Consider the following 52,702-nt stretch of genomic DNA (forward strand, 5'->3'; position numbering starts at 1 on the left):
GCAAAGTCTTTAAAAGGCGGGTTATTGCGAGGAATATATATCAGGGATAAAGAGGTATACATGGTTTTGTTTACTGTGCCCAGTTGATTCCAGAATTTGCACAAACAGGTTTTGACATGAATGCCATTGTCCTTGCCGGCGTTAATCCATACAAAGTGACTCGTGAAAGATTTATGTCAGATTTTAATCTTAACTGCTCTAAAGAACTCGCAGAAAGGATAATTGAGCATGGAGTAAATATGCTCGACATTTTACCTTCGCTTGCTTCGAGTGCAGGTGATATTAACAAAGAAGAAAACTATCTTGATCATCTTGAAGAAACATGGACAAGTAAACTTGACGAAATTGGGTATGAAATTCTGAGTATTATGACCCAAACATTTGAAAGAGACTATATTTCAAAAGAGCATGGAGATTTTACGTGGGAGACACTGCTTGATAACAGTGAAGATTATTTGAGCGACAATTTGGATATTCATTTAACCGGAATATTCAGACAGTTATTCTTTGAATATGCACGAATTGATTACCAGTACATTAGAACACATTCTGACGAAGAACTTGAAGATTTTCTCGTCTATCAGGAAGACAGTATTCCATATGAATTTATTGACATGGTGAATTCACAAGGCTATGTGCGAATGTTTATTGAAAGACTTGCAAATCCATTCTTGCTTGACGACGAATTATTAGAAGAGATAAAAGCAGCCAAGTTCAAGCATAGCCTATTAAATATTAGCAAAGAAGACAAAGATAAATAATAATGACATTTGTTGGGTATGGCAGTATATAATACATGTATATATACATGGGGAGATTGTAAACTAAAGTGTGTCAAGTAAATGAAAAAGAAAATATTAACTTTACAGACACTCTTTAATTATGAGCAATTCATTTGAGACACTGTCCAAAATTTTGTGTAAATGGAAACAGAATTCAGTTGTAAGTTTGTTCTTATATCTGGATTCTGTTTTCAAAAATAAGCATAAATTGATTCATATAAATTGATTCATAATTAAGCCCCAGTTGTGAATTGGCTACGTCCATTTCTTCTCAATCTCCATAAGTGAAAGATAAACGGTCTTTTTTACAGCATCATCCGAAGGGAATGAAAGCTTTGATTTTGTGTATTTTCTGATTTTCCCGTTCAGGTTTTCAATGAGATTTGTAGTATAGATTATTTTTCTGATCTCCAGCGGAAACTGGAAGAAAACAGTCAAATCATCCCAGTTGTTTCTCCATGAAAGTATAGCATAAGGATACTTTCCTCCCCATTTCTTTTCCAGGTTGTCAAGTTCTGCGGCAGCAACTTCCTTATTGGGTGCATTGTAGATATTCTTCATATCCGCCGTAAACTCTTTCTTATCCTTATAAACGACATATTTACAGGAGTTTCTGATCTGATGTACTACACAAATCTGAGTGGATGACTGAGGGAATACCGTGCGGATGGTATCCGTAAATCCATTCAAATAGTCGGTACAGGTAGTCAGTATATCCTGCACTCCACGGGCTTTTAAATCGGTCAGGACGCCCATCCAGAAAGAAGAACTTTCCGATTGCCAAGGACTTCCTTCAGGCCGTTCTGTTTCAGACCGACACAAAGATAAACAGTCTTGTTTATGATCTTACCGTTATCCCGTACCTTGAAGACGATGCCATTCAGACTATCAGGTAAACAGGATCAAGAGGACGGTTTTGCCATTCCTGAGCAGCCTGGTTTATCTTGCTGGTAATGATGGAAATGGCAGATGTGGAGAGCTCTATTTCATAAATCTCACGCATCTCTTCCTCTATGTCAGAAACGCTCATTCATTTGCGTATAGGGAGATAACAAGCTTTTCTATAGAAAGTCCACGGCTTTCATGTTTTGGCACTGCTATCGGCTCAAACTGGCCGTTACGGTCACGTGGGATGGGAATGACAAACTCTCCATGTTCGGTCTGGATTTTCTTCGGATAACTGCCATTATGGGAGTTGCCGGTGTTATTTCTTGCCACAGAATTCTTTTCATAGCCCATCTGGGCATCCATTTCGCCTTCAAGCATCTTCTCCAACACCTGGGCATGCAACTGTTTCAGGAACTTGCTCACATCCGCTTCTGTCTTGAACTGGCTAAGGAACTCATTGTTTTCACTATTTCTTATCAGGCTGTAAAATACCTATGAATTCACCTACGATTCGGAACTCATCTGCATTTTCCTCCTCAATAATGATAGGTGAGTAATCGGTATTTTTGGGCTGGAGAACAATCTCTTCATGAGTCCAATTCCCATCTGCATCAAATGATTTCTTACTGGTATATGTTTTGATAGAATAACTGCCGGTATAGTCAGGATCATAGTAATTATGGTGTTCTGCAAGTACAATTTTCCCTTGTCGACTACCTGCCGGGGTCGCCCTAAAGACACAATAATCTCCATCGTGAATGAGCGGTTCCATAGAATGTCCTACAGCCTGTACGATAAACATATTCCGGTTAAGTTTTCCCATTCCTTCAACTTTCATCCAACCGTTTTCATCAACTATTTCTCCTTCCCCAAAATATCCACATGCAGCCCGTATGGAATATAAAGGCAGAAAATCAATGTATTTCACTTCGTCATTGACTTCTGGCTCTATTCTCAATTCAGGAACAGACTCATGTTGAGGTTCCAATTGGGCTACAAGATATTCAGCCAATGCTTTATCACAACAATACACATAACAGCCTTTCATACCTCTTGTAAGTAAAGTACGGTATGTGTTTTTTATAATCTCATCGGCATCTTGCAGAGCTTTACTTTTATTGTGTGTAATGAGCGACTTGAATCCTTTAACAGACTGGTCGTTACCAGAACGTTGAGTGACATCAGTAATAATCTGTCCGTTTTCATAACGCATGTCTGGACCAATAATGACTCCTACGTAATCCAGTTCCAACCCTTGGCACGTATGTATGCAACCTATTTCCTCGATAGATTTATCACCTATAATCCATAAATTTTTATCTGTATTCAGATTCCATCGTTTCTTGAAATGAAATTCTGGCAGGATAATGTCATAGTCATTGGGATTTTTCTTACTATTCCAATCCCAGCAGTATCCAGCTACAACACGTGCTTTGTTGTTGATTTTATTTTTTTCTTTGATAGCCTCAAATAATTGGTTTGGATCTGAGAAAATCTTGAAATCGTAATCTTCAGCAGACAACCGAATATTGGCTGTTTCCTTAATCTGCAAAGTGTTATCGAGCCAACTTAAGTAACCGTCTGAACCATTGCATCGGAATTGAGAACTTAATTTAGCAGTGTGTACAATGGCTCCGCACGATTCTGCAAATTTTTGTATGGCAGCTTTGGAACCTATATCTTTGATATGTACTCTTTGACGGTCATCGACAAAAAATATGGAAAAACGAGCTGCTTGTATAATTTCAAGAATCTGGTTTTCGCCTAAATTACTGTAGAGACCACTTTTCATATTCAGCCTGTGGGCTTCATCCACAATTAGAGCCCCAAAAGTATTACGTGGGGTATCTATAAAACTTCCGCTACCTACAAACAAGTTGTTAATATAGCTTTTTTTAAAGCTCCCTGATAATTTAGCTGTATACACATCACGCGGTGCTGCATTTTTAGATACATATTGAGCTACAACACCTTCTTTAGTCAATTCAACCAATAGATTTACGGCGACAACGCTTTTCCCTGTGCCAGGTCCACCCTCTACAATAAAAACATGTTTGGGCCCTTTTGCGGCTTCTCTTGCCAAATTTAACGCAGTTTCGTATACAACTTTTTGGTCATCCAATAATACAAACTCTCTATTTCCATGTAACATGGAGTTTAAAGCGTCCGCCAGTTGCTTGGAAGGCCGTAGTTTACCCTTATCGATAAGATATACAATATCCTCTTTAGAACCGTACTTGATATATTTCTTAATAAAATCTTGTAGTTTTCCTGCATCTGACTTTAAAAATAGAGGTGCTTTCGCTATGTACTCAGCATAGCATTCATTAGAGATAATATGATCTTCCTGATAGTTATGTAAGAAGGCGCAAGGCATGAGTTGTATACTTTGTTCGCGTACGGTCTCATTATAATTTTGAAGCATATAAGCATACGACCAGGCCTGATAGGAAGGATGTGCCGTTTCACTTTCACCATGTTGAAAATGAGTTTGTATGATACCGGATTTTTGGGACAGTTTTGCTTGTTCCCATTGTTTCAGCTCAATAATGACAATATTGGAACGCTGATTATTATCAACTCCAGAAATAATGAAATCAATACGTTTGGACGTAAGGGGTATTTGATACTCGATGGCAACTGTTGAAGTATCTGGAATATCTGGTGTATTGATTACTTTATACATATGCATCATGGAATTCTTCCATGATAGCTTTTCATTGGGGGAGGTGTGTCTTCCTAAATGAAGCAAGAAAGCGTGATCAATATCGTCCGCAATAGTTCCATTGAAAACGTCATTGATGAATCCCTTTTTACTGGCGTGATATACAATCATAATTCGGTATATTTCTTAGCGTTGCCCTTGGATTTGCTAACAGGATATTTTTCTGCATTTTTAGCCAACTTCGACAAGATGATTTCTTTGATATCTAATTTGTATTTATCAGCAATCAGAAATGCATAATTCATAATATCAGCTAATTCTTCTTTAACTTTATCTACATTCACCTCATCTGGTTGTTTCCATAAAAATGCTTCATTTAATTCTGAGGCTTCAATAGACAAAGCCAATGCTAAATCTTTCCCGTTGTGGAATTGATCCCAGTCTCTTTCTTTTGTAAACTGGACAATTTGTTCCATTATTTCTTTTATATCAGAATTTTGTGATGACATTGCTCTTCTTTTTTATATACTAAAATAAAAAGAGTAGTAGGAATCTGATATCCTAATTTCTACTACATTATCATTTCCCGATGCAAAAATGCTTGAAAATATTCCCCAGCACCTCATCGGTCGTAATTTCCCCGCCTACAATCTCTGCTAAGTGGAAGAGACATTCGCGGAGGTCTTGTGAAACCAAGTCGCCGGAGAGATGTAGGACCAGTCCGTCTTGTACGCGGTGAATAGCCTCTAACGCGTGACTCAAGGCTTCGTAATGACGGATGTTGCTCACCACCACATCGTTCTGTGAGAGGTCGGGCAGGGCAGCGAAGTCCACCAGCTGCTTCTGAAGCTGAGAAAGCCCCTCTTTCTGCTTGGCCGAAAGAGAAAGCACACATACGTCCTCCGGCAAATCGGGGAGAGCCGCTTTCAGGCGAGCAAGCTGTGCATCCGTCGAAGAAGCAGTATTATTCGTAGAAGGTTCTGCCGATGAAAGCAAATCTGCCTTGTTGAGCACAATCACCAAGTGCTTGCCTTCGCAGCGGGGCAGAATCTTGCCGGCCAGTTCGCGGTATTGTGCCTCGGCACAAGTGGCGTCGATCACCCAAAGCACGATGTCGGCCTGATCCAGCTTCTGGAAACTCCGTTCGATACCCAGACTTTCAATGGTGTCGGTCGTTTCACGGATACCCGCCGTATCGATAAAGCGGAAGGTGATGCCGCCCAGGTTCATGGTGTCCTCGATAACGTCGCGTGTGGTACCGTGGATGTCGCTCACGATGGCGCGTTCTTCGTTCAGGAGGGCATTCAGCAAGGTAGACTTCCCGGCATTGGTTTCGCCCACGATGGCCACGGGGACGCCGTTCTTGAAGGCATTTCCTACGCTGAACGTATCCACCAGGTGATGGATGACGTGCTCAATCTGACGGGCGATGTCTTCCAGTTCTGAACGGTCGGCAAACTCCAGTTCCTCGTGGTCGCTGAAATCGAGTTCCAGTTCCATGAGGGAGGTGAGGTGGAGCAGCTTGTCGCGCAGAGTGGCCAGTTCCCGACTGAATCCGCCGCGCATCTGGTTCATGGCCATGCGATGGGTAGCGGCAGAGGTAGAGGCGATGAGGTCGGCCACCGCTTCGGCCTGGCTCAAATCCATCTTGCCGTTCAGGAAGGCACGCTGGGTATATTCCCCCGGTCCGGCGGCACGGCATCCTTGCCGGATAAGGAGCTGCATCACCTGCTGGAGAATGTAGCTCGAACCGTGGCAGGAGATTTCCGTGGAGTCTTCTCCCGTGTAGGAATGAGGGCCTCGGAAAAGGCTGACCAGCACTTCGTCGATAATCTCTCCTTCAGGACTAAGAATGTGGCCGAAGGTGAGGGTATAGGGTTCACGTTCGGCCAGCGGCTTACCGGAAACGGGCTTGAAAATGCGGTCGGTGAGGGTGATGGCTTCCGGACCCGACACGCGGATGGTGCCGATGGCTCCGCCTTGGGCGGTAGCGATGGCACAGATGGTATCTTGGGTTTGTAGTATGTTCACGTGTGTATTGCTTTTAAAATCCTTGCAAAGATACGGTTTTCAGGTTACATCCGGAAGGGGAGCCGACAGATTTATGCGGGCAGGTAGAGGGTTCTCACCAGCAGGTCGACCACTTTTTCGAGGTATTCGCGGTCGGTTTCATCGAAGGTAGCCAACTGGTCGCTGTCGATGTCGAGCACGCCCCGGACTTCTCCGTTGACCGTTATCGGCACAACGATTTCGGAGCGGGAGAGAGAACTGCAGGCGATATGGCCGGGGAACTGGTCCACATCGGGCACAACTTGGGTACGGGCTTCGGCCCAGGCAGTACCGCATACACCGCGGCCTTTCTTGATGCGGTAGCAAGCCACGCTGCCTTGGAACGGGCCGAGGTGAAGCTCGCCTTCGTGTACAAGGTAGAAGCCTACCCAGAAGAATCCGAAGGCTTCTTTCAGGGCGGCACTGGTATTGGCCAATACACTGATTTCGTTTTTCTCGCCTTCAATCAGGGGGGCAAATTGTTCAAGGAATTGCGCGTAACGCTGACGCTTGTCGGTAAGGGTGGATTTGAAACTTGCTTCCATGTAGATGATTTTTTAGACAGAAAAACAGGTCCTCTTCCGGAGAAGGGAACCTGTTGATTAATAATTAATTTACTAGATTCTTTCGAGGACGACTTTAATCAGGTCGTCAATCTTGCTCTTGTATCCGGTGTTGGCTTCCTTGGCCACGCGGTTAGCTATGACCATACAGACAGTAGTGGCTTTATGGCCTTGCAGACGGGCCAGTCCGGCTAGGGCAGAGCTTTCCATTTCGAAGTTGGTGATGCGGTGTCCCTGGTACTCGAAGCTTTCGATTTTCTCATTCTGGTGCGGGTCGGCCAAGGGGATACGGAGCTGACGGCCTTGCGGACCGAAGAAACCACCGCAGGCTACGGTCACGCCACGAACCATGTCGGTGCCGGCGATGCGGCCCACCAGTTCCTTGTCGGCGTGAATCACATAGGGAGCCGGAGCGCAGAGGTTACCTGTCCAGCCCAGGTGGTTGAGCAGGGCGCGTTCCATAGGCAGGTCGCACACGGCGTTGCGTCCTTCGTAAAAGTTCAGGAGGCCGTCGAATCCCACGGAGACTTCGGAACAGATGAAGGTGCCTACAGGCGTGTAGGGTTGCAGGCCGCCGCAGGTACCGATGCGCACAATTTCCAGCTGTCGGTAGATATCGTTTTCTTCGCGGGTCTGGAAGTTGATGTTGGCCAGCGCATCGATTTCATTCATTACGATATCGATGTTGTCGCACCCGATACCGGTAGAGGTCACCATGATGCGTTTGCCTTTGTAGGTACCGGTGATGGTATGAAACTCACGGCTTTCCACTTCACATTCGCGGGTGTCGAAGTGGGAAGCTACGAGGGCCACGCGTCCGGGATCGCCCACCAAGATGATTTTGTCGGCCAGGTGTTCCGGTTTCACGTGGAGATGAAATACAGAACCGTCTTCGTTGATAATCAGTTCTGAAGGGGGAAAATACTTTTTCATACGTTACATTTTTAGTCAAGTAAAGTTTATGTTTGCTTATTTACCGATGGGTTCGTGTCCGGCAGGATGAGAATCCGGTCGGGCAATGCTGCTCCGCATATCGGTATCGGCTTGGATGTTCTTCATCCGGTAGTAGTCCATGATGCCCAAGTTACCTGTACGGAAGGCTTCGGCCATGGCTTTGGGCACTTCCGCTTCTGCCTGAATCACGTTGGCACGGGCTTCTTCGGCCTTGGCTTTCATTTCCTGTTCCAGGGCTACGGCCATGGCACGACGTTCCTCAGCCTTAGCCTGGGCAATATTCTTGTCGGCATTGGCCTGGTCAATCTGCAGGGAAGCACCGATATTACGGCCAATATCGATGTCGGCAATATCAATGGAAAGGATTTCGAAAGCAGTACCGGCATCCAGTCCCTTGCGCAGCACGAGCTTGGAGATGGAGTCGGGGTTCTCGAGTACCGACTTATGATTTTCGGAAGAACCTATGGAAGAAACGATGCCTTCGCCTACACGGGCCAGTACGGTGTCTTCACCGGCTCCACCCACCAATTGGCGGATATTGGCGCGTACGGTCACACGGGCCTTGGCGATGAGCTGGATACCATCCTTGGCTACGGCGGTGACGGGAGGGGTATCAATCACTTTCGGGTTGACCGACATCTGTACGGCTTCGAATACGTCGCGTCCGGCCAAGTCGATGCTGGTGGCCATCTTGAAAGAGAGTTCAATGTTGGCTTTTGAGGCCGATACCAAGGCGTGTACCACCTTTTCCACATGTCCCCCAGCCATATAGTGAGCTTCCAGATCATCACGGGTAATGTTGCTCAATCCGGCTTTGTGGGCCTCAATCATAGCAGGTACAATGACATAGGGCGGCACATTACGGATGCGCATCAAGAACAGCTGGATAAGTGAAATTTTGACGCCCGACACTTTAGCCGAGAGCCAGAGAAAGAAAGGCACGTAGTGGAAAAAAATGACCAGGAAAATGATGACACCTCCGGCCAGAATAAAGGGGAGATAAGTGGGATTAATCATATACGTTAGATTTAAAAGTGAATACAGGAAGAAGGGTGAACGTGAGGTTTATGCATGTTTCACGTATACCGTGGTCTCGTTGATGCGGACAATCTCTACCGGCGTTTTCTCATCGATGAATCCGTCGGCCGACTGCACTTCGATGATGTGTCCGTTGAAGTCGGCATTGCCAATTAAGGTCAGTCGGGTGACACTCATGCCTTTGTCGCCAGGTTTCAGGTTCATTCCCTCAAAAGGAGAGGGACGGTAGTCAAGCGTTTTCTTTAGCGACAGGCGGTCGACGGTCTTGGAACGCATGAACCACCATGTCACGCCGATGATGCCCAGCAGAGAGACTCCGATGGTGAGGAATCCGGCCTGTGAGCCGAGCGAGGTAAAGGCGGAATAGATGGCATAAAGGATGCACACCGCAGCTCCGACTCCCGCCACGCTGATGCCGGGAATCAGGAAAACTTCGATGGCAAAGAGTATCAGGCCTCCGATGATGAGTGCGATGATAATCAGTGTTTCCATGGTATGTGTATATTTTTATTAGAGGTTCTTCAGTTTCTTGATTTCCGTATTACGGATGTCGAGGGTAAGCTTTTCAATCTCCTCGTACAATTCTCTCACCCGTTTTTCACGATCCAGAATACCGGGAGCCAGTTTTTCCTTCAGGGATTGGTTACCAGAAGCATAATTGTCACGGATTTTTACCAACGACTCGTTCATGGTTTGCAGGTCTTTTTCCTTTTGCTGTAGCTGTTGGAATTTTTTCCGCGCATCCTCTGAATGGAAATCCGACAAAGTATGATAAACGGCATTATCATCCACTACAAAACGGAAATCGCCTTTCTTTTCTTTCTCATCTCCTCCGTACATCACCTGTGCCAGTTGTTGTTTGGCAATCCGGACTTTATCGGCATCGCCCCAAGTGTTCCGGATGCCGTTCAGCATCGCTGCATTGGTCAGTAATCCTGGGTCGGTCGTGTCATAATCGTACACTTGCTTGGAACTATTGGGAGAAAATACATATACACAGACCTTTCCTTCTGGCTGATAACGGTCGGAAGCAAACCATCCCAAGTCATTAAAATCGTCGATGGCATACATATAGTCATTGAATGGAGAATTGAATGGGAAACCGATATTGTCGGGTTTCAGATAACTTCCTTCGTCCGAATCGTAACGAGTGATGAAGATATCATATCCTCCCAAACTTTCTGCCCCTTTGGCAGCGAAATAAAGCGTTACTCCATCAGGATTAATGTAAGGATAATTCAGCTCGGATCCCGCATCGTCCAACCCTTTGACTTTTTCAGGTACACTCCAGTCTCCTCCCAACGTAACACTGGAATAAAGCGCCTTCTCATTGGTGCCCGGTACACGGTGGGAGAGGATTTTCTTGTCCTTCATCCCATTGATGAACTCCGTGCAGTCGCTTTCACCGGTAAGACCTACTTTCCCAGATTCCTCGTTGATTTTATATGCCTGAAGGAAATCCTTCTTGTCGACTACAAAACTGTCAATGACAGCCACGTTCTCCACGCCTCGCAGCATACGGGCTCCCATGCGGTAGCGGTTCATCAGTGTGTCCAGTTCGGAGGTGTCGCGGTTCTTGCGTTCCATCCAATAGATGTGGTCTTCCAAATTCTCAATGGCTTCATCAAAGCGATACAAGTCGAAATAGGCTTTACTCAGATAGAGGAAACCATTGATGACCTTGCGTTCGGCACTTTTCTCCAGATAGGGTACAGATTCCTGCAAGGCACCCGTTTCATAGCAGCAAGCACCGTACCAGAAGTTATAGTTGGCGTTTGACGGAGATTGTTTCACCAACCGTTGGAAAACCGGTTTCGCCTTGTCAAACTGCTTGTCGTTAAACCATTTCTGTGCTTGGCTCAAGGTCTGTGCGGAAGCGCCTCCTATACCACAGAGAGCCAAAAGGGGAAGTATGTATCTTTTTTTCATCGTTTCTGTGTCTAAAAGTTTCTCAAATGTAGGAATATTCTGGGAATTATACCATTTTCTGTTCTCTATTTTTCTTTTTACAAAAAACTTTGGTGTCTGAATGGCAATAAATTGCCCAATCTTGTTTATTCTTCGGCCGGATGCGCTTCATAAAAAAGCGTACCCCTTTTCCGTTATTCGGACGTTTTTTCGTAATTTCGCCGCCGTTTTAGTAGTATACGTATGGGAAAAATGACGGAAGAAGACCGCCTGATGCGCCGCATCAACCAGCGGTTCATGAAAGGAATAATGAAATACAACCTGATAGAGGAAGGCGACCGAATCTTAGTGGGCCTTTCGGGTGGAAAAGATTCACTGGCTTTGCTGGAGTTGCTGGCTTTGCGCTCGCGCATCTACAAACCGAGATTTTCGGTAGTGGCGGCTCATGTGGTGATGAAGAACATTGCCTACGAATCCGACCAGACCTATCTGCGCGAATATGCCGAGAACTTAGAGGTACCGTACGTGTGCTATGAAACAGAGTTCGACCCGTCGACCGACAACCGGAAATCGCCTTGTTTCCTGTGTTCGTGGAACCGGCGGAAAGCGCTCTTCACCGTGGCCAAGGAGCAGGGATGCAACAAAATTGCATTGGGACATCACATGGACGACATTTTAGAGACTTTGCTCATGAACATGACCTTCCAAGGGGCTTTCAGTACTATGCCGCCGCGACTCGTGATGCGCAAGTTCGACATGACGATTATCCGTCCCATGTGCCTCGTACATGAAGCTGACTTGAAGGAAATGGCTGCTCTCCGAGGTTTTCGCAAGCAGGTGAAGAATTGTCCGTATGAAAAAGACTCTCATCGTTCGGACATGAAAGAAGTGCTGGCCCGGTTGGAAGCCATGAATCCGGAAGCACGTTACAGCTTGTGGGGGAGCATGAACAACATCCAGCGCGACCTCCTTCCGATAGAGAGTGAAGAGAATTCGCTCGGTTAAATCTCATTCAGGGACATTCAGTACCACCTGCTTGCCCGTCATGGTGATTTTTCCTTCGGCAATCAGTTCCGACAAAGCGCGAGCCAGTGACGGACGGGCTACTCCCAAGATGAAGGCCACTTCCTGCTGGTTGTGGATACCTCCATGCATTTGAAGGTAGTTCAGTAAGCGTGATTTCAGGCTCTGTAAGGCAAACTCATTCAGCTTGCGGCTCAGAAACAGGCTCCGGTCGGAAATGATGGCGATGAAGTTCCGCATCACGGCTGGCTGGGCATGCATGAACGCCTCGAAGCGGGCACGGTCCATGACAAGCACCTCACAGAGTTCCGTGGCTTCCACATTCACCGGAAAGCGGTTCTCCGAAGCATAGATAAATGCCGGAGCCAGAATGTCGGGCGCCTTGATCCAGTCGATGGTGAGCTGTTTGCCTTCGGCATTTTCCATTTGCGTCTTCACATTCCCTTTCATCAAAATAAATAGGGAACGGCATGCGTCTCCCTGACGGGCGATGTATTCTCCTTCCTTATATATGCGCAAACTGTTCGGCGCCTCACGCAGCAGTTGGTGAAGGGCTTCTTTCTCGCATCCTTCAAAGAGGCTCATTTGTGTCAAAACTTCGGTATGCATCTTTCTTTTAACTTTTCTTTGGGTTCCGTGTCACATAGGTGACAGAAATCCCGCGGGGGATTCCTCATCTTTGTGCAAACTTAATGAAAAATCAACAATAACCCAAGAAAGAATATGGAAGGAAACATGTTTTGCTACCAGTGCCAGGAAGCTGCTAAGGGCACAGGATGTGTGTTGAAAGGTGTGTGCGGAAAGAAAGATACCACCGCACGTTACATGGATTTACTGCTGTTTGTGGTGCGTGGAGTATCCGTAGCCGCCGATGCCTTGCGTACGAAAGGCCTTGAGGTGGCAGCCGACACGAATGGCTTTGTCACCGACGCACTTTTCTCTACGATTACCAATGCCAATTTTGATGACGAAAGCATCCTGGCCCGCGTACGCAAAGGCTTGGAACTGCGCGACCGCTTGAAGGCGCGTGCTGCCGATGCGGGTATCGTCTTGCCGGAGGTGGACGAACTGACCTGGAACGGCGGAGAAGCAGACTATCTGGCTAAATCAGCCTCTGTAGGGGTACTGAGAGAGCTGAACGAAGACCTTCGTTCGTTGAAGGAACTGCTGATGTACGGACTGAAAGGGATGGCCGCTTACCACGAACATGCCATGCGACTGGGCTTTGCCGATGAAGCCATCCATGCGTTCATGCAATCCGCGCTGGCTCGCATCACCGTAAAAGCCATGGGAGCCGATGAGCTGGTGGCGCTGGTACTCGAAGCCGGACAGCACGGGGTGCAGGTAATGGCGTTGCTGGATCAGGCGAACACTACCCGCTATGGTCATCCGGAACTGACAAAGGTGAACATCGGAGTAGGCAAGAATCCGGGTATCTTGATCAGCGGACACGACTTGCACGATTTGGAAGATTTGCTGCGTCAGACCGAAGGTACGGGAGTGGATGTGTACACGCATAGTGAGATGCTTCCGGGACACTATTATCCGGCATTCAAGCAATACAAGCATTTTGTGGGCAACTACGGAAACGCCTGGTGGAAGCAGCGCGAAGAGTTTGCGTCCTTCAACGGTCCGATTGTGTTCACCACCAACTGTATCGTGCCGCCACTGGAGAACGCAACGTACAAGGAACGAATGTTTACGGCCAACTCGACAGGCCATCCTGGCTGCAAGCACATCGCTACGGATGCTGAAGGCCACAAGGATTTCTCAGAGGTCATCGCACTGGCCAAACAGTGTCAGCCACCGGTGGAATTGGAACAGGGAGAGATTGTCGGTGGATTCGCCCATAATCAGGTGATGCAGCTGGCCGATAAGGTGGTGGAAGCAGTGAAGAGCGGAGCCATCCGCAAGTTTGTAGTCATGGCCGGATGCGACGGACGCATGAAGAGCCGCGATTACTATGCCGACTTTGCACAGGCCCTTCCGAAAGATACGGTTATTCTCACGGCAGGTTGCGCCAAGTATCGCTACAACAAACTGCCGTTGGGCGACATTCAGGGAATCCCTCGGGTACTCGATGCCGGACAATGCAACGACAGCTACTCATTGGCCGTGATTGCCCTGAAACTGAAGGAAGTCTTCCAGTTGAACGACATCAACGAACTGCCCATCGTGTACAACATTGCATGGTATGAACAGAAAGCGGTCATCGTCCTGCTGGCCCTGCTGAGCCTGGGCGTGAAACACATTCACCTGGGCCCCACTTTGCCGGCCTTCCTCTCACCGAACGTAGCCAAGGTATTGGTCGAACAGTTCGGCATCGGAGGCATTACCACCCCCGAAGCGGACATGCAACTGTTCGGCATCTGATGACGGCTTAATAGGATTTCTCGTTGGCCAGATTCCAGGCATTAAGAAAAGAAGCTTTCGTGATTTCCACCACCTTCTCCCAGTTCAGCTTGTTTGCATGGTCGGAAGGCTGGTGGTAATCCGGATGCCCATCCGTGTGATACCAGATGACGGGAATGTCGTGTACGGCAAATGACGCATTGTCGCTTCCTCCCACCGGACGGTCCCAAGGACGGTAGTCAGGCTTCAGTTTCAGCTTGTAACGAACGATATCGTCTTTCAGCCACTGTCCAAAGGCCGGATGCGCTTCCGTATAGAAATACACCACATGTTCGGGTTGTTCCGGGAAATGGTTCCGCCCAATCATGTCAAAATTCAGATAACCTTTAATCTCCTTCACGAAATCACAATGCTGCATGAAATACTGGGAGCCGAGCAAGCCTTTCTCTTCTCCATCCCAAAAGGCGATGATTACGTTGCGCAGCGGTTTCTTGCCACTGGCCTGAAAAGCACGGGCAATCTGTAGTACGGCCGACACTCCCGATGCGTTGTCGTCGGCTCCGTTGTAAATCTTATCATCTGCCAGTGTTTCGTCAATGCCCAAATGATCGAAATGGGCCCCGACCACTACATATTCGTCTGTCCGTTCTCCGGGAATCATTCCCAGCACATTGGCCATCCGAAGGGAACGATGCGTCAGCTGTTTCAATTGAGCAATAGAATCGGGATGTACTTGCCAGCGGCCTTTCTGCTGCCTTTCCTTGGCGCAGGCCTCGAAAGGCTGATAATAAGAATCACCATAAAGGGGAGAAATCCCGGCTTCCTGAAGGCAGGAAACCAAGTAGCGGGCAGCCACACGCGATCCGTTCATACCGGCTTCACGTCCTTGCAGGGCATCGTCTGCCAGAAAGCCCACAATGGCTTCGGCAGAAGGACGATTGATACTTTGCAGGCCTTTTTCCACGGCAGTCTGTGCCTGCAGGAGAGAGGTACCGCATGAACCGATGGTCCATGCCAGTAACAGAGAGGTTATAGTCTTTTTCATAATGAGAGCAAAAATAGGGAGAACTTACAAATTTCCCAAACTTATTCTTCCTGTTTCTTCACGTAACAAGAACTTGATTTTCTAGAAATTGAGATTCACTCCGGCCATTACCGTAGCCCGAGGCATAGGATAACCGGCATTGATTTCGTATCGCTGGGCCAGCAGGTTCTCGCCACGTGCCCAAATGTCCAGCCAACGAGTCGTCCGGAAGGAAGCCCGCACGTTCCACAACACGAAGTTTTCTGTCGCTACGGGGTCTGTCTGGGTATAGAGTCCGGCGATGTATTGCAGCCCCGTCGACACGTTCCAACGGCCTTGAGAGAAATTGGCCCCAACGTAAAGTTTGTGTTCCGGAGCAGCAATGACTGGATGCGCCATGTGCAGGTAACTGTAGTTTCCGTCTACTGACCAAGCGCGGTTGATGCGGTAAGCTGCCTGCAATTCAACACCTGTATTTTCTATCTTTCCGGTGTTCTGGTTCAGCATCCCACTTCCGTGCGGATTGGGCAGTGTCTGTATCAGGTTCTTGGCATTGATGTAAAACAAATTCACTCCATAGTACAGCTGCCCCTCCATCAATCGCTGTGAGAAGGCCAGTTCATAGTTCCACATCGATTCCGGTTGCAAATCAGGATTCTGCGGCGGGAACATGTACATTTCCCGCAGGATAGGGTAGCGGAAGCCTTTAGAAGCCGAGGCCTTCAGTTCCATAGCCTGTGGCAAATGGAAAGCCAGTCCGGCCTGCGGTACCCATTCCGTACCCACCCGTGAATGATGGTCCACCCGCAATCCCGCATTGAAGGTCAGCCAAGAGCAAAAATCCTGTCGGAAGTCGATGTAGCCAGCCAGTTCGTCTTCTTGTTTGTCTACCAGATCGGACGTAGTGCCCACCTTTTCTCCGCTCACGTATTCATTCCAAGCACGGCCTCCGTAGCGGAACCAGTCGAATCCTAGTGTGATACGGTTTCCCGTGAAGAACTGCGTACTTTGATAGAGAGATATCCCCATCATGTAATCATGAGAATTGAAACGGGCATCCTGAGGACTTTCACCGGCAGAAGGTGTATATCCGTCATTAATCCAATGGTCTCCCCAGTTGTAGAAGAAACTCAATCCCCCGGAAGTCTTTTCATAATGATTCTCCAACGCAAACGAAGTCATGCCTCGCGTAATTCGCTGGTCTCCGTCGAGCAACGGTGCACTGACCGGCCCCGGATAGGAAGCATTGAAATGCGTCACGTTCACGTCGCCTCGCACGTTCCAATGGTCGGTCATCTCGTATCCTAACTTGGCATAGCCCCCATACTGTTCAAACCCCATGTCGGCCCGATGTCCGTCGGTACGGTTGTAGGAACCGGATACCACGCTCGAAAACCGTCCCTTGCGGACACGGTTGGTCAGTTCCGTTTCCAAGGTATTATACGAACCGTAGCCCGCATGCAGATGGGTGTTCACCCCGTCTTCCTGCATCTTCCGCGTCACGATGTTGATTACGCCGCCCATGGCGTTCGAGCCGTACAACACCGAGGCTGGACCCCGCAACACTTCCACCCGTTCGGCCAGGAACGACTGGTAGGCATCGGCTATCGGATGACCGAAAATACCGGCATATTGCGGGTGACCGTCAATCAATACCATCAGCCGGGCCGTTCCTCCGCTCAGTCCACGCAGGGAGATGCTTCCCGCCGCCCCGTTGGACACGCCATAACCCATCACCCCGCGCGAGGTAACGAAAAGTCCGGGAACCTGTTCAGTCAGCACCGGCAACAAGGACGGTTGCAGGGAGTGTTCAATCTGGGCACGCCCCACCACTGATACGGTCTGCGACAGATGGCGCACATCCGTCTCGTGGCGGGCGCCAGTCACCACCACCTCGTCTATCTGGTGTATCTGGTTTGTAAGCGATAGCGTATCATGCGATGACGTTTGAGCCATACTCGCTTGACAGGCCAAACTGATTCCTATAATAGAAAGATATACATTTTTCATTCGATTCGTAAATTACAAGTTTGTTTGTGTTCCTAATGATACATTACATGACTAAAGTGGGACAAAATTAGTAAATATTCTTCCGTTTTGCCTTACCTGAATGACAGATAATCTTCCCTTCATCCTAGAAAGAGATACTTTTGTAGGTCGTTAGAAAAGCCCTCATTGGAGAAGAATTGCGAAAAAGTAACTATTTCCTAAGACTTTTTTACCTCTTTCTATTTTCTTATTCTCCATACTTTTGCACCTAAAATGAAGAATTTTCTTGATATTTGTATAAAATAAAGAATATGACACCTCAAATGAAAGCAGCTCAAATTAAAAGATATTCAAAAGCAATTCAAATTCACCTCAATTCACTTCCGATGCCGGAGATAGGTCCGTCGGACGTATTGGTAAAAGTTCAGGCAGCCGCGGTCAATCCGTTGGACCAACTTATTCTGACTGGAAGTATTCGGGTGATTCAAGACTATCCCATGCCGTTGACCTTAGGCAACGAATGTGCCGGCGTCGTGGAACGGACAGGTGCCGATGTGACCCGCTTTAAAGCCGGCGACAAAGTGTATGCCTGTCTACCCTTGGCCAGAATCGGGGCCTTTGCCGAATATGTGGCCATAGACCAGCACGCCTTGGCCTTCATGCCGGAAGATTATGACTTTCTGACGGCTTCCGCCATTCCGCTGACAGGGCTGACGGCTTATCAGGCTTTCACGGAAGAACTGGAGGCGCAACCCGGACAAACGGTTTTGATTACAGGAGGTTCCGGAAGTTTTGGCGAGATGGCCGTGCCCATTGCCAAAGCCTTGGGATTGCGGGTGATTGTGACGGGCAACGAACGGGCGAAGGCACACTTACTGAGTATAGGAGCCGACCGTTACATCGATTACCAGAAAGAGAATTATTGGGAAGTGCTGCCGGAGGTGGATCATGTGATTGATGGCATCGGGGCCAAGGAATTTGCCCACGAACTGTCGGTACTGAAAAAAGGAGGACGTTTGTTGAGTCTGCGGGCAGCTCCCAACAAGCAATATGCCGAACGGAACGGTTTCTCTTTCTTCAAGAAATGGCTGTTTGCTGCCGTAGGCGCTCCTTACGACCGCAAAGCCCGAAAGCAAGGAAAAGAATACCGGTTCATGTTCGTGCGTGCCGATGGAGAACAGTTGGAAAAAGTGACCCGTATGGTGGAAGAAAGACATATTCGCCCCAGAATCTCTCCGCAGGTGTTCCATCTTGAGCAGACGGGTGAAGCCATCCGCTTCCTGTCGCAGGGGCATACCGACGGAAAGGTCGTGATTCGTTTGTAGTGTAACCGGAAATCATTCCATTTAAAATAGAAGAAAAATGAAATATTACGAGATTTGTTTCAGTCCTACAGGAGGTACACAGAAAGTGGCAGATGCAGTCACGAAAGGCTTGCCCCAAAGTGCTATCAAGATAGATCTGACCGATGCCAAAGGGAACTTTGACAGCATTTCATTGACGAAGGAAGATGTGGCCTTGATTGCCGTGCCTTCTTATAGCGGACGAGTACCCGAGACTGCCGCCGCACGTATCGCCCGTTTGCAAGGCCACAGTGCCAGCGCCATTCTCATTTGCGTGTATGGAAACCGTGCCTACGAGGATACCTTGGTCGAATTGCAGGACATCGTCCATCAAGCCGGATTTAAAGTGATGGCAGCCATAGCGGCCGTAGCCGCAAACCCCCATCCCCCCCCCCCTGCCGCCGGACGGCCGGACGAAGAAGACCGGACACAGCTTGCGGCATTTGCCAGTCAGATAGCGCAAAAAATCGCTTCCGGAGATACTTGCGAACCGAAGATTCCCGGTCACCGTCCTTATCGGAAGGCCGGAGCGACGGGGATTGTACCAAAACCCACAAAAGCTTGTATAAATTGCGGAGTGTGTGCCCGGAAATGTCCCGTAGGAGCTATCAATCCGGCGGATTCCCGGAAAGTGGACAAGAAAGCCTGTATCTCCTGCATGCGTTGTGTAGCAGTCTGTCCTCATTCTGCCCGCAAAGTGAATGGCCTGATGTTGTGTTTGGTCAATGCGATACTCAAGAAAGACTGTTCCCAGCGGAAAGTGAACGAACTTTACCTATAAAAGTGAGCGAATTAAGATTATTCGTAGATGCCGTTCTGATAATCCGACTGGTATTGCGAACAAGTCTTGCCAGTCTGCTGCTTGAAAAAACGCATCAGATGGCTGGGGTCAGAAAAGTGGAAATCATCGGCCAGCTGGCTGATGGTACGGTTGCAAAATAACAGATCATTTTTCAAGGCCTCTACTAGTCGCTGCTTCAACAAATGGTTGGCAGATACTCCGAACTGAGCCATTACGGCATGGTTCAGGGTAATCCGGCTGATATGGAGCATGTCGGCATATTCTGTCACTCGCTGCACCTTCCGTATGTGCTGTTCAAGCAGTTCCTTGAACTGATAGGCATAGTTGTTTTTAGGAACATCCATGGGAAGATGGTAGGTGGAAGCATATTCACGGTTGATAACCAATAATAGGTAATACAATACAGCTACAATCAGGTTGTAGCTGTCGGCAGTGGGATGTTGCAGTTCCTGCTTGATTTTCTTAAGTAACTGCATACATTCTCTAAACAATGGTTGGGAAACGGGTGACAGGTAAGGAGGAGTATCCGTCTGGTAACAATACAGCAAACGGTAGGCAAAAAACTTGTCAGCAATGAAAGTGCGCATGAAATCCTCCCGAAAGATAAGAAAAGTATACTCCAAGGCGTCTTCCTCTACGTGCCATTCCTGTTGCTGGTGCGGAGAGAGAAGCAGCGCCATGTCATCATGTAGTGCTATCCGTTTATTGTTCAGCACCAGAAAACCGTTGGCTTTCCGGAAAAAGAAAAATTCGAAGAAATCCGTCTTGAAGGTCGGATTCTCAGTCAGTACTCCACAAATCTCACTACTATGTCCGGTATTGATATAGAAATCCACGCCGCATTGCGTTTTGTTGAACGGAACGTTGACAAGTCTTTCCGGATTGAGATTTTTCTTTTTCATGGTTTTCCTAAATTGTTTTACACGCAAAGATAGTAAATGTAATTATCAAAATGGCCTGTTTCCCTTCTTATGGGGCATGAAGAGTGAAACAAAATATACCGACCTTTGCGATGAACAAAAAACAGAAGGCTATGGATAAGAACAAGACAGCAGTTATTCAATTGGTGCGCAATGCGACATTGAAGATTTATTACGCAGGCAAGTGTATATTGGTCGATCCGGTGTTGGCTGAAAAAGAAACGTTAAGGTCGGCACTTGGAGTGAATAAGAATCCAAGAGTACATCTGAACATGTCGGCAGCCGACCTTGTAAAAGATGTGGACATGGTTTTGTTGACTCATAACCATATTGATCATTACGAGCCGAGTGTGAGACATTATTTGCCTTATACCATCCCATTTTTCACCCAACCGGCAGATAAAGAAACAATCGTACACGACGGATTTATGAATGTAGAAGCCATAGAAGAGATAAAACAGCTAGGAGGACTGAGTATTTTCAGGACAAACGGGCATCACGGTTTTGGCAAACTTGCAGAAATGATGGGACCTGTATCTGGCTTTGTCCTGAAGTCGAAAGATCTGCCTACCATTTATGTGATGGGAGACTGTAGGTGGGAGAATACCATTCACGAGAACATCGATCGCTATCATCCGGATTATATAGTTGTCAACTGCGGGGGAGCCGTGTTTCCGGAATTTTCCAAAGATTTCGGACCGATTTTGCCCGATGAGCATGAAGTAATGCAAATACTGGATGAAGTGCCAAAGAATGTAAGACTGATTGCTGTACACATGGATGCCATTGACCATTGCCAGACTACACGCGCTATCCTGCGTAACGAAGCCCAGCATAATCACATAGATATGAATCGTTTGATTATTCCCGAAGATGGAGAATGTATAGCATTATAAGCGATGGATACAGAAATCATTCAAGAAATTAAAGTACAGAGCGTCATGACCAAGTCCTCTCTGCCCGTCGGAGGTTATTCGGTGAATCCGTACGTGGGTTGCCCGCACGCCTGCAAATATTGTTATGCCTCGTTCATGAAACGCTTCACTGGACATACTGAACCGTGGGGCACGTTTCTGGATGTGAAGCACTGGAAACCGATAGCGAACCCGCATAAATACGATGGTGAACGTATTGTGATAGGTTCCGTGACAGACGGATACAACCCTTACGAAGCCGAGTTCCGAAATACCCGCCGTCTGCTAGAGGAACTTCGGGGTACACAGGCCGAACTGATGATTTGCACGAAGTCCGACCTCGTACTGCGCGACCTGGATCTGTTGAAGCAATTCCCCAAGGTCACGGTCTCCTGGTCGGTCAATACACTCGACGAGGAGTTCCGTGCGGATATGGACAACGCTGTGAGCATTGAACGCCGCTTGAAAGCGATGCGGCAGGTCTATGAGGCAGGCATCCGTACCGTATGTTTTGTGTCGCCCATATTCCCGGGAATCACCGATGTGAAGGCAATTATCGAAGAAGTAAAAGGATATGCCGATTTAATCTGGCTGGAAAACCTGAATCTGCGCGGGCAATTCAAAGGAGGAATCATGGCGTATATCCGTGAGAGACATCCCGCACTCTTTCCGTTGTACGAAGAAATATACAACCATAAAAAACTGGATTACTGGAAAGCCTTGGAGAAGGAGATTTCATCCTATGCTACACAACAAGGCTTTCCCTATCGGGTGAATGATTTGCCCTACGGACGTTCCGAAAAAGGCAAACCTGTGCTTGTCAACTATTTCTATCACGAGAAAATTAAGCTGAACCGATAAGATTAGGAGATAAAATACGGCGTGGCAGGGAATCCTATTCCTTTGCAACGCCGTATTTCCGTTCAAACACTTCCGTATTCCGATTACCCCATTCAATCATGGCATCGAGAATTGGCAGCAGACTGCGCCCCAACTCGGTCAAGGCATATTCCGTTCGCAAAGGCACTTCATGGTAAGTAGTTTTGGAAACAAGTCCGTCTTCCACCAATTCTTTCAACTGGATGTCGAGCACACGGGGAGTTGCTTCCGGGAAGAGTTTGTGCAGTTCACTGGGACGCAACGCCCGATGCCGCAATTCATCCAGCATACACGATTTCCATTTGGAGCCTATCAGGCTCATGGTCAGCCGGAGCGGGCAGTCCAAATCCACAGGTATCTTTCTTTCGTACATGGTTTCTGAAGAGTATACAATTACACAGTCGTAAAGATAAGGATAACTCCCGAAACCCCTGTATACCGAATAATTTTTCGGTAGGTGAATAATTTTTCGGTAATTGTATAAACCGTTCCCATCCCCTACATTTGTTGCAGTATAAACCCCTTAAATTGTGAAATATGAGAGCAAGTATTGAAGAGTATAAAGCCGTGGAAGAAGCGGCCCTGAAATTTGTGAAGAGTGTGGCCGAAGGCGACAGCCGTTATGCCAAAGAACTGTTTATCGACGAAGCCGTCCTGTTCGGTTACTTGGATGGGAAACTGGAGCATGGCAGTATCGAACAATTTTACAAGAACGTGGATACCGTGAGTGCCGGAAAAGATTTCAAGGCCCGTGTCGACATCGTAGACATTGAAGAGACCCTTGCCGTGGTGCGCGTGTTGGAAGAAAAATGGGGCGGACGCATTGATTTTACCGACTATCTCCTGCTGATGAAGATGAACGGAGAGTGGAAGTGCGTGGCCAAAGCTTACAATCAAAATTCAAATACCATTCAAAAATAAGGAGGATACCTATGAAAATTACCGTAATTACCGGAAGCCCTCGCAAGAAGGGAAACAGTTTTGCCATGACCGAGGCATTTGTGAAAGCCGCCGAACAGCGCGGTCATACCATCCAACGTTTTGATGCCGCTTTTCTGAAAATTGGCGGATGCCATGCCTGCATGACGTGTTACAAGACAGGGAAAGCCTGTTCTTTCGATGACGATTTCAACCTCATTGCCCCGGCCATCTTGGAAGCGGGTGCCGTGGTTTTCTCCATGCCGGTCTACTGGTATTCCATCCCGGCACAGATAAAAGGTGTCATCGACCGTCTGTTCTCGCTTGTAGTAGGCGGAAAGGACATTGCCGGAAAGAAATGTGCCTTGATTACCTGTTGTGAGGAGGAAGATCCTACCGTCATGGACGGTGTACGTATTCCCTTGGAGCGGTCGGCGGCACTGTTGAAGTGGAACATGATAGGAGAGGTGTTGATTCCCGGTGTATTGAACGAAGGGGATATTGAAAAAACCGACGGCTGTCGGCAGGCTGCCGCATTGGCTGAAAAATTCTGATTCGCTTTTTCGGATTTGCATCTCCGTTGCGAAACAAGGACTTCATTCTTTGCGAAGAAGAAATCCAGAATGCACGACGGAGATTCTTTTTGTCTAGCTACCCCATTGTAAGTAACGGCCGGCAGTGTCATATACTTGGATTGCCCGATTCGTTCCGGCGATCCTGCAGGATGTCGTTCATCTGCTCCTTGGCCCATTGTATCAACCCATTCAGATGGGGGAGTAAGGATTTTCCGCGAGAGGTCAACGAATATTCTACTTTAGGCGGTATCTGCGCATACACCTTCCGACTGACCAGTCCGTCTTCTTCCAGCGTGCGGAGGGTGACCGTCAGCATTTTCTGAGAAATGTCTGGAATCATGCGATGGAGTTCTCCAAAACGCATCACCGGAAATTGTTCCAGGGTAAAAATAATTAGAATCGACCATTTGTCGCAGATACGGGCCAACACGTTCCGAATCGGACAGTTCCTGATGTAAATATCATCATTTAGTTTGTTCTTATCCATAAAGTGGCTTTGTACAAGTTTCCATACAAAGGTACAAATAAAAAGTAGAAATACGGCAGAATGTTTCTGCGCTTACCATTTTCACAAGAAAGCTACCCACTATTCATTAAATTCTTTTTGTCGTAAAAATATTTGTTTTAATATCATTTTATTTATAATTTTGCGAAAACAATATTTATAATGCTACAATTATACAAAATACACAAATAAAATGATAATACAAATATTGAATTGAAGAACCTGGGATGTCTTTCTACCAGGAACATGAACAAAAAGAATAGCGCGTTTGCGAAGGGGGAATTCAAACGTAGCTTGAGTGAGAAAGAGAGATAAGGTATAATCTAAAAAGGTAAGGATATGGATAAAATGATTGAAAACCGAGACGCGGTCAACAAATGGATGGAACGCTTCGGCGTACGTTTTGGAGTGTACAAAAACGGGGTTTTTAAAGAACAGTTGTTCCCTTTTGATGCTATACCGAGGGTAATTCCCAAGGAAGACTGGGATTACCTGGAGAAGGGACTCATACAACGTGTAGATGCATTGAATTTGTTCCTAAACGACGTCTATCACGAGAAAAAGATTATCAAAGACGGCATTATACCGGCTGAATTTATTTACTCTTCCAAGGGATACCTCCCGGAGTGTGAAGGCGTGTCGCCCATCCACGATATTTATTCACACATATCAGGCATCGACTTGGTGCAGGCAAAAGACAACCGCTGGTTTGTGTTGGAAGACAATCTCCGCATTCCTTCCGGCGCTTCTTATCCGATGATAGCCCGTACCATTACCCGAAAAGTATCGCCACAGACTTTTCAGGAGAATGCAGTGGCCGACAACCGTGACTACAGTAGTCTGCTGAAGGAGATGATGGACTATGTGAATGATGGACGGGGTATTTCTGTCATATTGACTCCTGGACGCTATAATTCAGCCTTTTTTGAGCATTCGTATTTAGCGGAGAAAACAGGAGCGACATTGGCTTTCCCGGGAGATTTGGTGGTGGAGAACGATATCGTCTACTACATGGGACTATACCAAGAAAAACAACAGGTGGGATGTATTTATCGTCGTATCAGCGATGAATACTTGGATCCATTGACCTTCAATGCAGACTCCCTGATAGGAATCCCTCATCTCATGCAGGCCTACCGAAAAGGGAATGTGGCAGTGGTCAATGCCTTGGGCAATGGAGTGGCCGACGACAAAGGCATCTACTACTTCGTACCTAAAATGATTACGTATTACCTGCACGAGAAACCGATTCTTCAGAATGCACCTACTTATCTTCCATACTATAAAGAAGATTACCAGTATATTCTGGACAATATCGCGAAACTGGTTATCAAAGATGTGAGCGAAGCCGGTGGATATGGGGTCGTATTCGGACGAGACCTCTCTCCTGAAAAACTGGCTGAACTGAAACAACTGATTATCGATGACCCCAGACGCTGGATTGCACAAGAGGTAATAGACTTCAAGGACCTGGAAATTCAAGAAGGCAATGAACGAGTGGAACGAAAAGCCGACCTGCGTGCTTTCGTCATTTCCGGCGAACAAACCCGGGTGTGGAAAAGCGGCTTGACCCGCTTCTCACGTAATCCAAATTCATTTGTAGTGAACTCTTCACAAGGAGGGGGATTCAAAGATACTTGGGTAATGGAAAAGTAGCCCCAAGTCTGAACGAGAACATAATTGCTAAAAGCGAATACTAAACAACCACGAGATATGATTACAAATAATGCCATTTCAGCCATTAAAGCCAACCGTCTTTATTGGTTAGGCCGATATACAGAAAGAGTTTACATCAGCCTTCATCTGCTGCGCCGTTATTATGACAAGATGATTGACGGTGAACCGAAGGAGTACGAGGAATATTATCAGAAACTGGATACCAACAATCCTTATCCCGACAGGGAGAGTTTCCGGATAGGGTATATGTATGATGAGAAAAATCCCTGTTCCCTGATTTCGGGACTGACCGCCGCCAATGACAACGCCATTGTCCTGCGTGAAGAGATTATGAGCGAAACCCTTTCTTACATTGAACTATCGTTGTCGTACATTCGGAAGTCGGCAGAGAAAAAAGGTGACAACATCACCGACCTTCAGCCAATTACCGATTACCTGCTTGCTTTCTGGGGATCGGTAGACGAACGGGTATTCGATGAGCGGGTGCGTAATTTCTTGCGAATCGGCAAGTTGGTAGAAAATATGGACATGCACATTCGGTTTGATTATCCTTTTTATCGCATAGAAGAAGCCTTCGAATCCTTGAAACTCTGTGCGGAGACAGAAGAAGGCATTTTCGACCCGATGATTCTGGAACATTTGGATGAGTTGTTGAGTGAGGAGAAGTATGACAGTTCCAACTTAGAATATAAGGCAACGGTACTCAAATACCTCAACCACCTCGTCTTATTATAATAAAAATGAAAGTCATGATGATAAAGAGATACCTATATAATTATCAGACCATCATACGCTTCAGTACTCCAGTAACCAACCATTTCTTCAGCCTGAGGTGTATGCCTTGCGTCAATGCGTGCCAGCAGGTCGTGAAACGCGACATGTTTCTCCATCCGTCTGATTACTTGATTTATGGAGCCGATGCCTGGGGAAATCCGCTTCAATACGGCAGCCGGACCGAAGCGCACGATGCATTTATTTTTGTCAGCAGTGGGGAAGCCAAACTGACTCCGTATTGCATTCCAGAGTCCACACCGGGATATGTGTTTCGGGTGGAATCTACCCTGACTGGATTATCCGATTCCATGAAAGCATTTTTAGCAGATGGGAAACAGAAGAAAAACAATCCGTTGGATAGTGCCCTGCTGCTTGCCGACAAAATTCAAGATTATATGTGCTATTCACCAGGCAGTACACAGATAGACACGACTGCCATGGAAGCTTTCCAACAGCGAAAAGGCGTGTGTCAGGATTATGCTCACATCCTGATTGCACTGTGCCGCGCCTGTGGCATCCCCGCCCGCTATGTAAACGGGTTCATGCAGGGTACAGGCGTGACCCATGCCTGGGTGGAAGTACTTGCAGGCGATGAATGGAGAGGAATAGACCCGACCAACAACCGATTGATAGAATATGGATACATTAAGTTGGCACATGGGCGCGATGCCATGGACTGTCGGGTAAATCGGGGCGTTTTTACCGGTAACGCCACGCAACAGACTGAAATCCGGGTAATTGTAGAAGAACTATGATAAAGACAGTAGTATCTACCGCCCTTCCTGTAGATGAGCGGTTATTAATAAAGAAAAATGTAATCAGCCATGGAAACCCAAACAAACGTATCTGCATCGTCACAGGTACGCACGGCGACGAACTGGAAGGCCAGTATGTCTGTTTCCGTCTCAATCAAATCATACAACAGAATCTGGAGAAACTGAATGGCATAGTAGAAATCTATCCCGCATTGAATCCGTTGGGCATCGACTCCATTACCCGGGGCATCCCAGGTTTCGATTTGGATATGAACCGCATTTTCCCCGGCAATCCGGATGGGACCATGGCAGAACAGGCTGCCTATACTCTTATACGTGATTTGCAAGGAGCCGATATGGTAATCGATATTCATTCCAGCAACATTTTCCTGCGGGAGATTCCTCAGGTACGTATCAATGTGAATACGGCAGACACACTGGTGCCTTATGCCAAGCTGCTGGATGTAGATTTCATCTGGGTACACGAGGCTGCCACGGTGTTGGAATCTACCTTGGCCCATTCGCTGAACAGCCTGGATACTCCCACCTTGGTAGTAGAAATGGGAGTGGGCATGCGTATCAACCACGGATATGGCAACCGGCTGGTAAACGGCATCCTGAACCTGATGCACACCATGGGCATCTGGACCGCCACTCCCGATCCGATTTCCGTATCAGCTCCCACTGTTTCCGTGGGCAATCAGGTGAATTTCATTAATGCAGATGCTTCCGGGGTTTTTCTCACGGAAATCAAAAATAACATGATTGTAGAAAAAGGAGAGAAAATAGGCGAAGTGGTCAGTCCGCTCACCGGAGAAGTTCTCCAGTCTGTGAAAGCGCCTACCCGGGGACTGCTTTTTACTCTCCGGGCATATCCCATCGTCTATCAGGGATCTCTCTTGGCACGTATTCATCAATTTTAAGCAACCGATATGAAAAATGAAATAATCTTCAGCATGGAATCTCCTTTCCGCGACACGTTCCGCATCCAAGGATTTCGTTTCGGAGAAGGAGAGAAGAGTCTTGCACTGGTAGGGGCCATGCGTGGAAATGAAATACAGCAACAATATATCTGCTCACAGGTCGTAAACCGGTTGGCCACATTGGAGAAAGAAGGCCGGCTGGTGCCCGGGCATGAGATTTTGGTCGTTCCGTCGGTCAACCCTTTCTCCATGAACATAGAAAAGCGATTTTGGGCCATGGACAATACCGATATCAACCGGATGTTTCCGGGGTACGACCGAGGAGAAACCACTCAGCGTATTGCTGCCGCTCTTTTTGAGGCTATTCAAGGATACACCTACGGCATCCAGTTGGCCAGTTTCTACATTCCAGGCGATTTTGTACCACATGTGCGGATTACCCAGACCGGTTACGAAGACACGGCCACTGCGGCCCTCTTCGGCCTCCCGTTTGTCTGTCTCTACAAACCATTGCCCTTCGACACCACCTTGCTCAATTACAATTGGCAAATCTGGAACACCAAAGCATTCTCCCTCTACAGTGGAGGAAACGATACCGTGGAAGGAAAAGACGTGGCCGACTGTGTGCATACAATTTTCCGTTTTATGCACCGCACAGGACTGGTAGACTATACCGACTATAGCAGTCCGGATTACAATTCACGCCTGCTAAATGAAGACGAGTTAGTGCCGGTCAGAACCCCCGTTTCAGGTATCCTATACAAGATGAAACACGCTTGCGATGTGGTGAAGAAAGGGGAAGTGATGGCTTCTGTCATCGACCCTTACTACGGACAGGTCCTGATGGAGATTCAGGCTCCGACCAATGGAATTGTCTTTTTTGCCCATAACAAGTCACTGGTATTGCAGAATACCGTGGTGTATAAGATTGCTTAAAGGAGAGATGTAAAAAAGAACAAAGGTAGGAGAGTGAAAGCTCACCGGCTTCCCGCCGACGGCAGGCAACCGGTGACGCTGGATTGATTATTGCAGTTTGCCATATTCTTCGTCGGAAACCGGCTCTAACCATTCGTTCGACGTGTTTTCGCCCGGCACCTCAAAGGCCAGATGTGCGAACCAGCTGTCGGCTGCCGCCCCATGCCAGTGCTTGACACCTGCCGGAATATGAATCACCGTACCCGGCAGAATCTGTACGGCCGGTTTGCCTTCTTCCTGATACCAGCCGCGTCCGGCCACACCAATCAGCATCTGTCCGCCACCCTTGGTAGCCTGGTGGATGTGCCAGTTGTTGCGACATCCCGGTTCAAAGGTCACATTGGCCACAGGCACCTGTTCCTTGGATACCGGAGCCAGGTAACTGTTTCCGATAAAATACTTCGCATACGCCGTGTTGGGTTCTCCGATAGGGAAAATCATTTCGCGTTGGAAAGCAGCCTTGGCATCGTCTCCAGTGGTGTCTTCCGCCCACACTTCCTTGGCCAGACGGAAAGCGGCCCATGCCTTCGGCCATCCGGCATAGAAAGAGATATGCGTAATGATTTCAGCGATTTCCGTACGGGTGATGCCGTTCTGTTTCGCTGTCTGCAGGTGGTAAGTCAGCGAGCTGTCGGTGATGCCTTGGCTGATGAGCGAAGTGATGGTCACCAGGCTGCGGTCGCGCAACCCGAGTTTATCGGTCCGGCTCCACACCTCCCCGAAAAGTACGTCGTCATTCAATTCCGCGAATTTAGGAGCAAATTCTCCCAGCTGGTCGCGTCCAGCCGTCTGTTTGATAGTTTCCTGTGCCATAATCGTTGTACTGTTTATTACCCATGCGGCAAGCGCAAGGAGCATTTGTATTTTCATCATGCAATCGTTTAACGGTTTGTATTTTTCTGATTTCCTGTAGCAAAATTAACCGTTTTATATTATGGCCCGTGTATACTATTTACGGATATTTATACCCAAATGACGGAAGATGAAAGGATTCCACTCATGCTCTTCAAACACATTATATTTCTGTCTGGAATTTCCCCGCTTTCCACTATCTTTGCGCCATGAATTACCTGGAACTGTTTGGAACCCTCGTGGGGTTGATTTATCTGGCACTGGAGTATCGCGCCAGCATCTACCTGTGGCCGGTATCCATCGTCATGCCGGCCATCTATTTGGTGGTGTATTATCAGGCCGGACTGTATGCCGATTTCGGAATCAATGTCTACTATCTGCTTGCCTCAATATACGGCTGGATGGCCTGGAGCTGGAAAAAGAAGAAAACGGACCCGGCACAACCTGCCGCGGAACTACCCATCACTTCCATGCCGCGCAAGGTGTATCTGCCTCTGACGGCCGTGTTCTCGGTATGCTGGCTGGCCATCGCATGGATACTGATTGAATGGACCGACAGCAATGTACCTTGGACCGACAGCTTCACCACGGCCTTGAGCGTAATAGGAATGTGGATGCTGGCTCGCAAATACGTGGAACAGTGGGGAGTATGGATGGTGGTCGACTGGGTATGCTGCGGACTTTACCTCTACAAAGGACTGTATTTCACGGCGGTGCTTTACGGCGTGTATGCCGTAGTGGCTGTCTTCGGATGGAGAAGATGGCGGAAAGAGATGATTTCTGAAACACAAACTGAAAACGAATAATTAAATAAATTACGATGGAACACAACGAATCTAATAAAATAAATCCTGAGAGAGAGGAAAGGATGCGGGGCGTCTTGCCTTTTGTGCCCGAAGCGGTCGTGGTGGGCAACGGCGATTTTCCTTCGCATCCGTTCCCGCTGGCTGTGCTGGATGCTTCGCCGTACGTAGTGTGCTGCGACGGAGGGACAGATGCACTGGTGGACAGCGGACGGATACCCAGTTGGATAGTAGGCGACGGCGATTCACTCTCGGAAACGAACCGGGTGCGTTTTCACGACCGGATACACCGCATCTCTGAACAAGAGACCAACGACCAGACGAAAGCCGTTACCTTTCTGGCTGCCAAGGGCATCCGACGGATTGTCCTCGTGGGGGCTACAGGCAAGCGGGAAGACCATACCCTGGGAAACATCAGCCTGCTCATGGAATACCAGCGGATGGGACTGGAGGTGGCGATGCTGACCGATTACGGGTCTTTTATGCCCGCCGCTGATACGGAGGAGTTCGCAGGGTTTCCCCGTCAGCAGGTGTCTGTATTCAATGTGGATGCAGTGCAGCTGCGGAGCGAAGGATTGAGGTATCCGCTGTATGACTTCCATAGCTGGTGGCAGGGAACGCTGAACGAAGTGACCGGCCACGGTTTCCGCATTCAAGCAAAGGGTCGTTACTTGGTGTATCGCACTTATGAAGCAAAAAAATAACTCACAGTAGATGGGAATATTCACCGTCACCCTCCGCATATCGAAAAACGACTTATATTTAAGTCGCATCCATCCATACCCGTAATCATCTGATAATCAAACAACTAATATTTTCTAAAAAACGCAAGTGCATTTGCCTTAAAACGCAAGTGCGTTTTACCTGAAACGCCTTTACGTTTTCCTTCAAACGCACTTGCGTTTTGACTGAAACGTACTTGTGTTTTTCAGAAAATCCTTTCTCCTTGATTTTTAGGCAAATAAATCACTTGTTTTCTTGCTTTTCTCAAAATAAATCGCTAATTTACGTCCGTAGATTTTAAATGTAATGCTTATGAAAAAGTATGTTGCTGAATTAATCGGAACAATGGTCCTCGTTTTATTGGGTTGCGGCAGTGCCGTATTCGCAGGAGGAATAGCCGACACAGTGGGTGCCGGAGTAGGAACCATCGGAGTGGCCATGGCTTTCGGACTCTCTGTCATCGCCATGGCATATACCATCGGAAACATATCGGGTTGCCACATTAATCCGGCCATCACATTGGGAGTATGGCTCTCGGGAGGAATGAAAACCAAACGGGCATTGATGTACATGCTCTTCCAAGTAGTAGGAGCCATCATCGGCTCGCTGATATTGGCATTGTTAGTATCTACCGGTGCACACGGAGGACCGACGGCAACCGGTTCCAACAGCTTTGCACCCGATGCCATGGGACAGGCATTCCTGGCGGAAGCCGTGTTTACCTTTATCTTTGTGCTGGTGGCTTTGGGGGCTACGGACGAAAAGAAGGGAGCCGGCAACTTGGCGGGACTGGCCATCGGATTGACGCTGATATTGATTCACATCGTGTGTATCCCCATTACGGGCACTTCCGTGAACCCGGCTCGTAGTATTGGACCGGCTTTGATGGAGGGTGGACAGGCTATCGAACAGCTCTGGCTCTTCATCGTGGCTCCGTTTGTGGGAGCAGCTTTCAGTGCCCTCGTGTGGAAGTTCCTGCGCACGGATAAATAAAAGAAGAACTCTCGATAGCATGTCTTTTTCATTTAAAAAACGTATCTTTGCGCCGGTTTTTAAATAAAGGAAAAAGATATGCTATCGCACGGAATTTATTCTATCGTTTTACTGATTTTTTCGAACATCTTCATGACATTTGCCTGGTATGGGCACTTGAAGATGCGTGAGGAGTTCAGCTGGTTTGCCGCATTGCCACTCATTGGAGTGATTGCGTTCAGCTGGGCCATTGCTTTTTTTGAATATTGTCTGCAAGTACCGGCCAACCGACTGGGGTTCAAGGACAGTGGCGGACCGTTCGACATCATGCAGCTGAAAGTGATTCAGGAAGTGATTACGCTGACGGTCTTCACGATATTCTCCATGATTGCGTTCAAGATGGAACTGAAGTGGAATCACCTGGCTGCCTTTTTCTGCCTGATTCTGGCCGTATATTTCGTATTCAAGAAATAAATACAAACAAGATCAGTTCTGCCGGTCGCGCAGACGCTGGATTTCGCGCTGCACATCGTACTGGTTGTTTCTGATTCGGTCTTTCCGCAAGAATTCTTTGCGCCGGATGGAGTCTTCGGCTTCTTTCCGGCGAATATACTCATACAAGTTTCCCGCATCCTCCTCCTGGGCTGGTTGCGGGTTTTTCTTTTTCTGCACTTCCAAGGTGTCTGGCTTTGCTGTCGACTGGGTGGCCTTGACGGAATCGGGAGTGGCATAGACGGGCAGGAGAGGGGCTCCCGAAAAAGCAGGTTGGGAAGGAAGCATGGTACGGATGGTATCGGCTTTCCGGGCAGCAGTGTAACGGTAGAAATTGGGCACTTTCAAGCTATCAGCAGCGGTAGGTACGTAATCGGCATATGTCTTCCAAGCATTGGCATGCTTGCGGTTGTGGGCCAGCATCCGTCCACGGGGAGACAGATTATCGTAGAGGAAACCGATGAAATCAAGTCCACCGATGGCGAAAGTTGGCCCTATCGGGGCATTGAGGTCCCTGTACACTCTTCCCGTAGAAGGCATCAGGCTGCGCCCATAGTTTTCATCCCTATAGACTCGGTTAGGATTCAGAGTCCAGGAAATCTCCCATTTCTTGGGACGTCCGGTCACCAGCACATCGTACACGGGATCTTCTCCGAAACGGGTCCAGATGGTGTAGGGTTCCATGCGGACATATCCTTCGGGTTTCTTCACCTTGGTGGTATCAATCAGGCTGCGGGGCACTTTCAAGTCGACCTTGAAGTCCATCCATTTTTTGTCGAGCGGAGCCTCCAGAGGCTTGTTCTCCGGTTTGCTCGAAGGGTCAAAATCGAATTGAATCATTTTCACGGCATCCATGTTGAGCTGCAGTTCTTTTTCCTGCTGCTGAGCCATGCCCGGAAGAATACCGGCTGCACATAGGAATAAAGTCAGTTTAGAAGATAAATGTGATGCGTAGTCCATGTCGTGTGCGTATTTATAATCCTTTCACTCGTCCGCCCTGCATCCAGCATTTGCGGTAGTAGGGCTCTTCCAGCCGGCTGACAATGACCCCTGCACTGGTGCTGGCGTGGATGAATTTTCCGTCTTTCAGATAGATGCCTACGTGGTTGGCAGTCTTCTTGCGGCGTCCGTCATGGAAGAACACCAAGTCACCTTCCTGCAACTTGCGTTTGCTCACCTTGCGGCAGTCTTTTGTCCGCTGGGCCTCCGAATTGCGTTGCAGTTTCTTGTGATACACTTTCTTGTAGACGGCAGACGTAAAGCCTGAGCAGTCTGTTCCCCGGTGAGTGTTTCCTCCGTGTCGGTAGGGTACGCCAATCCAGTCGGCTGCTTCCACATACAGGCGGTGGTTGTCATCGGCATCAATGTCCATTTCCAAACGTACAGCCGCACGTGCCAGTTCCCGGTAGTCCACGCGAGGGGCACGGGTGCCGCACGATGAAAACAAAAGTGTGCACACCAATACAAGCATGCACACCGAAAAACGAGTGATACGGTTTCTGTACATATCATGTTATTTTAAAACAAATGTACACAATATTCTCGTTACCTGATAATCGACTTAGCGTATTTTAGAACCTGTTGAAGATTGTTTCATTTTATTCCTTCACCTCGAAATAGTCTTCCAGCTCTTTTCCTGCGGCACCGTCGGCATTGTCAAGGTCGCGAAGCAGGTGCCCCTGTTCCAGCAACACAATACGGGTACTGAGGTCCACGGTGTGGCTCAGGTTGTGGCTGGACACAAGGATAGTGGCCTTATGTTCCTCGTAATAATGCTGGAGCAAGTGCTTGAGCAGCGACTGTGAAGTAGGGTCGAGGAAGTTGAACGGCTCGTCCAAAATGACGAGTTCCGGATTGTGAAGCAGGGCGGTGACGATACCCATCTTCTGCTTGTTTCCTGCCGAAAGATTGCGGATGTATTTCTTTTCTTTCAGGATTTCATCACCCAGAAAACGTTCATAGCGATGAATGCGTTCATGAAGGGTAGCGGCATCGAACCCATACATGCGCCCGCAGAACTGGAAATATTCTTCGGGGGTGAGGTAATCTATCAGAAAACTCTCGTCCATGTAGGCTCCCACACGCAACTTCCAGTCTTCACTTTGTGACACGTCGGTACCATCCAGGCACACGCTTCCGCTGTCGGCTTTCAGCAAATCGAGCATCAGACGGAAGAGAGTGGTTTTTCCGGCACCGTTGTTGCCCATCAAGCCCAATATTTCAGGCGCTTGCAGGGTGTAGTTGGGAATCTCGACAGCCGTCTTGCTGCCATACGTCTTTTTCAAGTTCTGTATCTTGATTTCCATAAGGATTCTTTGTGATTGGTTACAAATAAAAAAGTTACCTCGTTTCGCGCAGATTCTCCAAAAGTGAATGTCGCTTCTGGAACACTTTCCGGTAGAGTGCCCTGCACCAAAGGGGATGAAGCAGGATGCCCGGCAGGCCCAGCAGGGCACAAACCAGATAGGCTGTAGAAGGTTCCATCCAAAAGAACAGAATCCGGCAGAGAGCTATCGGCATAAAAAAGGCAAAAGCTACGCTCAAAGCCTGATAGGGAGAGTTCCACTGGCCTTTTCCCATGAGGGAAGCGTCCAGCGGGGCGGTCTTCCGGTTCACAAGGGCCAGCAGCATGATGACCGGAAGAGTGACACCGGCTGTGTAGACCAACTGGCTGAAGACCAGCAGGACGGAGGTGCCTCCCCAAATAAGCGCAGGCAGTATGCACACCAGCGGAATGACCAACAGCAGAGAGTACACATAGTATTTGGCCCGGAACAGATGAAGCAGGGAACCGGGGTGCATCAGCAGTCCGTCGAGGTAGTTACCTTCATAGGCCATGATACGCGACAAGATGCTGATGGCGTATCCCGTGAAGCAATACACCACATACAGGTGCAGACCGAAAAATTCTTCCTCACCGGTATGGCTGAGCCCCAGCAGGCTCAGTGCAAACAATACGATGACCACAGTCATCATCTGGAAATTCTTCCGGGGAGCCTTGTTGCGGAATATCATCTTCAGCTCCAGTTTCATATATTCTCCCGTCAGTCCGAAACGGTCGAGGAAACGGTAGCGCCCGGCATGTTTGCTTTGCGGCACTTTTTCCCGGCGATTCAGTTCGCTATAGATACAAGCCATCTGTACCCGGCTGTTCAGGAAGCCCAATAGCGCAATCACGGCCAGTACGCCCAGGTAGGCCAGTACGCGGCCTTGCATAAAGGCCTCGCCCAATGTCATGAAGAAACTGCTGATGCCTCCTTCCGGGAATAGGAATTCTGCCAGTAACTGCAGGCCATAGAACCCGAGAGGGAGAAGCACCCAAGCCGTATGACGGCGTTGCAGCGTACGCACCAGTACGCTCCAATAGGCGTTGGCCACCATCAGCAGCCAGATGCCTGCCGCATAGCCTACCACACCGGCTATACCGAAGAAACGGACCACGGTCATGGCCGCAAAAGGTACAAATAAAAAGAGCCAGAACAGATTGAACGCCTTCAGTCCCACCTGTACGAGCAGGACATTAATCAGTTGTTGTTTTCTGACCGGCAACAAGAGATAGGGTTTGATTTCCTGCGTAGGAGTCGGGAAAAGGAAACGCAGCAGAAAATCCAAAAACAGGATGCCCGGCAAGCAGGCATTGAGCACATCATAGGGTTCCATTCCGGAAAACCCTTTTTCAAAAACAAAGGGCAGCGAAACCCCGATTAAAACGAGGTACGCTGCCCAAAATGCGACAAACAGATAAATCAGAAACTTGGCAAAGCGGTTCCGATCGTACATCGGACTCCGCCTTGCAGCAAGTTTTTGATTTCTCCGTATTTCAGTAAATAACATACGCGGAGTAATTGTTCTGTTTCCTTATTTTTCTACCGGAGAACTCATGCTGACTTCCACTTCGTTTTTCTGTCCGAAGAAGGCCTTGGCAAAGGCTTTCAGGTCGTCGCCGGTGATGGCGTTCACTGCTTCTTCGTATCCGGTATTCATATCCAGATTTTCCCAGTAGTACGTGTTCAGGATACCCATCCAGTAACCGTTTTCTTTCTGGTTCTGCTTGTAGGTCTTCAGCATGTATTCCTTCACCTTACTCAGGTCATCGCTTTCCGGACCGTTGGCAATGAATCCTTCAATGCCTTCGTTGATGAGTTTCACCATATCTTCACGACGGTTCGGATCGGTATCGAAGTACACCTGGAAGGCACCTTCTTCCTTCGGATACTTGCTCAGGCTTCCGCTACAGCTTACGCCGTAAGTTCCTCCGGCATCTTCACGTACAGTACGCAGGTAAACCATGTTGAGCAGCTGGCCGAGCATGCTCATCTGCAGCTTGTTCTTCATGTCATACTTGCAGTCGCCGGAATAAACCATCAGCACGCTGGCCTTCGGAGTCTCCAGTTCTTTCACGAAATTGTTTTCGTACATTCCCTTGCGGATATCCATCTTGGTATCACGGAAGTGTTCGTTGCGTTTCGTTGCCGGCAGGGCACCCAGGTACTGTTCAATGAGCGGAGTAGCTGTCTTTTCATCAATGTTACCCACCAAAATAAAGGTAAAGTCGCTGGCATCGGCAAAACGGTTCTTATACAGTTCCATTACCTTGTTGTAGTCAATCTTGTCGAGCATGTCGGCTTTCATAGACAAAGCACGCGGATGATGGTTGTAGAGTGCTACGGTAATAGAGTCACTGAACGCGGTCATCGGGTCAGCTTCCTGGTTGGCCAGAGCCGCTTTGTTACGGGTAATGAAAGAAGTGAAGGCTTCCTGATCCATACGCGGCGCCGTGAAGCGCAAGTAAGTCAGCTGAAGCATGGTTTCAAGGTCTTTCGGAGAGCAGCTACCAGACAATCCTTCAGTCAGAGTATTGACTTGTGCGCTGGCAGATGCCATTTTTCCAGCCAATACCTTGTCCAAATCTACAGAGTTGAAGTTACCCAAACCCCCTAAAGAGGCAATCTGGCTGATCAGGGCAAACTGCAGTACATCCTTGTCGTCGAACTGAGAAGTTCCACCCGGACTGAAGGCCTGCATACGTACTTCGTCGGCCTTGAAATCGGTCGGTTTCAGGATGACGCGCACACCGTTGCTCAGGGTCAGGATGGTAGAACCGAACACGCCCTGTTCTGTCTTGACCACCTTTCCGGCTTGCGGTTTATCCTTAATCAACGGTTCGTCGGAAACCTTGTCCACATACGGAGTCAGTTTTTCGGCTTTCACCTTATCCAATACGGCTTTCAGTTCGGCCTCCGTCGGGTATTTCATACCCTCCTTTTCAGGACAGAACACGCTGAGCACTACGTTCTTTTCCGTGATGAGCTGTTTCATCACCTGGTTAATGGCGTCTACCGGAATATTCGGCACCACCTGGTTCATAATGGCATATTCATTTTCGATGCCCGGAATCGGTTCATTGTCAATGAAGTTGCGTACATATTCGTTTACGTAAGCACCGTTGCGCTGCTTGTTGCGTTCGTTATAGGCAGATTCCAGTCCGCGCAGGTAATCCGCCTTGGCACGGGCATATTCGCTGGCTGTAAATCCGAACTGACGCACACGTTCCAATTCGCGCATCAAAGTTTCGGTAGTCAGGAGGATACCGTCTTCCTTGGCAGCCGCATACGCCATGAACGCATCCTTGGTCTTGGCTACGATGAAATCGCCATCACTCACACCTGCTTCGATGAACGGCGGATTGGCCTGCTGGGTCAGCTCGTTCAGACGGCTGTTAAGCATGCTTTCGATGGAAGAAATCATATAATTCATCACCAGATAACCCATGTTGTTCTTCTGATCGTTGGGCACCGCATCATGCTTGTGCATCAAATATACAATCGGGAACTGTTGTTCCTTGTCTTTGGCTACAGCAATAATCGGTTCGTCGTTGTCGGGCACCGGGAAGTATTTGCGTTCAGCCGCATTGGCCGGCATTTCGATGGGAGAGAACATCCGCTTGATTTTGTTTTCGATGCTGTCCACATTAATGTCACCCACCACGATGATGCCTTGCTGGTCGGGACGATACCATTTCTCATAATAGTCTCTCAAAGCCTGATAGGGGAAATTATCAACCACTTCCATGGTTCCGATAGGCAGACGGTAAGCATACTTGCTATCCTTATAAATGACAGGGAACACCTTTTCGTACATACGCATCATGGCGCCACTACTCGTACGCCATTCTTCATGGATAACCCCACGCTCCTTGTCGATTTCCTTCGGGTCAAGAGTCAGGTCGTTAGCCCAGTCGTGCAGAATCAACAGACAAGAGTCAATGATTCCGTCGCGAATGACCGGTACATTATCAATATTGTACACCGTTTCATCTACTGAAGTATAAGCGTTCAGGTTGGTACCGAACTTCACGCCGATGCTTTCCAGATACTCCCGTAGCAAGTTGCCCGGGAAATGTGTAGTTCCGTTGAAACACATGTGCTCCAGGAAGTGGGCTAGACCACGCTGATCGTCTTCTTCCAGGATGGAACCCACCTTCTGCGCAATGTAGAAGTCAGCCTGATGTTCCGGCAACGCATTGTGACGGATGTAATAGGTCAATCCGTTGTCCAACTTACCGATGCGCACGTTAGGATCGGTCGGAATGGGCGGCATCTGCTGTGCGAAGGCCGTCATGGCACCTCCCACCAAGATGACTGCCGCCACAGTTCTTTTCAGTTTAAAAATCTTCATTGTAATTTTTTTGATTAGATTGTGAATAAGATTAGAGAAGTCCGTTGGCCGAGAGGTAACGCTCTGCCTCAATGGCAGCCTTACATCCGCTTCCGGCGGCTGTGATAGCCTGTCGATAATGCGGATCGGCTACGTCACCGGCAGCGAAGACGCCCGGAACGCCCGTGCAGGGAGTATTTCCTTCCGTCACAATGTAACCGGTTTCATCGGTGGTTACCCACGGCTTGAAGATGTCAGAATTAGGTTTGTGGCCGATGGCCAGGAAGAATCCGTCGATGGCTATATCGTAGCGTTCTTCGTCGGGTTCACCCATACGTTTTACTACGTGCATACCTTCCACGCCGTTCTCACCGAACAGCCCTACGGCATTGTGTTCAAACAATACGGTAATATGCGGATGGTTCAGCACGCGTTCCTGCATGATTTTGGAAGCACGGAGATAAGGCTTGCGTACCACGAGGTACACCTTGCTGGCCAACCCGGCCAAGTAAACAGCCTCTTCGCAGGCTGTGTCGCCACCACCTACTACAGCCACGGTTTTCTTGCGATAGAAGAATCCGTCGCAAGTGGCACAGGCGCTCACACCCATGCCGGCGTATTTCTTTTCGTCTTCCAGTCCCAAGTATTTGGCTGTGGCACCGGTAGAAATGATAACCGTATCAGCGGTGATTTCTTTTTCATCGTCTACCACGAAAGTGTAGGGTGCTTTGCTTAGGTCGGCCTTTGTGACAATTCCGTTACGGATATCGGCTCCGAAGCGTTCGGCCTGTTTCTTCAGGTCGTCCATCAGCACGGGACCGGTCACACCTTCCGGATAGCCGGGGAAATTCTCGACTTCGGTAGTGGTGGTCAACTGTCCGCCAGGTTGGATGCCTTCATAAAGTACGGGAGAAAGATTGGCACGGCTGGTGTAGATAGCTGCCGTGTATCCTGCAGGTCCTGATCCGATGATCAGGCATTTTACATGTTCTGTTGCCATAAAATAATGAAATAAAATGATCTTAATTGAGTTATTACTGAGCAAAAATAGATATTTTTTGGAATAAACCTTCAACCGCCTATGGATTTTTCGAAAATATACATTCTTTATTCATTCATATTTGTCCTTTGGATATGGGTTTTATTGCATAAATGAAAAATAGGTGCTACCTTTGCCTGTCAAAAAGATAAAACTAACATTTAAAAAGGATATGTTTAGAAGTCATACTTGCGGTGAGTTGCGACTCGCCGATGCAGGCAAGAACGTGACACTGGCCGGATGGGTGCAGCGTACACGTAAGATGGGAGGAATGACATTTGTGGACCTCCGCGACCGTTATGGCATCACACAGTTGGTGTTCAACACTGAAGTGAATGCTGAACTCTGTGAACGTGCCAACCACCTGGGACGTGAATACGTGATTCAGGTAAAAGGAACGGTGAGCGAACGTTCCAGCAAAAATGCCAATATCCCGACAGGAGAGATTGAAATCATCGTATCAGAACTGAATATTCTGAACACGGCACAGACACCTCCTTTCACCATTGAAGACAATACGGACGGAGGAGATGACCTTCGTATGAAATACCGCTACCTGGACTTGCGTCGTACAGCCGTACGCAAGAACCTGGAACTGCGTCACCGCATGACAATGGAAGTTCGCCGCTACCTGGACAGCAAAGGTTTCTTGGAAGTGGAAACTCCGATGCTGATCGGTTCTACTCCGGAAGGTGCACGCGACTTCGTAGTGCCTTCTCGTATGAACCCAGGTCAGTTCTACGCTCTGCCTCAGTCTCCGCAGACCCTGAAGCAGTTGCTAATGGTTTCCGGTTTCGACCGTTATTTCCAGATTGTAAAATGTTTCCGCGATGAAGACCTGCGTGCCGACCGCCAGCCGGAATTCACTCAGATTGACTGCGAAATGAGTTTCGTGGAACAGGAAGACATTATCAATATGTTTGAAGGCATGGCCAAGCACCTGTTCAAGGAATTGCGTGGCGTGGAACTGACAGAACCGTTCCAGCGGATGCCGTGGTCGGATGCCATGAAGTACTACGGAAGCGACAAACCGGATTTGCGTTTCGGCATGAAGTTCGTAGAACTGATGGATGTACTGAAAGGTTACGGTTTCTCTGTATTCGACAATGCAGCCTACATCGGTGGTATCTGTGCAGAAGGAGCCGCTCACTATACCCGCAAGCAGCTGGATCACCTGACTGAATTCGTGAAACGTCCGCAAATCGGTGCCAAAGGTATGGTATATGCCCGCATCGAAGCTGACGGTACAGTGAAGTCAAGTGTGGACAAATTCTATAGCCAAGATGTATTGCAGAAGATGAAAGAAGCCTTCGGTGCCAAACCGGGTGACTTGATTCTGATTCTGAGTGGCGACGATGCCATGAAGACCCGCAAGCAGCTTTCTGAACTGCGTCTGGAGATGGGTAACCAGCTGGGCCTGCGCGACAAGAACAAATTCGCTTGCCTGTGGGTGGTTGATTTTCCGATGTTCGAATGGAGCGAAGAAGAAGGCCGTCTGATGGCTATGCACCATCCGTTCACTCATCCAAAAGACGAGGATATTCCATTGCTGGATACTGATCCGGCAGCTGTACGTGCCGATGCCTATGACATGGTAGTCAACGGTGTGGAAGTAGGAGGTGGTTCTATCCGTATCCACGACTCTGCACTGCAGGCCAAGATGTTCGAAATCCTCGGCTTCACTCCAGAAAAGGCACAGGAACAGTTCGGCTTCCTGATGAATGCCTTCAAGTTCGGTGCACCCCCTCACGGAGGTCTGGCTTACGGACTCGACCGCTGGGTATCTCTGTTTGCCGGTCTGGATTCTATCCGCGACTGCATCGCCTTTCCGAAGAACAACTCCGGACGTGACGTGATGCTGGATGCTCCTGGCTTCCTCGATCAAAAACAATTGGATGAACTGCATCTGAAAGTCGATTTAGAAGATAACAAATAATACACACCATACGTTTCAAGGAAAAGATAAGAGAGAAAGGAACTGAATGAAGGAAACTGTACGCGTAATACGCTTTGCCATAGTAGGTACGCTCAATGCCTTGATTGCAGCCGTAGTGGTTTGGCTACTGATGCACATCGAAGGAGAAAGTTACCTTATTGCAAATGTATGTGCGTACATCGTAGCACAGATTCACAACTTCATTTGGTGTAAATATTGGATCTTTCCCCTTGAAACAGATGACAAAAAAAATAGCATCTGGCATCAGATGCTATTTTTTATTGGAGCCTTCGCATTGGCTTACAGTGCACAATTCCTTTTTCTACTCATGCTCGTGGAGCTTCTTCACTGCAACGAGTATCTGGCACAATTCCTCGGACTCTTCGTCTATGGCGCCGTCAATTTCATCTGCAACCGCCGACTGACGTTCCGTTAACCCATTTCTGTCAAGTTTTTTTCTTCAATATAACGCAACCCGCGCTCCAGAATGACTTCACGCGTCTTTTCCGGATTGTCGGTGCGGAACACCAGGATACCTTTTCCACCCAACAGGAAGGAATAGAGGTAGGAGATACCTATGCCCCTCTCACTGAAGCTACGAATGGCATCGGCTGCCCGTCCAGGTTCATTATCCAGGCTAATGGCAAAAACTTCGGACACATTGGCCGAAATACCGGCATCCTTCAACACGTGAAAGGCACGGAGAGGCTCGGAACAGATGATACGGTAGATACCGTATTCCACGGTATCGGAAATGGTGGAAGCAATCAACTGAATGTGGGCTTCCTTCAACAACTCAAGCACCTGCAATAGTGTACCCGACTTGTTTTCTACAAAAACAGATAACTGATGTATGGTCATATCTTTTTCTTTTTAAATCAATGTTTTTCGTAAATCTTTCACACGCACGGCCTTACCTTCCTGTACGGGCAGGCTTCCCTTGGGCACGAGCTTGACACGCGGAGTAATCAGAATCTCATCTTTCAGCTGGCGGGTAATTTCCTTGGTCAGGTTCTGGAGGAAGCCGTAATCATCGGTAAAGTCGTTCAATTCCACTTCCACCGTCATCTCATCGTTGGCATCGAGGTTGGTCAGGGTGATGAGATACTCGTTGCCCAGCTCCTTGAACTGCAACAGGATGTTTTCAATCTGGATGGGGAAGATGTTCACGCCCTTGAGAATTATCATGTCGTCACTACGTCCCTTCATACGATCGAGCCGCTTGTGGTGACGCCCGCAAGGACAATCGCCCGGCAAGATACGGGTCAGGTCGCGCGTACGGTAGCGGAGCAACGGCATCGCCTCCCGGTTGATGGTGGTCAGCACCAGTTCACCCACTTCGCCTTCGGGCACCGGTTCCAATGTCACGGGATCTACGATCTCCACAATGTAATAGTCCTCCCAGATGTGGAGTCCGTTCTGTTCCGGACATTCGAAGGCCACACCCGGACCACACATTTCCGACATGCCGAAAGAATTATAGGCCTTGACGCCCAGCATGTTCTCTATACGCCGACGCTGCTCGTCGGAATGAGGTTCCGCCCCGATAATCAAGGTCTTGAGGTGCGTATCCCGCCGCGGATCGATGTGCATTTCCTGCATCACCTCGTACAGGCGTCCAGCATAACTCGGAATGGCATGGAGAGCTGTCGTTCCGAAATCAGTGATAAACTTAATCTGGCGTTTGGTATTGCCTGCCGCTGCGGGAACGGTCAGCATGCCCAAGCGTTCGGCACCATACTGGAATCCCAGTCCCCCGGTAAACATGCCGTAGCCCGAAGAGTTCTGGAAAATATCGCCCTTGCGGAGTCCCACCATATACAGGCAGCGGGCCACGGCATTGGCCCATTCCTCTAAATCGTGCTGCGTGTGCAGAATGACGGTCGGAGTACCCGTGGTGCCACTGGACGAATGCAGACGTACCACTTCCTCCAACGGCACGGCAGAGAGTCCGAAAGGATAATGGTCGCGCAAATCCTGTTTAGTGGTGAAGGGAATACGCTGCAAATCCTCCAACGACTGTATATCTTCTGGTTTGATTCCGCATTGCTGAAAGCGTTCCTTGTAAAAAGGAGAATGCATGCAACGATTGATTGTAGCTTTTAATCGCTGCAACTGAAGTTTCTCTATGTCTTTTCTTGACATCGTTTCCACTTCAGGATGCAAGTACATTTGTGTGTTTCTCATATTATTTTCTGTTATTTGGCCTACAAATATAGAAATAATAAACTAAAACCAAACAGAAACTTTCATTTTTATTGTGCAAAAGTAGAAATGCTTTAAATTTGACAGAAGGAACCTGTCAGTTCCATGTTTCCGACGCCTCTTTTCTGAAGACAACCGACTTCCAGCCGATATACAAGAAAAGAGCCGCTGCATCCCCTCACGGACGAAGAAATGCAACGGCTCTTTTTATTTCCGTACAGAAGCGATTCAAAAAAACGAAACCGCCTCACAGTGATTTACTCAAAACTCCCGTAGCGCGTAGGGAGCAGCTTCCGGTCGCCCAACGTGTTGTCAATGCGAGCCACATTGATCCAGAACTTGTTGTCGCGTACACTCTGAATAGGATAAGCCGCCTTTTCCCGGCTATAAGGATGCGTCCAGTTATCTCCTACAATTTCGTATTCGGGATGCGGTGAGTTCACCAGTACGTTGTCTTCCTTGTCGGCCTTTCCACTTTCAATCTCGGCAATCTCTTCCCGGATATGTACCATAACCTCAATGAAGTTGTCCAGTTCGGCCTTGCTTTCACTCTCGGTCGGCTCAATCATCAAGGTGCCGTGTACGGGGAAGGAGAGGGTAGGTGCATGATAACCATAGTCCATCAGACGCTTGGAAATATCGTTCTCCGAGATGCCGCTTTCTTCGTGCAGTTTCCGGCATTCCAGAATCATTTCATGACCCACGAAACCGTTCTTACCGCAATATACCACGCCATACGCATCCTTCAAGCAAGCGGCCAGGTAGTTGGCATTAAGGATAGCCACCTGGGTAGCTCTCTTCAGCCCTTCAGCTCCCATCATGCAGATGTATCCGTAGGTAATAGGCAAGATACCCGCACTTCCGTAAGGTGCAGCCGACACTTCATTCGTCGGATTGCCCTTGCTTACATGTCCCGGCAAGAACGGTACCAAATGTTCAGATACACAAATCGGACCTACACCCGGGCCACCACCTCCGTGAGGACTGGCGAAGGTCTTGTGCAAGTTCAAGTGACACAAATCGGCTCCGATGGTACCCGGATTCGTCAACCCTACCTGTCCATTCATGTTAGCACCATCCATGTATACCTGTGCACCACAAGAGTGGATAATCCGACAAATTTCCTTGATTTCCTCCTCAAAGATACCGTGAGTGGACGGATACGTAATCATCAAGGCAGCCAGTTCGTCCTTGTGTGCTTCTGCTTTCTCGCGCAAATCGTTCAAATCTACGTTCCCATGGTCGTCGCAGGCGCAAGTCAGCGGCTCATATCCCGCCTGTACGGCAGAAGCGGGGTTGGTACCATGTGCCGATGCCGGAATCAATACCAAATGACGGTGACCTTGTCCAATGCTTTCCATATAGCTCCGGATGACACGCAATCCTGTATATTCACCAGCAGCTCCGGAATTCGGCTGGAGAGAAACTCCCGCAAACCCCGTGATGGTCTTCAGCTGCTCGCACAGGTTCTGTATCAACGTCTGATAGCCTACTGCCTGGTCTTCCGGCACCAGTGGATGTATGTTCATCCAGGCCGCATTGCTCAGCGGCAACATTTCGGCAGCCGCATTCAGTTTCATGGTGCAAGAACCTAATGAAATCATAGAGTGAGCCAATGAAATATCCTTGCGCTCCAAGCGCTTGATGTAACGCATCATCTCCGTTTCCGTATGGTACTTGTTAAACACTTCATGAGTAAGGTATGCACTCTTACGCTGGAAAACTTCCGGCAGGGGAGCAGTTGCAGGAATCGGTCCAACATCATGTGTTGGCTCTTCTGCCGCTACAGCAAACAAGTTGACAAGTCGTTTGGCATCAGCCTGTGTGGTTGTTTCGTCTACACTGATACCTACGTCTCCATTGTCGAAATAACGCAAGTTGATTTCCTTGCCCAAGGCAATGGTGCGTACTTCTTGTAGCGTTACATTGTCCGGCAACTGGATTCTCAGGGTATCGAAGAACGTGTCGTGACGCAGTTTATAGCCCAGACGAACCAACTGTTCAGCTACCCATACAGCTACGGCATGCACCTGTTCTGCAATCTCACGGATACCTTCCGGCCCGTGGTACACAGCATAGAATCCAGACATCGTAGCCAGCAAAGCCTGAGCGGTACAGATGTTGGAAGTAGCTTTTTCACGTTTGATGTGCTGCTCACGAGTCTGCAAGGCCATACGGTAGCACAAGCGTCCGTATTTGTCTTTTGACAAGCCGATGATACGTCCCGGCATGTTGCGTTTGTATTCATCCCGTGTAGCAAAATAAGCAGCCGAAGGACCTCCGTAGAACATCGGCACACCCAAACGCTGTGAGCTTCCGAAGACGATATCAGCTCCCCATTCTCCCGGAGGAGTAACAATAGCCAGTGCTAAGATATCAGCGGCTACAGCCACTTTACATCCAGCCGCATGTGCCTGCTCTGTAAATGCCCGGTAGTCTTCGATGCTTCCGCTATTGTTCGGATACTGTATGATACAGCCAAACAAGTCGGGTGTAAAGGTCAAATCCTTGTAACTACCGACCTTCACCGTGATACCCTGCGGAATGGCACGGGTACGGATTACCGCCAAATCCTGCGGAAAGATTTCCTCATCCACGAACAGCACGTTGGCCTGTGCCTTCTGCTGTGCACGACTTCTCAATCCGTGCATCATTGTTGCCGCCTCAGCAGCTGCAGTAGCCTCATCCAGCAAGGAACAATTGGCCAATGGCATAGCGGTCAGGTCACTGATTACGGTCTGAAAGTTCAGCAAAGCTTCCAGTCTTCCCTGTGAAATTTCAGCCTGATAGGGAGTATAAGATGTATACCACACCGGGTTCTCGAATACGTTGCGTTGGATGACAGCCGGAGTCACGGTGTCATACCATCCGCATCCGATGTAAGTCTTATATAATTTATTTTGGGCAGCCAGTTGACCGATATGCGTGGCAAATTCACGTTCCGTCATGGCAGGAGCCAGTTTCAGCGGTTCCTTCAACCGGATATTGGCCGGAATGGTCTTGCCAATCAGTTCATCCAGGCTTTTGACCCCAATTTTTTCCAGCATCAGGGAAAGTTCTTTATCCCCAATGCCGATGTGTCGGTTTGCGAATGTCGTTGTTTTCATGATTTATACTAAGATTTATGGTTTCAGGTAAAAAACAGCTTTTCAACGGAAGAAAGGATTGTTCATCTTTTCATATCCGATAGTCGTGGTATTTCCATGTCCCGGATAAACGACTGTTTCATCGGGAAGTACCAGTAACCGCGACATGACACTGTCGCGTAACTGCTCGAAATTACCTCCTTCCAAATCAGCCCGTCCAATACTGCCCCGGAACAAGACATCACCACTGAATATACATCGTTGTGACTCACTATAGAACACCAGTCCGCCCGGTGAATGTCCTGGCACGGCAATCACCTTCAATTCTTGCTGTCCTATTTGCACCTTGTCTCCATCGGCAAGCGACTTGCCCATGGCAGGAGGTTCTTCGTTCAACGGAAATCCAAACATCCGGCAATATTCTCCGATACGCGGCAAAAGGAACTCATCCTTCTCGCTGGCTTCTGTGCCCAATCCGAACTCCCGAAGCATGAACGCATTGCCGAATACATGGTCCAAATGCAAGTGCGTGTTCAGCAGATGAACCACCGTCAGTTGGTTGTCCGTAATGAATTTCTTCAAAGTCTGCTGTTCTTCCTTATAATAACATCCGGCATCAATCACAGCTGCCTGTAGTGTTTCATCATCCCACACTACATAGCAGTTGACCGGAAACATATTGAATTCAAATGATTTTATTTTCAGCATACGATTATTATCCGTTAATGGTTACATAGACCACTTTTTTGGTCTCGAAATATTCTTCTTCAAAATAATCCTTCAAGTCGTAGACGAGTGCCTGATGTTTCACGGGCATGACCTCCTTTTCCAGCTCGCCTCCCTTCAGACAAATCAGCCCGTTGGGAAGGGCATTGTGCTGCTCCTTCCGAATGTTCTTCCGGATAATCTTCAACAAGTCTGTGAGCGGCATCACCGCCCGGCTTACCACAAAGTCAAATTGTTGCTTCTCCTCTTCGGCACGACAATGACGGGTGGTCACGTTCTTCAGTCCGATAGCCTGTGCGATTTCCGTAGCCACCTTTACTTTTTTGCCGATGCTGTCTACCAAGTGGAAATGCGTGTCGGGAAATAAAATGGCTAACGGGATACCGGGAAAGCCTCCGCCCGTGCCCAAGTCCATAATTTCAGTTTCTGGTCGGAAATGGATAATTTTCGCGATGCCCAGCGAATGCAGCACATGATGCTCATACAGATTGGTGATGTCCTTGCGTGAAATCACGTTGATTTTGCTGTTCCAGTCGGTGTACAAGTCATACAACGCCGCAAACTGCTGTTTCTGCGTCTCGGTCAGGTCGGGAAAATATTTCAAAATGATATCCATGTACGATTATTTCTTGATTAAGTAAGTGTTTATTTCTTCATAAGGCACCGTCAGTTCGAACTGTCCCATCGGGCGAGGAGCGATGTCATACTGGTTGTAGAGGAAAGTCACCCCATCTTTCCCGATCCGGAAATTATCGGGCACATACAAATCCGTATCCAGCAGGATGCCCATCTGGTTCAAACCTTCCAGACAGGTCAGCGTATCAGTCTCCAGCTTTCTGTTCGCCTCCTCCAGCAGTCTGACAAATATCAGTTTGCATATATCTTCGTCCGTTCCTTTGCGAAACACCTTCTCCTTAGTCAGTTCGCGTCCGTTGCGGGCATCTACATTGACCCAGTGTCCCCAACTGCTGGGATGTGCTCCTCCCGTGTACTGGAAGGTGGTTACCGAATAATTCCAGATGCTGTCTTTGCCCTCCGTAAGCTCAGAGTTTATCTCATACTCATAATTATACCAGTCGGGAATCTCGTCCGCCTTCATGCCGTTCTTCACATCCGTTTCATAATTCTTCTGCACGTCTTTCAGGTAATCGCTCGCCAGACTTTCCTTGATGGCAGACACGAAGGCCTGCGGAGAAGCGGCTCCGGCATGGGCGCTCGAAAACGCCTCCTCCAGCACCTTGTTGATGACTTCCGTCAGCGAATCGTTCGCTTCGGCCGAACGTAAATATTTGAAATTAATTTTAATCTGACATTTGGGAGCTTTGGGGTTGGACGCATCCAGATACACGGTGGTATCCATCGGTATGGAATCTACAGAAAGACGGCTTCCTTCTGCCGACCGGTTTCCGGTACACCCAGGCAATACCATTGTGGAAAGCGCTCCACATAAAATGGAGGAAAAGATTCCTCCCTGTATTTTTTTCATCATATTCAGAACTTTATAATCAGTGATGATTTCTATGTCTACAAATATAGCATAACTTCGCGAATTGTCATGGAAAAAGGAATTCTTTTTGTAAATCTTTGCCATTCCCATGGAAAAATTCTTTCTTTGCAAAATGTAACCTATTAAGATTAGAATGCCATGATGATAACTGAAAACTGGGGAATTGTTTCCTATGAAGCAGCCTGGCAACGACAAACTGTTCTCTTTGACCAACTGATTGAAGCAAAACTTCACGAAAAGCCTTATACTAACCGACTTATCTTTTGCCAGCACCCACATGTATATACGCTGGGAAAACACGGCAAAACCGCTAATATGCTGCTGAACGAGAATCAACTCCATGCCCTTCATGCTGAACTTTTTCACGTAGACCGAGGAGGAGATATCACCTATCACGGACCCGGACAATGGGTGTGCTATCCCATTCTGAATCTGGAAGATTATAACTTGGGGTTGAAGGAATACCTGCACTTGCTGGAAGAAGCCATCATTCGCCTGTGCGGACAATACGGCATAGAGGCGGGAAGAGTGGAGGGGGCTACCGGCGTTTGGCTGGGCACGGGCACACCCGACGAACGGAAAATTTGTGCCATGGGCGTCAGAAGTAGCCACTTCGTTACAATGCACGGACTGGCTTTCAACGTGAACACCGACCTCCGCTATTTTGGATACATCCACCCCTGTGGATTCATTAATAAAGGGGTAACCTCATTGGCTGCTGAGCTGCATCGAGAACTTCCGATGGAAGAGGTGAGAGACAAACTGGAAAAACTAATCCGCAATTTATTGGGCGAAACGGTTTGACCCATCAATCAAGCCGTTTCGTCTTATATTTCTTCAGGGACGGTCCGTAAAAGCCTTCAATTGGGCACAGATTTGCGCCATCCCTTTCACAGAAGGGTGACCCTCCTGCTTGTCAATGCCTTTCAGTTCAAGACAGGGCACCCCATAATACTGACAGATGGTCTTCACCGATTCGTTGATCTCCGCCTTCAAATCGCAGTTCAACAGGAAATACACTTCCACATTAGGATAGCGGTAACGAATGTGTTCTAACATATAAGCCATGGCCGGACGGAAGCTGTACAAATCCTTCTTTGTCCAATTCTGATACTGGTATTGCCCCAGAGGCGCTCCAGCCCAACTGTCATTCGTTCCGCCGAATATCAGGATGATATCCGGGCAGCCCAGGTTGTCCATTCGCGTCACGAACGAACGATCGGAATAATCCGCCTTTCCATATCCTGTATGACAGATAGTGGAGCCCGAGAAAGAATTATTCACACACAGACGGTAACCACCTTCCTGAATGAACTTGTACCACCACGTCTGGCTGACGGAAGTCACATCGTTCTTACTCAAAGGTTGGGGAAAATACCACACAGCATTCGTGTCCGGTTGAAGATAATGTTCAAAGGTGGAATAAGAATCTCCCAAAATAGAGACGGACTTCCGATACTGCGAAAATCCGGTACTGCAAATCAAAAGAAAGAAAAGCAGCATAGCATACGTTTTTCTCATGACATGTCGGTTAAAGTTTCCACAAATGTACGTGATAAAAAACAAACCCCATAGAAAAAGTTGATGTAAATAAGGAGTTTTTGTCCGGAAACAAGTAATCAGGGTAAAATTATCTGTAATTCATCTACTGCAAATCTCTCCAAACTGACGTATTTTTGTAGCATAGAAATCTATAACATATTATAAAAGACATGGAACTAAATGATTTTTTAACGCACGTAGCCCAGCGTCGCCCGTTGAATACCCCTGAAATTCAGGAGTTCCTGAACCGGATGAGCGACGAGGCCCGTCGGGTAACTTTTGAATTGAACGGCTCCTACCATACCATGGAAGAAATTCAAGCACTGATGTCCCATCTTTTCGGAAGACCGGTCGATGCATCTTTCCGGGTGTTTCCTCCGTTCTACACCGACTTCGGAAAAAACATTCATGTGGGGAAGGATGTGTTTATTAACGCTTGCTGCCATTTTCAGGACCAAGGCGGTGTGACTTTGGGAGACGGCTGCCTCATTGGGCATAATGTAGTGTTTGCCACCCTCAACCATGACTTGAATCCGGAACGGCGAGCTTACATGACTCCAGCTCCCATCGTCTTGGGGAAACGGGTATGGGTAGGCTCGAACAGTACCATCCTGCAGGGAGTCACCATCGGCGATAATGCCGTAATTGCCGCAGGGGCCGTCGTGACGAAGGATGTGCCGGCCAATACGATAGTAGGAGGAGTACCAGCTAAATTTATCCGGAACATAGAATAAAGATTTTGCGTTTTTGTCTATATGAGAAAAGGTCAGGGGATATGCTATCTTCGGACCTTTTTTATAAAACTGCTTCAGACCAGAGCATAAAAAAAGTTCCAAAAATCTTTCGATTTTTAGAACTTCCTCATTTTGCCTCACGGCTTCGGTACACCCTCAGGGATTCGAACCCTGGACCCACTGATTAAGAGTCAGTTGCTCTACCAACTGAGCTAAGAGTGCATCCACTATAA

At 48.1% G+C, this 52,702-nt stretch carries 50 protein-coding genes, 1 tRNA gene and 1 pseudogene; 22 read left to right on the forward strand and 30 right to left on the reverse strand.

Going from position 1 to position 52,702, the window contains the following annotated elements; translation table 11 throughout:
* The first annotated feature begins 116 nt into the window (after positions 1-116).
* On the forward strand, positions 117-761 hold the full coding sequence (locus RDP42_RS06190) for a hypothetical protein (RefSeq protein WP_308762983.1): 645 nt from the start codon (positions 117-119) through the stop codon (positions 759-761).
* A 193-nt stretch (positions 762-954) separates the two neighbouring features.
* Here RDP42_RS06190 and RDP42_RS06195 read toward each other — a convergent pair.
* From RDP42_RS06195 to RDP42_RS06235, 9 genes and pseudogenes are all read right to left on the reverse strand, one after another.
* Positions 955-2,150, reverse strand: a pseudogene (locus RDP42_RS06195) (IS256 family transposase).
* A complete protein-coding gene (locus tag RDP42_RS06200; protein ID WP_308762984.1) occupies positions 2,137-4,506 on the reverse strand; it encodes a DNA/RNA helicase domain-containing protein in 2,370 nt (789 codons plus the stop codon). Before RDP42_RS06200 ends, RDP42_RS06195 begins: the two are co-directional and overlap by 14 nt.
* Positions 4,503-4,844, reverse strand: coding sequence for a nucleotide pyrophosphohydrolase (locus RDP42_RS06205; RefSeq protein ID WP_308762985.1), 342 nt, complete (start codon positions 4,842-4,844; stop codon positions 4,503-4,505). Before RDP42_RS06205 ends, RDP42_RS06200 begins: the two co-directional genes overlap by 4 nt.
* Before the next feature lie 70 nt (positions 4,845-4,914).
* Complete coding sequence (mnmE, locus tag RDP42_RS06210) at positions 4,915-6,366, reverse strand: tRNA uridine-5-carboxymethylaminomethyl(34) synthesis GTPase MnmE (protein WP_308762986.1); 1,452 nt, start codon at positions 6,364-6,366, stop codon at positions 4,915-4,917.
* Between the two features lie 71 nt (positions 6,367-6,437).
* The gene (locus RDP42_RS06215; protein WP_308762987.1) at positions 6,438-6,929 is read right to left on the reverse strand and encodes a GAF domain-containing protein; all 492 of its coding nucleotides are present in this window, start codon (positions 6,927-6,929) and stop codon (positions 6,438-6,440) included.
* 72 nt (positions 6,930-7,001) lie between these two features.
* The gene (locus RDP42_RS06220; protein ID WP_308762988.1) at positions 7,002-7,880 is read right to left on the reverse strand and encodes a nucleoside phosphorylase; all 879 of its coding nucleotides are present in this window, start codon (positions 7,878-7,880) and stop codon (positions 7,002-7,004) included.
* Positions 7,881-7,916: 36 nt separating this feature from the next.
* On the reverse strand, positions 7,917-8,918 hold the full coding sequence (floA, locus tag RDP42_RS06225) for a flotillin-like protein FloA (RefSeq protein WP_308762989.1): 1,002 nt from the start codon (positions 8,916-8,918) through the stop codon (positions 7,917-7,919).
* A 48-nt stretch (positions 8,919-8,966) separates the two neighbouring features.
* Positions 8,967-9,431, reverse strand: a complete 465-nt coding sequence (locus tag RDP42_RS06230) for an NfeD family protein (RefSeq protein ID WP_204434503.1) — start codon at positions 9,429-9,431, stop codon at positions 8,967-8,969.
* 18 nt (positions 9,432-9,449) lie between these two features.
* Positions 9,450-10,868, reverse strand: coding sequence for a CDC27 family protein (locus tag RDP42_RS06235; protein ID WP_308762990.1), 1,419 nt, complete (start codon positions 10,866-10,868; stop codon positions 9,450-9,452).
* 222 nt (positions 10,869-11,090) lie between these two features.
* On the opposite strand from RDP42_RS06235, the gene RDP42_RS06240 reads away from it, so the two are divergent.
* A complete protein-coding gene (locus RDP42_RS06240) occupies positions 11,091-11,852 on the forward strand; it encodes an ATP-binding protein (RefSeq protein WP_308762991.1) in 762 nt (253 codons plus the stop codon).
* Positions 11,853-11,855: 3 nt separating this feature from the next.
* Here the strand turns inward: RDP42_RS06240 and RDP42_RS06245 are convergent, their stop codons facing one another.
* Entirely contained in the window at positions 11,856-12,479 is a 624-nt protein-coding gene (locus RDP42_RS06245; protein ID WP_308762992.1) for a Crp/Fnr family transcriptional regulator, read from the reverse strand.
* A 114-nt stretch (positions 12,480-12,593) separates the two neighbouring features.
* On the opposite strand from RDP42_RS06245, the gene hcp reads away from it, so the two are divergent.
* Positions 12,594-14,243 (forward strand): hydroxylamine reductase, encoded by a 1,650-nt coding sequence (gene hcp, locus RDP42_RS06250; protein WP_308762993.1) that lies wholly within the window; start codon positions 12,594-12,596, stop codon positions 14,241-14,243.
* Between the two features lie 7 nt (positions 14,244-14,250).
* Here hcp and RDP42_RS06255 read toward each other — a convergent pair whose 3' ends face one another.
* The gene (locus RDP42_RS06255) at positions 14,251-15,267 is read right to left on the reverse strand and encodes a M20/M25/M40 family metallo-hydrolase (RefSeq protein ID WP_308762994.1); all 1,017 of its coding nucleotides are present in this window, start codon (positions 15,265-15,267) and stop codon (positions 14,251-14,253) included.
* 81 nt (positions 15,268-15,348) lie between these two features.
* Positions 15,349-17,202, reverse strand: a complete 1,854-nt coding sequence (locus tag RDP42_RS06260) for a TonB-dependent receptor (protein ID WP_308762995.1) — start codon at positions 17,200-17,202, stop codon at positions 15,349-15,351.
* Between the two features lie 419 nt (positions 17,203-17,621).
* On the opposite strand from RDP42_RS06260, the gene RDP42_RS06265 reads away from it, so the two are divergent.
* Both RDP42_RS06265 and RDP42_RS06270 read left to right on the forward strand, forming a co-directional pair.
* Positions 17,622-18,560 carry an NADP-dependent oxidoreductase gene (locus RDP42_RS06265; protein ID WP_308762996.1) on the forward strand — a complete coding sequence of 313 codons (939 nt, stop codon included), beginning with the start codon at positions 17,622-17,624 and terminating at the stop codon, positions 18,558-18,560.
* 37 nt (positions 18,561-18,597) lie between these two features.
* On the forward strand, positions 18,598-19,359 hold the full coding sequence (locus tag RDP42_RS06270) for a 4Fe-4S binding protein (protein WP_308762997.1): 762 nt from the start codon (positions 18,598-18,600) through the stop codon (positions 19,357-19,359).
* 17 nt (positions 19,360-19,376) lie between these two features.
* On the opposite strand, the gene RDP42_RS06275 is transcribed toward RDP42_RS06270, so the two are convergent.
* Positions 19,377-20,282, reverse strand: coding sequence for a helix-turn-helix domain-containing protein (locus RDP42_RS06275; RefSeq protein WP_308762998.1), 906 nt, complete (start codon positions 20,280-20,282; stop codon positions 19,377-19,379).
* A 131-nt stretch (positions 20,283-20,413) separates the two neighbouring features.
* Between RDP42_RS06275 and RDP42_RS06280 the strand changes: the two genes are divergently transcribed.
* A complete protein-coding gene (locus RDP42_RS06280; protein WP_308762999.1) occupies positions 20,414-21,196 on the forward strand; it encodes an MBL fold metallo-hydrolase in 783 nt (260 codons plus the stop codon).
* Positions 21,197-21,199: 3 nt separating this feature from the next.
* On the forward strand, positions 21,200-22,075 hold the full coding sequence (locus RDP42_RS06285) for a radical SAM mobile pair protein B (RefSeq protein WP_308763000.1): 876 nt from the start codon (positions 21,200-21,202) through the stop codon (positions 22,073-22,075).
* A gap of 34 nt (positions 22,076-22,109) precedes the next feature.
* Here RDP42_RS06285 and RDP42_RS06290 read toward each other — a convergent pair whose 3' ends face one another.
* Positions 22,110-22,466 (reverse strand): helix-turn-helix domain-containing protein, encoded by a 357-nt coding sequence (locus RDP42_RS06290; protein WP_308763001.1) that lies wholly within the window; start codon positions 22,464-22,466, stop codon positions 22,110-22,112.
* A gap of 164 nt (positions 22,467-22,630) precedes the next feature.
* On the opposite strand from RDP42_RS06290, the gene RDP42_RS06295 reads away from it, so the two are divergent.
* Together RDP42_RS06295 and RDP42_RS06300 are read left to right on the forward strand one after the other, a co-directional pair.
* The gene (locus RDP42_RS06295) at positions 22,631-23,014 is read left to right on the forward strand and encodes a nuclear transport factor 2 family protein (RefSeq protein ID WP_308763002.1); all 384 of its coding nucleotides are present in this window, start codon (positions 22,631-22,633) and stop codon (positions 23,012-23,014) included.
* A gap of 11 nt (positions 23,015-23,025) precedes the next feature.
* Positions 23,026-23,565, forward strand: a complete 540-nt coding sequence (locus tag RDP42_RS06300) for a flavodoxin family protein (RefSeq protein WP_308763003.1) — start codon at positions 23,026-23,028, stop codon at positions 23,563-23,565.
* 127 nt (positions 23,566-23,692) lie between these two features.
* Here RDP42_RS06300 and RDP42_RS06305 read toward each other — a convergent pair whose 3' ends face one another.
* On the reverse strand, positions 23,693-24,073 hold the full coding sequence (locus RDP42_RS06305; protein ID WP_204475233.1) for a helix-turn-helix domain-containing protein: 381 nt from the start codon (positions 24,071-24,073) through the stop codon (positions 23,693-23,695).
* 357 nt (positions 24,074-24,430) lie between these two features.
* Here RDP42_RS06305 and RDP42_RS06310 point away from each other — a divergent pair, with 357 nt between their 5' ends.
* The 5 genes from RDP42_RS06310 to RDP42_RS06330 are packed head-to-tail and all read left to right on the forward strand — an operon-like array spanning position 24,431 to position 29,156.
* Complete coding sequence (locus RDP42_RS06310) at positions 24,431-25,747, forward strand: circularly permuted type 2 ATP-grasp protein (RefSeq protein WP_308763004.1); 1,317 nt, start codon at positions 24,431-24,433, stop codon at positions 25,745-25,747.
* Between the two features lie 57 nt (positions 25,748-25,804).
* Positions 25,805-26,503, forward strand: coding sequence for an alpha-E domain-containing protein (locus RDP42_RS06315; RefSeq protein WP_308763005.1), 699 nt, complete (start codon positions 25,805-25,807; stop codon positions 26,501-26,503).
* Between the two features lie 14 nt (positions 26,504-26,517).
* Complete coding sequence (locus RDP42_RS06320) at positions 26,518-27,297, forward strand: transglutaminase family protein (protein WP_308763006.1); 780 nt, start codon at positions 26,518-26,520, stop codon at positions 27,295-27,297.
* Positions 27,294-28,220, forward strand: a complete 927-nt coding sequence (locus RDP42_RS06325) for a M14 family metallopeptidase (RefSeq protein WP_308763007.1) — start codon at positions 27,294-27,296, stop codon at positions 28,218-28,220. Before RDP42_RS06320 ends, RDP42_RS06325 begins: the two co-directional genes overlap by 4 nt.
* Positions 28,221-28,229: 9 nt before the next feature.
* Complete coding sequence (locus RDP42_RS06330; protein WP_308763008.1) at positions 28,230-29,156, forward strand: M14 family metallopeptidase; 927 nt, start codon at positions 28,230-28,232, stop codon at positions 29,154-29,156.
* Positions 29,157-29,243: 87 nt separating this feature from the next.
* Here the strand turns inward: RDP42_RS06330 and RDP42_RS06335 are convergent, their stop codons facing one another.
* Entirely contained in the window at positions 29,244-30,065 is an 822-nt protein-coding gene (locus RDP42_RS06335) for a carboxymuconolactone decarboxylase family protein (protein ID WP_308763021.1), read from the reverse strand.
* A 191-nt stretch (positions 30,066-30,256) separates the two neighbouring features.
* On the opposite strand from RDP42_RS06335, the gene pnuC reads away from it, so the two are divergent.
* The 4 genes from pnuC to RDP42_RS06355 all read left to right on the forward strand — a co-directional run bounded on the left by pnuC (position 30,257) and on the right by RDP42_RS06355 (position 33,019).
* Complete coding sequence (gene pnuC, locus RDP42_RS06340) at positions 30,257-30,853, forward strand: nicotinamide riboside transporter PnuC (RefSeq protein ID WP_308763009.1); 597 nt, start codon at positions 30,257-30,259, stop codon at positions 30,851-30,853.
* Between the two features lie 62 nt (positions 30,854-30,915).
* Positions 30,916-31,554, forward strand: coding sequence for a thiamine diphosphokinase (locus RDP42_RS06345; RefSeq protein ID WP_308763022.1), 639 nt, complete (start codon positions 30,916-30,918; stop codon positions 31,552-31,554).
* A gap of 331 nt (positions 31,555-31,885) precedes the next feature.
* On the forward strand, positions 31,886-32,566 hold the full coding sequence (locus tag RDP42_RS06350; protein WP_204475255.1) for an MIP family channel protein: 681 nt from the start codon (positions 31,886-31,888) through the stop codon (positions 32,564-32,566).
* 78 nt (positions 32,567-32,644) lie between these two features.
* Positions 32,645-33,019: a DMT family protein gene (locus tag RDP42_RS06355; RefSeq protein ID WP_022354575.1), complete on the forward strand. Its 375-nt coding sequence runs from the start codon at positions 32,645-32,647 to the stop codon at positions 33,017-33,019.
* 12 nt (positions 33,020-33,031) lie between these two features.
* Here the strand turns inward: RDP42_RS06355 and RDP42_RS06360 are convergent, their stop codons facing one another.
* The 6 genes from RDP42_RS06360 to trxB form a co-directional block, all read right to left on the reverse strand.
* Entirely contained in the window at positions 33,032-33,997 is a 966-nt protein-coding gene (locus tag RDP42_RS06360; RefSeq protein WP_308763010.1) for a DUF4858 domain-containing protein, read from the reverse strand.
* Positions 33,998-34,010: 13 nt separating this feature from the next.
* On the reverse strand, positions 34,011-34,508 hold the full coding sequence (locus RDP42_RS06365) for a C40 family peptidase (protein ID WP_303914570.1): 498 nt from the start codon (positions 34,506-34,508) through the stop codon (positions 34,011-34,013).
* Between the two features lie 127 nt (positions 34,509-34,635).
* Positions 34,636-35,343 (reverse strand): ABC transporter ATP-binding protein, encoded by a 708-nt coding sequence (locus RDP42_RS06370; RefSeq protein ID WP_308763011.1) that lies wholly within the window; start codon positions 35,341-35,343, stop codon positions 34,636-34,638.
* Between the two features lie 34 nt (positions 35,344-35,377).
* Positions 35,378-36,871 (reverse strand): DUF5687 family protein, encoded by a 1,494-nt coding sequence (locus RDP42_RS06375; RefSeq protein ID WP_308763012.1) that lies wholly within the window; start codon positions 36,869-36,871, stop codon positions 35,378-35,380.
* A gap of 24 nt (positions 36,872-36,895) precedes the next feature.
* Positions 36,896-39,715, reverse strand: a complete 2,820-nt coding sequence (locus tag RDP42_RS06380) for an insulinase family protein (protein WP_308763013.1) — start codon at positions 39,713-39,715, stop codon at positions 36,896-36,898.
* Between the two features lie 31 nt (positions 39,716-39,746).
* Positions 39,747-40,694 (reverse strand): thioredoxin-disulfide reductase, encoded by a 948-nt coding sequence (gene trxB, locus RDP42_RS06385; RefSeq protein ID WP_204475265.1) that lies wholly within the window; start codon positions 40,692-40,694, stop codon positions 39,747-39,749.
* A 211-nt stretch (positions 40,695-40,905) separates the two neighbouring features.
* On the opposite strand from trxB, the gene aspS reads away from it, so the two are divergent.
* Both aspS and RDP42_RS06395 read left to right on the forward strand, forming a co-directional pair.
* Positions 40,906-42,669, forward strand: coding sequence for an aspartate--tRNA ligase (gene aspS, locus RDP42_RS06390; RefSeq protein ID WP_308763014.1), 1,764 nt, complete (start codon positions 40,906-40,908; stop codon positions 42,667-42,669).
* A gap of 46 nt (positions 42,670-42,715) precedes the next feature.
* Complete coding sequence (locus RDP42_RS06395; RefSeq protein WP_204479655.1) at positions 42,716-43,105, forward strand: GtrA family protein; 390 nt, start codon at positions 42,716-42,718, stop codon at positions 43,103-43,105.
* On the opposite strand, the gene RDP42_RS06400 is transcribed toward RDP42_RS06395, so the two are convergent.
* The 6 genes from RDP42_RS06400 to RDP42_RS06425 form a co-directional block, all read right to left on the reverse strand.
* Positions 43,102-43,530, reverse strand: a complete 429-nt coding sequence (locus RDP42_RS06400; RefSeq protein WP_308763015.1) for an amino acid-binding protein — start codon at positions 43,528-43,530, stop codon at positions 43,102-43,104. The two genes, RDP42_RS06395 and RDP42_RS06400, sit on opposite strands and share 4 nt — an antisense overlap.
* Before the next feature lie 12 nt (positions 43,531-43,542).
* Complete coding sequence (locus RDP42_RS06405) at positions 43,543-44,841, reverse strand: phenylacetate--CoA ligase (protein WP_308763023.1); 1,299 nt, start codon at positions 44,839-44,841, stop codon at positions 43,543-43,545.
* 290 nt (positions 44,842-45,131) lie between these two features.
* Complete coding sequence (gene gcvP, locus RDP42_RS06410; RefSeq protein WP_308763016.1) at positions 45,132-47,981, reverse strand: aminomethyl-transferring glycine dehydrogenase; 2,850 nt, start codon at positions 47,979-47,981, stop codon at positions 45,132-45,134.
* Between the two features lie 42 nt (positions 47,982-48,023).
* The gene (locus RDP42_RS06415) at positions 48,024-48,665 is read right to left on the reverse strand and encodes an MBL fold metallo-hydrolase (protein WP_308763024.1); all 642 of its coding nucleotides are present in this window, start codon (positions 48,663-48,665) and stop codon (positions 48,024-48,026) included.
* 10 nt (positions 48,666-48,675) lie between these two features.
* A complete protein-coding gene (rsmG, locus tag RDP42_RS06420) occupies positions 48,676-49,302 on the reverse strand; it encodes a 16S rRNA (guanine(527)-N(7))-methyltransferase RsmG (RefSeq protein WP_308763017.1) in 627 nt (208 codons plus the stop codon).
* A gap of 6 nt (positions 49,303-49,308) precedes the next feature.
* The gene (locus RDP42_RS06425; RefSeq protein ID WP_308763018.1) at positions 49,309-50,175 is read right to left on the reverse strand and encodes a DUF3298 domain-containing protein; all 867 of its coding nucleotides are present in this window, start codon (positions 50,173-50,175) and stop codon (positions 49,309-49,311) included.
* Between the two features lie 156 nt (positions 50,176-50,331).
* Here RDP42_RS06425 and lipB point away from each other — a divergent pair, with 156 nt between their 5' ends.
* On the forward strand, positions 50,332-50,997 hold the full coding sequence (gene lipB / locus RDP42_RS06430; RefSeq protein ID WP_303914463.1) for a lipoyl(octanoyl) transferase LipB: 666 nt from the start codon (positions 50,332-50,334) through the stop codon (positions 50,995-50,997).
* 33 nt (positions 50,998-51,030) lie between these two features.
* Here lipB and RDP42_RS06435 read toward each other — a convergent pair whose 3' ends face one another.
* The gene (locus RDP42_RS06435; RefSeq protein WP_308763019.1) at positions 51,031-51,714 is read right to left on the reverse strand and encodes an SGNH/GDSL hydrolase family protein; all 684 of its coding nucleotides are present in this window, start codon (positions 51,712-51,714) and stop codon (positions 51,031-51,033) included.
* A 191-nt stretch (positions 51,715-51,905) separates the two neighbouring features.
* On the opposite strand from RDP42_RS06435, the gene RDP42_RS06440 reads away from it, so the two are divergent.
* Entirely contained in the window at positions 51,906-52,469 is a 564-nt protein-coding gene (locus RDP42_RS06440; RefSeq protein WP_308763020.1) for a sugar O-acetyltransferase, read from the forward strand.
* A 149-nt stretch (positions 52,470-52,618) separates the two neighbouring features.
* On the opposite strand, the gene RDP42_RS06445 is transcribed toward RDP42_RS06440, so the two are convergent.
* Positions 52,619-52,691: transfer RNA gene (locus tag RDP42_RS06445), tRNA-Lys, on the reverse strand.
* Between the last annotated feature and the right edge of the window lie 11 nt (positions 52,692-52,702).

Source organism: uncultured Bacteroides sp. (assembly GCF_902472605.1).
Lineage (GTDB): Bacteria > Bacteroidota > Bacteroidia > Bacteroidales > Bacteroidaceae > Phocaeicola.

What these genes read in the sequence shown, in the direction of transcription:
- RDP42_RS06440 (WP_308763020.1), top strand. Translation starts at nt 51,906, where the DNA reads ATGGAACTAAATGATTTTTTAACGCACGTAGCCCAGCGTCGCCCGTTG.
- RDP42_RS06365 (WP_303914570.1), bottom strand. Translation starts at nt 34,508, where the DNA reads ATGCTTGTATTGGTGTGCACACTTTTGTTTTCATCGTGCGGCACCCGT.
- RDP42_RS06280 (WP_308762999.1), top strand. Translation starts at nt 20,414, where the DNA reads ATGGATAAGAACAAGACAGCAGTTATTCAATTGGTGCGCAATGCGACA.
- RDP42_RS06270 (WP_308762997.1), top strand. Translation starts at nt 18,598, where the DNA reads ATGAAATATTACGAGATTTGTTTCAGTCCTACAGGAGGTACACAGAAA.
- RDP42_RS06325 (WP_308763007.1), top strand. Translation starts at nt 27,294, where the DNA reads ATGATAAAGACAGTAGTATCTACCGCCCTTCCTGTAGATGAGCGGTTA.
- RDP42_RS06230 (WP_204434503.1), bottom strand. Translation starts at nt 9,431, where the DNA reads ATGGAAACACTGATTATCATCGCACTCATCATCGGAGGCCTGATACTC.
- RDP42_RS06320 (WP_308763006.1), top strand. Translation starts at nt 26,518, where the DNA reads ATGATGATAAAGAGATACCTATATAATTATCAGACCATCATACGCTTC.
- RDP42_RS06400 (WP_308763015.1), bottom strand. Translation starts at nt 43,530, where the DNA reads ATGACCATACATCAGTTATCTGTTTTTGTAGAAAACAAGTCGGGTACA.
- RDP42_RS06350 (WP_204475255.1), top strand. Translation starts at nt 31,886, where the DNA reads ATGAAAAAGTATGTTGCTGAATTAATCGGAACAATGGTCCTCGTTTTA.
- rsmG (WP_308763017.1), bottom strand. Translation starts at nt 49,302, where the DNA reads ATGGATATCATTTTGAAATATTTTCCCGACCTGACCGAGACGCAGAAA.
- RDP42_RS06200 (WP_308762984.1), bottom strand. Translation starts at nt 4,506, where the DNA reads ATGATTGTATATCACGCCAGTAAAAAGGGATTCATCAATGACGTTTTC.
- RDP42_RS06245 (WP_308762992.1), bottom strand. Translation starts at nt 12,479, where the DNA reads ATGCATACCGAAGTTTTGACACAAATGAGCCTCTTTGAAGGATGCGAG.
- RDP42_RS06205 (WP_308762985.1), bottom strand. Translation starts at nt 4,844, where the DNA reads ATGTCATCACAAAATTCTGATATAAAAGAAATAATGGAACAAATTGTC.
- RDP42_RS06405 (WP_308763023.1), bottom strand. Translation starts at nt 44,841, where the DNA reads ATGTACTTGCATCCTGAAGTGGAAACGATGTCAAGAAAAGACATAGAG.
- lipB (WP_303914463.1), top strand. Translation starts at nt 50,332, where the DNA reads ATGATGATAACTGAAAACTGGGGAATTGTTTCCTATGAAGCAGCCTGG.
- RDP42_RS06360 (WP_308763010.1), bottom strand. Translation starts at nt 33,997, where the DNA reads ATGGACTACGCATCACATTTATCTTCTAAACTGACTTTATTCCTATGT.
- RDP42_RS06435 (WP_308763019.1), bottom strand. Translation starts at nt 51,714, where the DNA reads ATGAGAAAAACGTATGCTATGCTGCTTTTCTTTCTTTTGATTTGCAGT.
- RDP42_RS06375 (WP_308763012.1), bottom strand. Translation starts at nt 36,871, where the DNA reads ATGTTATTTACTGAAATACGGAGAAATCAAAAACTTGCTGCAAGGCGG.
- RDP42_RS06255 (WP_308762994.1), bottom strand. Translation starts at nt 15,267, where the DNA reads ATGAAAAAGACTATAACCTCTCTGTTACTGGCATGGACCATCGGTTCA.
- hcp (WP_308762993.1), top strand. Translation starts at nt 12,594, where the DNA reads ATGGAAGGAAACATGTTTTGCTACCAGTGCCAGGAAGCTGCTAAGGGC.
- RDP42_RS06215 (WP_308762987.1), bottom strand. Translation starts at nt 6,929, where the DNA reads ATGGAAGCAAGTTTCAAATCCACCCTTACCGACAAGCGTCAGCGTTAC.
- RDP42_RS06310 (WP_308763004.1), top strand. Translation starts at nt 24,431, where the DNA reads ATGGATAAAATGATTGAAAACCGAGACGCGGTCAACAAATGGATGGAA.
- RDP42_RS06295 (WP_308763002.1), top strand. Translation starts at nt 22,631, where the DNA reads ATGAGAGCAAGTATTGAAGAGTATAAAGCCGTGGAAGAAGCGGCCCTG.
- RDP42_RS06370 (WP_308763011.1), bottom strand. Translation starts at nt 35,343, where the DNA reads ATGGAAATCAAGATACAGAACTTGAAAAAGACGTATGGCAGCAAGACG.
- gcvP (WP_308763016.1), bottom strand. Translation starts at nt 47,981, where the DNA reads ATGAAAACAACGACATTCGCAAACCGACACATCGGCATTGGGGATAAA.
- RDP42_RS06190 (WP_308762983.1), top strand. Translation starts at nt 117, where the DNA reads ATGAATGCCATTGTCCTTGCCGGCGTTAATCCATACAAAGTGACTCGT.
- RDP42_RS06330 (WP_308763008.1), top strand. Translation starts at nt 28,230, where the DNA reads ATGAAAAATGAAATAATCTTCAGCATGGAATCTCCTTTCCGCGACACG.
- RDP42_RS06285 (WP_308763000.1), top strand. Translation starts at nt 21,200, where the DNA reads ATGGATACAGAAATCATTCAAGAAATTAAAGTACAGAGCGTCATGACC.
- RDP42_RS06315 (WP_308763005.1), top strand. Translation starts at nt 25,805, where the DNA reads ATGATTACAAATAATGCCATTTCAGCCATTAAAGCCAACCGTCTTTAT.
- aspS (WP_308763014.1), top strand. Translation starts at nt 40,906, where the DNA reads ATGTTTAGAAGTCATACTTGCGGTGAGTTGCGACTCGCCGATGCAGGC.
- RDP42_RS06300 (WP_308763003.1), top strand. Translation starts at nt 23,026, where the DNA reads ATGAAAATTACCGTAATTACCGGAAGCCCTCGCAAGAAGGGAAACAGT.
- RDP42_RS06235 (WP_308762990.1), bottom strand. Translation starts at nt 10,868, where the DNA reads ATGAAAAAAAGATACATACTTCCCCTTTTGGCTCTCTGTGGTATAGGA.
- RDP42_RS06265 (WP_308762996.1), top strand. Translation starts at nt 17,622, where the DNA reads ATGCCGGAGATAGGTCCGTCGGACGTATTGGTAAAAGTTCAGGCAGCC.
- RDP42_RS06395 (WP_204479655.1), top strand. Translation starts at nt 42,716, where the DNA reads ATGAAGGAAACTGTACGCGTAATACGCTTTGCCATAGTAGGTACGCTC.
- RDP42_RS06335 (WP_308763021.1), bottom strand. Translation starts at nt 30,065, where the DNA reads ATGAAAATACAAATGCTCCTTGCGCTTGCCGCATGGGTAATAAACAGT.
- RDP42_RS06305 (WP_204475233.1), bottom strand. Translation starts at nt 24,073, where the DNA reads ATGGATAAGAACAAACTAAATGATGATATTTACATCAGGAACTGTCCG.
- RDP42_RS06240 (WP_308762991.1), top strand. Translation starts at nt 11,091, where the DNA reads ATGGGAAAAATGACGGAAGAAGACCGCCTGATGCGCCGCATCAACCAG.
- RDP42_RS06380 (WP_308763013.1), bottom strand. Translation starts at nt 39,715, where the DNA reads ATGAAGATTTTTAAACTGAAAAGAACTGTGGCGGCAGTCATCTTGGTG.
- RDP42_RS06260 (WP_308762995.1), bottom strand. Translation starts at nt 17,202, where the DNA reads ATGGCTCAAACGTCATCGCATGATACGCTATCGCTTACAAACCAGATA.
- trxB (WP_204475265.1), bottom strand. Translation starts at nt 40,694, where the DNA reads ATGGCAACAGAACATGTAAAATGCCTGATCATCGGATCAGGACCTGCA.
- floA (WP_308762989.1), bottom strand. Translation starts at nt 8,918, where the DNA reads ATGATTAATCCCACTTATCTCCCCTTTATTCTGGCCGGAGGTGTCATC.
- RDP42_RS06355 (WP_022354575.1), top strand. Translation starts at nt 32,645, where the DNA reads ATGCTATCGCACGGAATTTATTCTATCGTTTTACTGATTTTTTCGAAC.
- RDP42_RS06425 (WP_308763018.1), bottom strand. Translation starts at nt 50,175, where the DNA reads ATGATGAAAAAAATACAGGGAGGAATCTTTTCCTCCATTTTATGTGGA.
- pnuC (WP_308763009.1), top strand. Translation starts at nt 30,257, where the DNA reads ATGAATTACCTGGAACTGTTTGGAACCCTCGTGGGGTTGATTTATCTG.
- RDP42_RS06290 (WP_308763001.1), bottom strand. Translation starts at nt 22,466, where the DNA reads ATGTACGAAAGAAAGATACCTGTGGATTTGGACTGCCCGCTCCGGCTG.
- RDP42_RS06275 (WP_308762998.1), bottom strand. Translation starts at nt 20,282, where the DNA reads ATGAAAAAGAAAAATCTCAATCCGGAAAGACTTGTCAACGTTCCGTTC.
- RDP42_RS06345 (WP_308763022.1), top strand. Translation starts at nt 30,916, where the DNA reads ATGCGGGGCGTCTTGCCTTTTGTGCCCGAAGCGGTCGTGGTGGGCAAC.
- RDP42_RS06220 (WP_308762988.1), bottom strand. Translation starts at nt 7,880, where the DNA reads ATGAAAAAGTATTTTCCCCCTTCAGAACTGATTATCAACGAAGACGGT.